This is a genomic window from Rhizobium sp. AC44/96 (assembly GCF_001692185.1).
In the GTDB taxonomy this organism is placed as follows: domain Bacteria; phylum Pseudomonadota; class Alphaproteobacteria; order Rhizobiales; family Rhizobiaceae; genus Rhizobium.
On sequence record NZ_LXKO01000001.1, the window covers coordinates 337,168 to 394,838 of the forward strand.

Annotated in this window: 54 protein-coding genes (2 of these 54 only partly in view); 44 read left to right on the forward strand and 10 right to left on the reverse strand. The window is 60.0% G+C overall.

From position 1 onward, the window contains the following. The 12 genes from fliI to fliP all read left to right on the forward strand — a co-directional run. Nucleotides 1-338, forward strand: partial view of a flagellar protein export ATPase FliI gene (fliI, locus tag A6U87_RS01650; RefSeq protein WP_065689493.1) — the end only. The gene continues 1,048 nt to the left of window position 1, outside the view; only the last 338 of its 1,386 coding nucleotides appear in the window; its start codon lies beyond the left edge, outside the window; the stop codon is at nucleotides 336-338. Between the two features lie 11 nt (nucleotides 339-349). Further along, a complete protein-coding gene (locus A6U87_RS01655; protein WP_065689494.1) occupies nucleotides 350-904 on the forward strand; it encodes a flagellar protein in 555 nt (184 codons plus the stop codon). A 163-nt stretch (nucleotides 905-1,067) separates the two neighbouring features. Then, nucleotides 1,068-1,460: a flagellar basal body rod protein FlgB gene (gene flgB / locus A6U87_RS01660; RefSeq protein ID WP_065689495.1), complete on the forward strand. Its 393-nt coding sequence runs from the start codon at nucleotides 1,068-1,070 to the stop codon at nucleotides 1,458-1,460. Nucleotides 1,461-1,464: 4 nt separating this feature from the next. Continuing rightward, nucleotides 1,465-1,881, forward strand: coding sequence for a flagellar basal body rod protein FlgC (gene flgC / locus A6U87_RS01665; protein WP_065689496.1), 417 nt, complete (start codon nucleotides 1,465-1,467; stop codon nucleotides 1,879-1,881). Then, nucleotides 1,881-2,204, forward strand: a complete 324-nt coding sequence (locus A6U87_RS01670; protein ID WP_065689497.1) for a flagellar hook-basal body complex protein FliE — start codon at nucleotides 1,881-1,883, stop codon at nucleotides 2,202-2,204. Before flgC ends, A6U87_RS01670 begins: the two co-directional genes overlap by 1 nt. 19 nt (nucleotides 2,205-2,223) lie before the next feature. Beyond that, nucleotides 2,224-3,012, forward strand: a complete 789-nt coding sequence (gene flgG / locus A6U87_RS01675) for a flagellar basal-body rod protein FlgG (RefSeq protein WP_065689498.1) — start codon at nucleotides 2,224-2,226, stop codon at nucleotides 3,010-3,012. A gap of 17 nt (nucleotides 3,013-3,029) precedes the next feature. Then, nucleotides 3,030-3,512 carry a flagellar basal body P-ring formation chaperone FlgA gene (gene flgA / locus A6U87_RS01680; protein ID WP_065689499.1) on the forward strand — a complete coding sequence of 161 codons (483 nt, stop codon included), beginning with the start codon at nucleotides 3,030-3,032 and terminating at the stop codon, nucleotides 3,510-3,512. After that, nucleotides 3,509-4,630, forward strand: a complete 1,122-nt coding sequence (locus tag A6U87_RS01685; RefSeq protein ID WP_065689500.1) for a flagellar basal body P-ring protein FlgI — start codon at nucleotides 3,509-3,511, stop codon at nucleotides 4,628-4,630. Before flgA ends, A6U87_RS01685 begins: the two co-directional genes overlap by 4 nt. Then, the gene (locus A6U87_RS01690) at nucleotides 4,627-5,172 is read left to right on the forward strand and encodes a MotE family protein (protein WP_065689501.1); all 546 of its coding nucleotides are present in this window, start codon (nucleotides 4,627-4,629) and stop codon (nucleotides 5,170-5,172) included. Before A6U87_RS01685 ends, A6U87_RS01690 begins: the two co-directional genes overlap by 4 nt. Continuing rightward, nucleotides 5,169-5,885, forward strand: coding sequence for a flagellar basal body L-ring protein FlgH (flgH, locus tag A6U87_RS01695; protein WP_065689502.1), 717 nt, complete (start codon nucleotides 5,169-5,171; stop codon nucleotides 5,883-5,885). The genes A6U87_RS01690 and flgH overlap by 4 nt, the downstream gene beginning before the upstream one ends. A gap of 13 nt (nucleotides 5,886-5,898) precedes the next feature. Beyond that, nucleotides 5,899-6,417 carry a flagellar basal body-associated FliL family protein gene (locus A6U87_RS01700; protein ID WP_065689503.1) on the forward strand — a complete coding sequence of 173 codons (519 nt, stop codon included), beginning with the start codon at nucleotides 5,899-5,901 and terminating at the stop codon, nucleotides 6,415-6,417. Next, complete coding sequence (gene fliP / locus A6U87_RS01705) at nucleotides 6,414-7,151, forward strand: flagellar type III secretion system pore protein FliP (RefSeq protein WP_065689504.1); 738 nt, start codon at nucleotides 6,414-6,416, stop codon at nucleotides 7,149-7,151. The genes A6U87_RS01700 and fliP overlap by 4 nt, the downstream gene beginning before the upstream one ends. A 101-nt stretch (nucleotides 7,152-7,252) precedes the next feature. Here the strand turns inward: fliP and glf are convergent, their stop codons facing one another. The 5 genes from glf to A6U87_RS01730 form a co-directional block, all read right to left on the reverse strand. Then, nucleotides 7,253-8,410 carry a UDP-galactopyranose mutase gene (glf, locus tag A6U87_RS01710; RefSeq protein WP_065689505.1) on the reverse strand — a complete coding sequence of 386 codons (1,158 nt, stop codon included), beginning with the start codon at nucleotides 8,408-8,410 and terminating at the stop codon, nucleotides 7,253-7,255. A gap of 105 nt (nucleotides 8,411-8,515) precedes the next feature. Then, nucleotides 8,516-10,477, reverse strand: a complete 1,962-nt coding sequence (locus A6U87_RS01715; protein ID WP_065690210.1) for a tetratricopeptide repeat protein — start codon at nucleotides 10,475-10,477, stop codon at nucleotides 8,516-8,518. A 301-nt stretch (nucleotides 10,478-10,778) separates the two neighbouring features. Further along, complete coding sequence (locus A6U87_RS01720; RefSeq protein ID WP_065689506.1) at nucleotides 10,779-14,210, reverse strand: S-layer family protein; 3,432 nt, start codon at nucleotides 14,208-14,210, stop codon at nucleotides 10,779-10,781. Between the two features lie 574 nt (nucleotides 14,211-14,784). After that, nucleotides 14,785-16,542, reverse strand: coding sequence for a hypothetical protein (locus A6U87_RS01725; protein ID WP_065689507.1), 1,758 nt, complete (start codon nucleotides 16,540-16,542; stop codon nucleotides 14,785-14,787). 107 nt (nucleotides 16,543-16,649) lie between these two features. Continuing rightward, a complete protein-coding gene (locus A6U87_RS01730; protein ID WP_065689508.1) occupies nucleotides 16,650-18,599 on the reverse strand; it encodes a glycosyl transferase in 1,950 nt (649 codons plus the stop codon). Between the two features lie 357 nt (nucleotides 18,600-18,956). On the opposite strand from A6U87_RS01730, the gene A6U87_RS01735 reads away from it, so the two are divergent. The 26 genes from A6U87_RS01735 (at nucleotide 18,957) to folD (ending at nucleotide 44,013) form a co-directional block, all read left to right on the forward strand. After that, nucleotides 18,957-19,847 carry a flagellin gene (locus A6U87_RS01735; protein ID WP_065689509.1) on the forward strand — a complete coding sequence of 297 codons (891 nt, stop codon included), beginning with the start codon at nucleotides 18,957-18,959 and terminating at the stop codon, nucleotides 19,845-19,847. A gap of 282 nt (nucleotides 19,848-20,129) precedes the next feature. Continuing rightward, nucleotides 20,130-21,020 (forward strand): flagellin, encoded by an 891-nt coding sequence (locus tag A6U87_RS01740; protein WP_065689510.1) that lies wholly within the window; start codon nucleotides 20,130-20,132, stop codon nucleotides 21,018-21,020. A 257-nt stretch (nucleotides 21,021-21,277) separates the two neighbouring features. Continuing rightward, nucleotides 21,278-22,186, forward strand: coding sequence for a flagellin (locus A6U87_RS01745; protein WP_065689511.1), 909 nt, complete (start codon nucleotides 21,278-21,280; stop codon nucleotides 22,184-22,186). 277 nt (nucleotides 22,187-22,463) lie between these two features. Then, nucleotides 22,464-23,420, forward strand: coding sequence for a flagellin (locus A6U87_RS01750; protein ID WP_065689512.1), 957 nt, complete (start codon nucleotides 22,464-22,466; stop codon nucleotides 23,418-23,420). 172 nt (nucleotides 23,421-23,592) lie between these two features. After that, a complete protein-coding gene (locus A6U87_RS01755; RefSeq protein ID WP_065690211.1) occupies nucleotides 23,593-24,228 on the forward strand; it encodes a hypothetical protein in 636 nt (211 codons plus the stop codon). Continuing rightward, complete coding sequence (locus A6U87_RS01760) at nucleotides 24,225-25,493, forward strand: MotB family protein (protein ID WP_065689513.1); 1,269 nt, start codon at nucleotides 24,225-24,227, stop codon at nucleotides 25,491-25,493. The genes A6U87_RS01755 and A6U87_RS01760 overlap by 4 nt, the downstream gene beginning before the upstream one ends. A 3-nt stretch (nucleotides 25,494-25,496) precedes the next feature. After that, complete coding sequence (gene motC, locus A6U87_RS01765; protein WP_065689514.1) at nucleotides 25,497-26,807, forward strand: chemotaxis protein MotC; 1,311 nt, start codon at nucleotides 25,497-25,499, stop codon at nucleotides 26,805-26,807. After that, complete coding sequence (locus A6U87_RS01770; protein ID WP_065689515.1) at nucleotides 26,807-28,213, forward strand: flagellar hook-length control protein FliK; 1,407 nt, start codon at nucleotides 26,807-26,809, stop codon at nucleotides 28,211-28,213. Before motC ends, A6U87_RS01770 begins: the two co-directional genes overlap by 1 nt. Then, entirely contained in the window at nucleotides 28,140-28,718 is a 579-nt protein-coding gene (locus A6U87_RS01775) for a transglycosylase SLT domain-containing protein (RefSeq protein WP_198928650.1), read from the forward strand. Before A6U87_RS01770 ends, A6U87_RS01775 begins: the two co-directional genes overlap by 74 nt. A gap of 282 nt (nucleotides 28,719-29,000) precedes the next feature. Further along, entirely contained in the window at nucleotides 29,001-29,672 is a 672-nt protein-coding gene (locus tag A6U87_RS01780) for a transcriptional activator Rem (RefSeq protein ID WP_065689517.1), read from the forward strand. A 128-nt stretch (nucleotides 29,673-29,800) separates the two neighbouring features. Further along, nucleotides 29,801-31,102, forward strand: coding sequence for a flagellar hook protein FlgE (locus A6U87_RS01785; protein ID WP_065689518.1), 1,302 nt, complete (start codon nucleotides 29,801-29,803; stop codon nucleotides 31,100-31,102). A gap of 19 nt (nucleotides 31,103-31,121) precedes the next feature. Continuing rightward, nucleotides 31,122-32,582, forward strand: a complete 1,461-nt coding sequence (flgK, locus tag A6U87_RS01790) for a flagellar hook-associated protein FlgK (protein WP_065689519.1) — start codon at nucleotides 31,122-31,124, stop codon at nucleotides 32,580-32,582. Nucleotides 32,583-32,585: 3 nt separating this feature from the next. After that, the gene (locus tag A6U87_RS01795) at nucleotides 32,586-33,632 is read left to right on the forward strand and encodes a flagellar hook-associated family protein (protein WP_065689520.1); all 1,047 of its coding nucleotides are present in this window, start codon (nucleotides 32,586-32,588) and stop codon (nucleotides 33,630-33,632) included. A gap of 35 nt (nucleotides 33,633-33,667) precedes the next feature. Beyond that, complete coding sequence (gene flaF / locus A6U87_RS01800; protein ID WP_065689521.1) at nucleotides 33,668-34,015, forward strand: flagellar biosynthesis regulator FlaF; 348 nt, start codon at nucleotides 33,668-33,670, stop codon at nucleotides 34,013-34,015. Continuing rightward, entirely contained in the window at nucleotides 34,012-34,461 is a 450-nt protein-coding gene (gene flbT, locus A6U87_RS01805; protein WP_065689522.1) for a flagellar biosynthesis repressor FlbT, read from the forward strand. Before flaF ends, flbT begins: the two co-directional genes overlap by 4 nt. Next, nucleotides 34,452-34,883 (forward strand): flagellar hook assembly protein FlgD, encoded by a 432-nt coding sequence (gene flgD, locus A6U87_RS01810; protein ID WP_065689523.1) that lies wholly within the window; start codon nucleotides 34,452-34,454, stop codon nucleotides 34,881-34,883. The genes flbT and flgD overlap by 10 nt, the downstream gene beginning before the upstream one ends. A 73-nt stretch (nucleotides 34,884-34,956) precedes the next feature. Beyond that, on the forward strand, nucleotides 34,957-35,223 hold the full coding sequence (gene fliQ / locus A6U87_RS01815) for a flagellar biosynthesis protein FliQ (RefSeq protein WP_065689524.1): 267 nt from the start codon (nucleotides 34,957-34,959) through the stop codon (nucleotides 35,221-35,223). Nucleotides 35,224-35,311: 88 nt separating this feature from the next. Next, entirely contained in the window at nucleotides 35,312-37,399 is a 2,088-nt protein-coding gene (gene flhA / locus A6U87_RS01820) for a flagellar biosynthesis protein FlhA (protein ID WP_065689525.1), read from the forward strand. Continuing rightward, nucleotides 37,396-38,148, forward strand: a complete 753-nt coding sequence (locus tag A6U87_RS01825) for a flagellar biosynthetic protein FliR (protein ID WP_065689526.1) — start codon at nucleotides 37,396-37,398, stop codon at nucleotides 38,146-38,148. Before flhA ends, A6U87_RS01825 begins: the two co-directional genes overlap by 4 nt. Before the next feature lie 5 nt (nucleotides 38,149-38,153). After that, nucleotides 38,154-38,567, forward strand: coding sequence for a hypothetical protein (locus tag A6U87_RS01830; protein WP_065689527.1), 414 nt, complete (start codon nucleotides 38,154-38,156; stop codon nucleotides 38,565-38,567). Nucleotides 38,568-38,599: 32 nt separating this feature from the next. Next, on the forward strand, nucleotides 38,600-39,163 hold the full coding sequence (locus tag A6U87_RS01835) for a rod-binding protein (protein ID WP_065689528.1): 564 nt from the start codon (nucleotides 38,600-38,602) through the stop codon (nucleotides 39,161-39,163). Nucleotides 39,164-39,181: 18 nt separating this feature from the next. Further along, on the forward strand, nucleotides 39,182-39,547 hold the full coding sequence (locus A6U87_RS01840; protein WP_065689529.1) for a hypothetical protein: 366 nt from the start codon (nucleotides 39,182-39,184) through the stop codon (nucleotides 39,545-39,547). Continuing rightward, nucleotides 39,547-40,077, forward strand: coding sequence for a hypothetical protein (locus A6U87_RS01845; RefSeq protein ID WP_065689530.1), 531 nt, complete (start codon nucleotides 39,547-39,549; stop codon nucleotides 40,075-40,077). The genes A6U87_RS01840 and A6U87_RS01845 overlap by 1 nt, the downstream gene beginning before the upstream one ends. A 285-nt stretch (nucleotides 40,078-40,362) precedes the next feature. After that, nucleotides 40,363-41,166 (forward strand): WecB/TagA/CpsF family glycosyltransferase, encoded by an 804-nt coding sequence (locus tag A6U87_RS01850; RefSeq protein WP_065690212.1) that lies wholly within the window; start codon nucleotides 40,363-40,365, stop codon nucleotides 41,164-41,166. A 97-nt stretch (nucleotides 41,167-41,263) separates the two neighbouring features. After that, a complete protein-coding gene (locus A6U87_RS01855; RefSeq protein ID WP_065689531.1) occupies nucleotides 41,264-42,988 on the forward strand; it encodes a hypothetical protein in 1,725 nt (574 codons plus the stop codon). Between the two features lie 125 nt (nucleotides 42,989-43,113). After that, nucleotides 43,114-44,013, forward strand: coding sequence for a bifunctional methylenetetrahydrofolate dehydrogenase/methenyltetrahydrofolate cyclohydrolase FolD (folD, locus tag A6U87_RS01860; RefSeq protein ID WP_065689532.1), 900 nt, complete (start codon nucleotides 43,114-43,116; stop codon nucleotides 44,011-44,013). Here the strand turns inward: folD and A6U87_RS01865 are convergent. Beyond that, a complete protein-coding gene (locus A6U87_RS01865; RefSeq protein WP_065689533.1) occupies nucleotides 43,992-45,038 on the reverse strand; it encodes a LacI family DNA-binding transcriptional regulator in 1,047 nt (348 codons plus the stop codon). The two genes, folD and A6U87_RS01865, sit on opposite strands and share 22 nt — an antisense overlap. A 282-nt stretch (nucleotides 45,039-45,320) precedes the next feature. On the opposite strand from A6U87_RS01865, the gene A6U87_RS01870 reads away from it, so the two are divergent. The 6 genes from A6U87_RS01870 to A6U87_RS01895 all read left to right on the forward strand — a co-directional run bounded on the left by A6U87_RS01870 (nucleotide 45,321) and on the right by A6U87_RS01895 (nucleotide 52,344). Beyond that, nucleotides 45,321-46,682, forward strand: a complete 1,362-nt coding sequence (locus A6U87_RS01870; RefSeq protein WP_065689534.1) for an ABC transporter substrate-binding protein — start codon at nucleotides 45,321-45,323, stop codon at nucleotides 46,680-46,682. A gap of 161 nt (nucleotides 46,683-46,843) precedes the next feature. Then, entirely contained in the window at nucleotides 46,844-47,857 is a 1,014-nt protein-coding gene (locus A6U87_RS01875; RefSeq protein ID WP_065689535.1) for a carbohydrate ABC transporter permease, read from the forward strand. Nucleotide 47,858: 1 nt separating this feature from the next. Beyond that, nucleotides 47,859-49,022 carry a carbohydrate ABC transporter permease gene (locus A6U87_RS01880; protein WP_065689536.1) on the forward strand — a complete coding sequence of 388 codons (1,164 nt, stop codon included), beginning with the start codon at nucleotides 47,859-47,861 and terminating at the stop codon, nucleotides 49,020-49,022. A gap of 36 nt (nucleotides 49,023-49,058) precedes the next feature. Further along, entirely contained in the window at nucleotides 49,059-50,705 is a 1,647-nt protein-coding gene (locus A6U87_RS01885; protein WP_065689537.1) for an alpha-glucosidase, read from the forward strand. Nucleotides 50,706-50,727: 22 nt separating this feature from the next. Continuing rightward, on the forward strand, nucleotides 50,728-51,819 hold the full coding sequence (locus A6U87_RS01890; RefSeq protein WP_065689538.1) for an ABC transporter ATP-binding protein: 1,092 nt from the start codon (nucleotides 50,728-50,730) through the stop codon (nucleotides 51,817-51,819). A 117-nt stretch (nucleotides 51,820-51,936) separates the two neighbouring features. Beyond that, nucleotides 51,937-52,344, forward strand: coding sequence for a hypothetical protein (locus A6U87_RS01895; protein ID WP_198928651.1), 408 nt, complete (start codon nucleotides 51,937-51,939; stop codon nucleotides 52,342-52,344). A gap of 95 nt (nucleotides 52,345-52,439) precedes the next feature. Here the strand turns inward: A6U87_RS01895 and edd are convergent, their stop codons facing one another. The 4 genes from edd to A6U87_RS01915 form a co-directional block, all read right to left on the reverse strand. Next, entirely contained in the window at nucleotides 52,440-54,260 is a 1,821-nt protein-coding gene (gene edd, locus A6U87_RS01900) for a phosphogluconate dehydratase (protein WP_065689539.1), read from the reverse strand. Between the two features lie 61 nt (nucleotides 54,261-54,321). Then, the gene (gene pgl, locus A6U87_RS01905) at nucleotides 54,322-55,020 is read right to left on the reverse strand and encodes a 6-phosphogluconolactonase (RefSeq protein ID WP_065689540.1); all 699 of its coding nucleotides are present in this window, start codon (nucleotides 55,018-55,020) and stop codon (nucleotides 54,322-54,324) included. A gap of 11 nt (nucleotides 55,021-55,031) precedes the next feature. Next, entirely contained in the window at nucleotides 55,032-56,507 is a 1,476-nt protein-coding gene (zwf, locus tag A6U87_RS01910) for a glucose-6-phosphate dehydrogenase (protein ID WP_065689541.1), read from the reverse strand. A 133-nt stretch (nucleotides 56,508-56,640) separates the two neighbouring features. Beyond that, nucleotides 56,641-57,671 carry the 3' portion of an FAD-binding oxidoreductase gene (locus tag A6U87_RS01915; RefSeq protein WP_065689542.1) on the reverse strand. 268 nt of this gene lie beyond the right edge of the window, so 1,031 of the gene's 1,299 nt are visible here — the last part of the coding sequence; its start codon lies off the right edge, out of view; it ends in the stop codon at nucleotides 56,641-56,643.

Below are 57,671 nucleotides of genomic sequence, written 5' to 3' on the forward strand. Positions count from 1 at the left end.
TGCAGCGCAGCCTTGCGGAGGAGGGGCGCTATCCGCCCATCGATCCCCTGGCATCGATCTCGCGTCTGGCAAGAAAGGCGTGGACGCCGGACCAGGAGAAGCTGGTCTCGCGCCTGAAGACGCTGGTGCATCGCTTCGAAGAGACGCGGGACCTGCGACTGATCGGCGGTTACCGCCCGGGCGCTGATCCGGATCTGGACATGGCGGTGAAGCAGGTACCAGTTATTTACGATGTTTTGAAACAGTCGCCGGGTGATACCGAATCACTGGACGCTTTCGCCGATCTGGCCGGCGCCTTGAAAGCCGCCGCCGGCAATCAGCCCGGCATTCGAAGATAGGAAGGCGCTAAGTGAACGATTTCGACGATGATGAGAAGATCGCGCCGCTGAAGCCGGAAGGACCGCGCAGAGCGACTCTTCTCGACCGTGGCATGACGATCACCGGCCTTGTGCTGGCCGGCGCTGCCGCGTTCTTCCCATGGTACGTCTTTTTCAACGAAGACAAGTTCGGCATCAACGTCGCGCAGGGAGACCGCACGCGCGAGCTGCCGGATTGGCCGGCGCGCAACGTCTTCAGCGTTTCTCCGCTGGCGATGGCCAACAAGAACCCGGTTGAAAAGAAGCCGGAGCTGCCGGTGGATCCGTTGACGACGGCGACCGTCTCCAGCATCGGCAAGGAAGACGACAAGGGATTGCCGGCAGAAGATCAGCCCTTCCCCGGCAAGGCGGGCTTCCGGCTTCTGCATGTCGCAAACGGTCGGGCCCTCATCGAGGACAGTTCCGGCATGTACGTCGTGCGCGTCGGTTCGATCTTGCCCGACGAAAGCCGTCTGGCGACGCTTGAGCAGCGCGATGGAAAATGGGTCATCGTGACATCCAAGGGCGAGGTCTACGCTCACAACTAGGCGCATGTGCAATGAGTTTCGAAGGGCCCTTCCGGCAACGGTGGGGCCTTATTTGTTTGCGCTGACCTAAGTGCCGGACCCAACCCGGCAAGGACCGCATTCTCCGTAAGTCTGACGCAAGATTACCTCCGTAGGTTCGAGGCAGTAAACACGGAGAGTTCCTATGCAACCGATTCAACTTTTCGACTTGGCCTCGCGGCAGGCGGAATGGCTGACGATTCGTCAGGAGGTTGTTGCCGGCAATATCGCGAACGCGAATACGCCGAAATATCGCGCCCAGGACATCACGCCCTTTCAGGCCGTTCTCGATAAGTCCGACGTGACGATGGTTCGCACCAATCCGGCGCACCTTACCGGCAACGATCTGAGCACCAAGAGCGACATCGACGTCAAGGACGCGGCACTCGATCAGGAGATCGGCATTCAGGAGTCCGGCAACTCTGTCGGTCTTGCTGAGGAACTGTCCAAGTCCGGCGAAATCAAGCGCCAGTACGAGTTGAACACGTCGCTGGTCAGCTCCTTCAATCGGATGATGCTTATGACGGTGAAGAGCTAAAATCATGGATCCTTTGTCAGCAGCCATGAAAATCGCCGGATCCGGTCTTGAAGCGCAATCGACGCGCCTCCGCATCGTTTCCGAAAACATTGCCAACGCACGCTCCACCGGCGACACGCCCGGTGCGGACCCTTATCGCCGCAAGACGATCACCTTCGGTGAAGAGGTCGACCGCGCCACCGGCGTCAAGACCGTCAACGTCAAGAAGTACGGCGTCGATGAATCGAAATTCACGACCGAATACGACCCGAGCAATCCTGCCGCCGATGAAAAGGGCGTCGTGAAGCTGCCGAACGTCAACATGCTGGTCGAAATGGCCGACATGCGCGAAGCGAACCGCTCCTATGACGCGAACCTGCAGACCATCAAGCAGTCCCGTGACCTGATCTCGTCGACGATCGACCTTCTGAAGAGCCAATAATGATCAACTCTGTAAACAATATCAGCTCCCTGTCGGTTACGCGCGATCTCGCCGGCGTCGATCTCGGAAAATCCACCAACTCCGCTGCCGAAAGCGCTGCGAGCGACGGTGGCTTCGCGGCCGTTCTGAACAACGTGGCGACCGGTGCGGTCAACACTATCAAGAACGCCGAAAGCATGTCTTTCGCCGGCATCAAGGGCACAGCGACGACCCGAGAAGTTGTCGACGCCGTCATGCAGGCGCAGCAGACCCTACAAACGGCAATTGCCATTCGCGACAAGGTCGTTTCGGCCTTTCTCGAAGTCACCAAGATGCAGATGTAATTGATTTAAGGACGAAGCTATGAGAGCGCTAGCCATTGCTGCAACGGGCATGGATGCCCAGCAGACCAATCTTGAAGTCATCGCCAACAACATCGCGAACATCAACACGACCGGCTTCAAGCGCGCACGCGCTGAATTCACGGACCTTCTTTATCAGACCGAACGTGCCAAGGGTGTTTCCAACCGCGCCAACCAGGCAATCGTTCCGGAAGGCGCCAACATCGGTCTCGGTGTTCAGACATCGGCGGTTCGTAACCTGCACATCCAGGGTGAACTCGCACAGACCGGCAACGACCTCGACGTCGCACTGGTCGGTCGCGGCTTCTTCCAGATCGAGGCGCCGGACGGCACGACCCTCTACACGCGCGCCGGCGCGTTCAACAAGAACGAGACCGGTCAGATCGTGACGGTTGACGGCTACACCGTCGCTCCCACCATCACCATTCCGACGGGCTCGACCGAACTGACGATCAACCGCTCCGGCGAAGTGACGGCGAAGCTCCCGGGCGCGACCACGGCTACCACGCTCGGTCAACTGCAGATCGCTGATTTCGTCAACGAAGCCGGTCTGCAGCCGCTTGGCGACAACCTCTACGCCGAAACGCCAGCCTCCGGTCAGCCGGTCGTCGGCACGCCGGATGAAGAAGGCTACGGCTATCTGAAGCAGAGCTACCTGGAATCCTCGAACGTCGATCCGGTGAAGGAAATCACCGAATTGATCTCGGCCCAGCGCGCTTACGAAATGAACTCCAAGGTCATCACCACCGCAGATGAGATGGCCTCCATCGTCAGCAAGAACCTGAAGTAACAGGGAAGGGTCGAAACATGACGTTTTGCCGGGTAGGAAAAAGTCTCGGATGGGCGAGAGCCGTTGCGATCGCAGCGATCGTTCTTTCGGCGCCGGCGGCGCTGGCCTCTGGAAGGGGCTACGCCGTCGTGCCGACGACGACCATCTACCCTGGCGAAACTGTTTCGGGAGATCAGCTGCAGGAGGTCGAGGTTACCAACCCCAACCTCCAGGGCGATTATGCAAAGTCTATCGGCCAGGTGGAAGGCATGATCTCCAAGCGCACGCTCCTGCCGGGTCGCACGATTTCCGTTTCGGCGCTCCGTGAGCCCTATACGGTTACGCGCGGCTCCTCGGCCCGCCTCATCTTCACGCTTGGCGCAATGACGATTTCCGCCGCCGGATCTCCGCTTGAGGACGGCATGACGGGTCAGATGATCCGTGTTCGCAATATGGACTCTGGTGTGATCGTCAGCGGCACGGTGCTCGCCGACGGCACCATACACGTGGCAGCAAAATGAAAATAATACTTCGTCTTTTCATCGCGCTTGCTTTCCTTGCGCCGAATTTCGCGGCTGTTTCGCCGGCGTCGGCGATGACGTCGCGCATCAAGGATATCGCCTCGCTGCAGGCCGGCCGCGACAACCAGTTAATTGGCTACGGTCTCATCGTGGGCCTTCAGGGCACCGGTGACGGATTCCGCGCCTCACCGTTTACCGAGCAGTCCATGCGCGCGATGCTGCAGAACCTCGGTATTTCCACGCAAGGTGGCCAGTCCAACGCCAAGAATACCGCGGCCGTCATGGTCACGGCAAATCTGCCGCCCTTTGCAAGTCCCGGTAGCCGCATCGACGTCAGCGTCAGCTCGCTGGGCGATGCCACGTCGCTGCGCGGCGGTACGCTTGTCATGACTTCGCTCTCGGGTGCCGACGGCCAGATCTATGCGGTCGCTCAGGGATCCGTCGTGGTTTCCGGCTTCACCGCGCAGGGCCAGGCGTCGAGCGTGACCGAAGGCGTTACGACCGCTGGCCGCGTGCCGGGCGGTGCGATCATCGAACGCGAATTGCCATCCCGCTTCAAGGATTCGGTCAATCTGGTGCTGCAGCTGCGCAACCCCGACTTTTCGACGGCGGTACGCATTGCCGATGTCGTCAACGGCTACGCTTCCGCGCGCTTCGGCGGCCCGGTTGCCGAAGCAAAGGACGCGCAGGAAGTCATCGTCCAGAAGCCGCGGTCGGCTGACCTCACCCGATTGATGGCCGATCTCGAAAACCTGGTGGTCGAAACGGATACGCCTGCGAAGGTCGTCGTCAACGAGCGGACGGGAACGATCGTTATCGGTGCGGATGTTCGCGTGTCGCCGGTTGCCGTCAGCTATGGTACGCTGACCGTGCAGGTGACGGAGACGCCGCAGATCATCCAGCCAGAACCGTTCTCGCGTGGCGTGACGGCCGTACAGCCGCAGACGGATATCGCGGCGCAGAAGACAGGCGGCAAGGTCGCGCTGCTCGACGGTCCTGATCTCAAGACGCTGGTGTCCGGCCTCAACAACATCGGCGTCAAGCCGGACGGCATCATCGCCATCCTGCAAGGCATCAAATCGGCCGGCGCGCTGCAAGCGGAGCTTGTCCTGCAATGATCAAGTTGAATGCCAGCATGACTGTTTCCGAATTGCTGCGGCGGCTGGCGCTGCCCGCTGCTGGCGTCGTCCTGCTGACGATCCCCGGCGCCTTCGCGCAGGAAGCGCGCACGCCTGTTGGCGCCGCGCTGACGTCGGAGGAAGAAATCAAGCAGTTCTGCACGAACATTGCAGATCCGGCGCGCGATCAGCGCTATCTCTTGCAGAAGCAGGAACTGGACAAGCTGCGTGCCGATGTCGACAGCCGCATCGCCGAGATGCAGAAGCGGCGTGAGGAATACCAGGACTGGCTGAAACGCCGCGACGATTTCCTCAAGCAGGCCGAGGCCGGCCTGACCGACATTTACAAGAAGATGAAGCCGGACGCTGCAGCCTCGCAGCTTCAGGAGATGAGGGTCGAGGTCGCGGCGGCTGTCGTCATGCGGCTGAACCCCGCGCAATCCAGCCTGATTCTGAACGAGATGGATCCGAAGAAAGCGGCGGTCATCGCCAACATCATCGCCAGCGCGTCCGATCCAAATACGTCGAAGGACCCCACATGAAGAAGCGTTTTCCGGTCGCGATTGCCGCCGTTGCCATCTTGGCGGGCTGCCAGTCCCCTCAGGCGATCAACGAGATCGGCCGCGCGCCTGCCATGAGCCCGATCGGCAGCGGTCTCGCCTACGGACAGACGCCGCAGATGGCGATGTATCCCAAGCAGCCGCGCCAGGTTGCCCAGGGTTATTCGCTCTGGAGCGACTCCCAGGCAGCCCTTTTCAAGGATGCGCGCGCGTTGAATGTCGGCGACATTCTGACGGTCGATATCCAGATCAACGACAAGGCGAAGTTCGAGAACGACACCAGCCGCAGCCGCACCAATTCGAGCGGCCTCAACTGGGATGTCGCCGCCAACGTCATGGGCTGGAACCCGTCGTCGAAGACCGACGTGACCTATGGTTCCGACACCAGCACCGACGGCAAGGGCAAGATCGATCGGTCCGAAACCCTGAAGCTCATGGTCGCGGCCGTCGTCACCGGTATCCTCGAGAACGGCAACCTTGTGATCAGCGGCTCTCAGGAAGTTCGCGTCAACCAGGAAATCCGCATTCTAAACGTCGCTGGTATCGTGCGCCCGCAGGACGTCAACGCCGACAACCAGATTTCCTACGAGAAGATTGCTGAAGCGCGCATCTCCTACGGCGGTCGTGGCCGCCTGATGGAAGTGCAGCAGCCGCCGCGCGGCCAGCAGGCCGTCGATCTCTTCTCGCCACTCTAAGGCAGGCTGTACCATGGCAGACTCAGAGGCCCCCGAAGGCCAGTCGAAAAAGAAATCAGCCGCGATGATGACCGTGATTGGTCTCGCCGTCCTGACGCTGCTCGGCGGTGGCGGCGGCTGGGTCGTCGGCGGGATGGTCGCACCCAGCATCAAGGGTGCGGCACAGGAGCAGGAGGCCGTGCAGGCCAAGGATGAGGCGGCCAAGAAGAAGGAAGCCGAAGCAGGTCTGCCCCACATCTCGACGGAAGCCAACAACGTCGTGCAGCTCGAGCCAATCACTTCGAACCTGGCCTATCCCTCGGAAAACTGGGTTCGCCTCGAAGTGGCGCTGCTCTTCAACGGCCCGCCTGATGTAAAGATCGCAGAGGATATCCATCAGGATATCCTGGCCTATATCCGCACCGTTTCGCTGCAGCAGATCGAAGGCGCACGCGGCTTCGAATATCTTCGGGATGACATCCAGGAACGTGTTGACCTTCGCGCGCAGGGACGCGTATCGAAGATCATGTTCAGGACCTTCGTCATCGAATGATTCGACTTATAGTGCTTTTCACTGCCATGATGGCGGTACCCGAGCTGGCGCATGCCCAGCAATTGCCGACGAACCTGTTGAACCTTCCGGTCGACGGCTCTGTCGCTGCTTGGATCATCCGGACCTTCGGTCTGCTCACCGTTCTGTCGGTTGCGCCGGGTATCCTGATCATGGTGACGAGCTTTCCGCGCTTCGTGATCGCCTTTTCGATCCTGCGTAGCGGCATGGGCCTGTCATCGACACCCTCCAACATGATCCTGCTGTCGCTCTCGCTGTTCATGACCTTCTATGTCATGCAGCCGACCTTCGATCAGGCCTGGCAGACGGGCGTTCAGCCGCTGCTGACCAACCAGATCAACGAGCAGCAGGCGGTCGAGCGGATCGCTGAGCCTTTCCGAACCTTCATGACCCACAACACGCGCGACAAGGATCTGGCGCTCTTCGTCGATCTCGCCCGTGAGCGTGGCCAGACGGTCGATACCGGCGAGAAGATCGACTACCGCGTGCTTGTTCCGGCCTTCATGATTTCGGAAATCCGCCGCGGCTTTGAAATCGGTTTCCTCGTCGTGCTTCCGTTCCTGGTCATCGACTTGATCGTAGCAACCATCACCATGGCAATGGGTATGATGATGCTGCCGCCGACATCCATCTCGCTGCCCTTCAAGATCCTGTTCTTCGTCCTGATCGATGGCTGGAACCTGCTCGTCGGCAGCTTGGTGCGCTCGTTCCACTGACCGCACCCGCAAGACAATAAAGTCAACGACAATCGAACATTAAAAACGCCAGCCGCGGGAACCGCAGGCTGGCGTGATGTTGTTTGGCTCGTGAACCGTCGTCAGACGGGCGAGTGCAGGAATGCCGGCATCGAAGCGCCCTCTGACTGCTTGGCCAGGAAGAGACGGGCGGTATCGAGCGCCTCGCGGATCGTCACGTCCATGTCGAGATAGCGGTAGGTGCCAAGCCGTCCAACGAAGGTCACCGACGCTTCCTGCTCGGCCCGCGCAACGTATTCCGCGAGCTGTTCCTTGTCCTTGACCAGCCGGACCGGGTAGTAGGGGATGTCCTGCGGGCCGCACTCGCGGGAGAACTCTCTGTAGCAGACGGAGCCGGCATGCTCTTCCCAAGGGGAGAAGTGCTTGTGCTCGGTGATGCGAGTAAACGGCACGGCGACGTCGCCGTAGTTCATGACGGCACAGCCCTGGTAATCGCCGTCATAGGTAAAGCGTTCGAAGTCGAGCGTGCGGTAGGCGAGGCGACCGAGCTCGAAATCGAAATAGCCGTCGAGCGGACCAGAATAGAAGACGTGACTGGACGCCGGCGCTTCGTCGCGGTGGAATTGAGTGCCGAGCGTTACCGTGATGTTCGGATGATCGAGGATCCGCTCGATCATGTCGGTGTAGCCGGCTTCCGGCATGCCCTGGTATTTGTGGAAGAAGTAATTGTCGTCGTAGTTGAAGCGCACAGGCAGGCGCTTCAGGATGGAGGCCGGCAAGTCGGTCGGCGAGCAACCCCATTGCTTCTCCGTGTAGCCCTTGAAGAAGGCATCGTAGAGATCCTGGCCGACGAAGCGCAACGCCTGCTCTTCGAATGTCTGCGGATCAGCGATCGATTTGTCGGCCTTTTCCTCGATGAAGGTGCGGGCCTCATCCGGCCGGAAGTTCTTGCCGAAGAACTGGTTGATCGTGTGCAGATTGACCGGCAGCGAATAAACCTTCTCGCTGCTCGTCGTCTTGACACGGTTCTTGTACGGCATGAACGTCTGGAAGCTGTTCACATAGTCCCAGACTTCCTTGTCGTCGGTATGGAAGATATGCGGGCCGTAGACATGGACCATGACGCCGGTCTCGCTGTCACGTTCCGTATGGCAATTGCCGGCAACGTGGTCGCGGGCGTCGATGATCTCGACCTGATGGCCCGCCAGTGCAAGCTCCCGCCCAATGACCGCGCCCGAAAGCCCGGCACCGACAATGACAATTCTTTCGTCCGCGCTCATTGAAGATCAGTCCTATTCATACGTCGTCAGGCAGGCGGTGGTGGGAATGGCCCTGGTGGGCCATTCGAGAGCGATTTGGCCGAACGATACCGTTCGATCCCTCGTTCAGGCGGTCGGCTTCAGCCAGAGGCGACGGTCGTAGGCGATCGGCGAATAATCGTGCAGCTGGGCGAGCTTCTTCAGATAGCGCTCGCGGTAGCTCTGCTCGTCTTCGAACTCGATGTTCTCCAGGACGGCTTCCGCGCCGATTTCATAGTAGACATCGAGATTGCTGAGATCAGGAACGGGCGTCTCGCCGCGTTCGCATTCGCCCTGCATCTGCCAGAAGAGTTCTTCCAGCCGACGAGCCAGTGCCGGGATATCGCGCAGAACGCTGGTCTCGCGCTGGCGCGCGATCGATTCTCTCACCGCCAGCAGGCTCTTGCGGTCACGCTCGAAGCCGATGGCGCGGGCAACATAGTCTTCCGGCGAGGTGCAAAGCATCTCGGGGACGCCGGCCGCGGCGACAATGCTGCCGCAGAAGCGGGCGGCAAAGGTCTTGCCCGGCATCGTGAGGACGGGCAGACCGGAGGTGATCGCGTCCGCTGCCGTGGAGTGGGCGCCATAAGGGAACGTGTCGAGGAACAGATCGGCGACGCCGATGCGGGCGATATGCTGCGGGTTCGTTGCCTTCGGCGCGAAAATGAGCCGGTCGGGCGAAACGCCGCTGCGCTCCGCAGTCTCGCGCAGTCGCTGATTGACGTCTTCGTCGCCTGTCAGCAGCCAAAGCACGCTGCCTGGCGTTTCGGAGAGGATTGTCATCCAGCGCGCGAAGCAGTTGGCAGTGATCTTCTGCATGCCATTGAAGCTGGCGTAGACGAAGGCATCTTCGGGCAGACCCACATCCGCGCGGCTTGGGCGAGCGGCAATCGGGCGCTTGCGGTCGAGCGGCTGGTCGCAGGCGATGTACAGGACCTTTTCGGAGTAATAGATCTCGTTCCCCTGCGGGATCATCTGCTCATCCGAGATTAGGTACTGATGGAACGGGCTGCCCATCGAGCCGGGATAGCCGCAGAAGCTGACGATCACAGGCGCTGGGCGATAGGCGAAAATCTTCGTGCGGGCGTCCTTGGTGTAGCCGTTCACGTCGATCAGGATATCGATCTCGTCAGCGATGATCTGAGATGCGGCCGCAACGTCATCGAGGCCATGGAGGTCGCGCCAGCAGTGGACTGCGGCCTTGATCCGCTCCTGCGTGCTGTCGGTCTTGCGAACGTTGCCGCAGTAATAGGCGAAGACCTCTACGCTGTCCTTGTCATGCAATTCCAGAACTTCGCAAAGGGCGAAGCCTACGGCGTGGTCGCGCAGATCCGATGATACGTAGCCGACGCGCAGGCGCTGACCCGTCCCCGACTTCTGCTTCGGCGCTCTGCGAGGGAACTGGTTGAGATCCGGCCGCGCGCCGATCAGCGTCTTGTTGTAGCGATAGGCTTTGGCCAGCTGGAACATCGGATCATCCGCGTAGCAGCTCAGCGTCAGCGACGACATCGCGTCGAGCATCTTGCGGGCGGGGACGTGGTTCGACGGTGCGAGCACCGGCCACTTGCACTGGCGCTGCCGCAACGATGCCCAGTGCTGGCCCGCCTCGGGCAGTTCCGGCTGCAGTTCGAACGCCTGCAGCAAGGCGTTCTCAGCTTCCTCGAGCTTGTTGGCACCTTCCAGGACGCGGCCGATATTCTGCAGGATCATATGCCGATGCCCGATGGCCTCGGGCTTGAGCTGGTTCGTGGTCTCGGCATACTGGCGCCACTGCTCCACGGCCTGGCCGATCAGTCCGAAATCTTCGAGCGCGCGGCCGAGATTGATATAGCCGGGAGCGAATTGCGGATCGGCCTTCAAGCAGGCACGGAGCGCCTGGATCGCGCCAGCCCGGTCGCCCAGCTGGCCAAGCGAAACGGCGTAATTGAAGTAGACGAGATGGACCGCGGGATTGGTGTCGTTGAAGGCGACCCAGGTCTTGTAGAGGTCTGCGGCAGCGGCTTGTTGACCGGCGGCATTGAGCGCTTCGGCCACGCTGAGCAGATCCATGAGGCCCAACCGCTGATTCCGCGCGAGATCGAGTGCGCTGGGAGTGGAAGCGGCGTCGTTTGAAGTAGAGGCTTGGTTGACGGTCATGACATCCTGCGGCAAGGCGACCAACGGTCGAAGGTAGAAACGGCGCACTTATGGGCCGTTGCTTTGCTTATCGAAGATAACTTGCCTGTAGCTGGATGTGTCTTGCGCTCCGTTGCTTGTCCGCTTCGAGTGCAACCGTAGATGATCGTCAAAATGTCTTGGGGCGCGGATTGCTCCGCGCCCCAAGATTTCAGTTCTGATCTTCAGGACAGTCTTATGCGTCCTTGTAGGCGTTGATGACCACTGCGACCTGGGCATCGCTCAGAGCCGCGATCTGCTGCGAGGTGAAGGACTGCAGCTGCGTGGTATCCATTGCGATGAGGTCATCCGTGCTCAGGCCAGACAGAGCCTTGGTGCTGATCGCTGCGATCTCGTCGGTCAGGAACGTCTTGATTTCGTCAGCGTCCATCGCGGCAAGCTGGCTCGAGGTAAGCGAACCAATCTGCGAAGCGTTGAGTGCTTCGATCTGCGAAGAGTTCAAAGCCGCGACCTGATCGGTCGAGAGGGCGGTGATCTGTGCCTTTGTCAGAGTGCCGACCTGTTCGGTTCCGAAACCAACCACTGCATCGGTGGTCAGCGCTGTAACCTGAGCCGCCGTCAGGGCACCGAGCTGGTCGCTCGTCAGGGCGCTGACCTGCGACGAGACGAGGCTGTGAACCTGCGAGGTGCTGAGCGATGCGACCTGAGCCTTCGACAGAGCGACGATCTGGGACGTTTCCAGAGCGGCGATCGACTCGGTGGCAAGGCTCGAGAGAGCCTTGGTGCTGATGGCTGCGAGCTCGTCGGTGGTGAACGTTGCGATATCGTCCGTACCGAGGGCCACGATCTGCGAAGCAGTCAGAGACCCAATCTGCGAGCTTGTCAGGCCGACAACCTGCGAGGTGTCAAGCGCTGCGAGCTGGTCGGTGGTCAGCGTGCCGACCTGTGCTGCCGTCAGCGCGCCGATCTTGTCGGAGTCGAGACCGGAGAGGGCCTCCGTCGTCAGTGCGACGACCTGCTTGGTGGTCAGTGCAGCAACCTGAGAGCCGGCAAGTGCTTCGATCTGCGACGATACCAGAGCATGAACCTGGTCCGTCGTGAGCGCGGCAACCTGGAGCTTGCTCAGTGCAGCAACCTGCGAGGTGCCGAGCTCAGCAACCTTCGAGGAGTCGAGACCAGCCAGAGCCTTCGTCGTGATTGCAGCAAACTCGTCGGTCGAGAACGTCGCAATGTCGTCCGTCGACAGGGAGTTCAACTGAGTTGCGCTGAGTGCACCGACCTGCGAGCTTGTCAGCGCTTCGATCTGCGAGGAGTCGAGAGCGACGAGCTGGTCGGAGTTCATCGCGCTGACCTGAGCCAGCGTCATGGCTGCGATCTGGCCGGAGGTCAGCCCGACAACGGAGTCGGTGGTCAGGGCAGAGATCTGCTTCGTGGTGAGCGAAATGATCTGCGAGCTGTCCAGCGCGCCGAGCTGCTCAGAGCCCAGTGCATGCACCTGATCGGTGTTCAGCGAGGCAAGCTGGGTCTTCGTCAGAGCTGCAATCTGAGAGGAAGCCATCGTTGCGATGACGCTGCTGTTCAGACCCTGCAGAGCAGATGCGCTGATTGCGGCGATTTCTTCCGTCTTGAAGGTAGCGATGTCGTCCGAAGACATGACCTTCAGATCGTTGGCGGTCAGAGCGGCGACCTGCGCGACGCTGAGAGCTTCGATCTGCGAGGTATCCATGGCAACGATCTGGTCGGTCGAGAGAGCCGCGATCTGTGTCTTCGACAGGCCGCCGATCTGGTCGGTGCTCAGAGATGCGACAGCTGCCGTGCCGAGTGCAGTGACCTGCTTGGCGGTCAGCGCGGTGATCTGGCTGCTGACCAAGCCGCTGATCTGCGAGGACTCCAGCAGTGCGATCTTGTCGGTGGCCAGTGCTGCGATCTGGATGTTCTTGAGCGCAGCCAGGTCTTCGCTTGTCAGGGACTGAACCTGCTCGGTGGTCAGGCCGCTCAGAGCCTTGGTGGTGATCACCCCAAATTCGTCTGGTGTGAAGGTAGCGATGTCATCCGTGCTCAGTGCGCCCAGCTGTGCTGCGGTCAACGCGCCGATCTGCGTGCTGGTCAGGCCGTCGATCTGCGAGGATTCCAAAGCCGTGAGCTGGTCGGTGGTCAGGGCAGCAACCTGCGTCTTGGACAGAACGCCGATGTTGGCGGCGCTGAGACCGGCGACCCCTTCGGTCGTGACAGCTGCAAGCTGCTTGACGCTGAGAGCAGCGATCTGTGCGGAACCCAGGGCCGCGATCTGCGAGGAAGCGAGGCCGTGGACCTGATCAGTCGTCAGGCCTGCAACCTGGGTCTTAGTGAGGGCGCCGATCTGCGAGGAGTCCATTGCAGCGAGCGTGGAGGAAGCCAGGGCAGCCAGTGCCTTGACGGAGATCGCTGCGACTTCGTCGGTCGAGAAGGTTGCCAGGTCTTCCGTGCTCATTGCCTTGAGCTGGTCAGCTGTGAGCGATGCAACCTGGGCGCTGGACAGAGCTTCGATCTGTGACGATTCCAGAGCGGTGATCTGGCTGGTTACGAATGCAGCGACCTGTGTCTTCGAAAGGGTGCCGACCTGCTCGGTGGTCAAGCCAGCGAGTGCTTCCGTGGAGAGTGCAGCGATCTGTTTGGTCGTGAGCGAGCTGATCTGCGAGCTGACAAGAGCACCGATCTGGCTGGAGCCCAGCGATGCGATCTGGCTGGTGCTCAGAGCGGCAACCTGTGCCTTGGAGAGAGCGACCAGCTGAGACGATTCGAAGGCGCCGAGGATTTCGGTGGTCAGGCCGGCGAGAGCCTTAGTGTTGATGGCTGCGAGTTCGTCAGTCGTGAAGGTTGCGATGTCTTCGGAGGACATGGCAGCGATGTCTTCTGCCGTCAGAACGGAGATCTGGGCCGAGCTCAGTGCTTCGACCTGCGAGCTTTCAAGCGTATGAAGCTGGTCGCTCGTCAGCGCCGTGACCTGTGCCTTCGAAAGTACGCCGATCTGTTCGGTCGTCAGGCCGGTGACGGCCTCGGTGGTCAGTGCAGCAATCTGCTTTGCGGTCAGCGAGGTGATCTGTGTGGAGGTCAGCGCACCGATCTGCGAGGACGCCATGACGTTGATCTGCGAGGTCGTCAGTGCAGCGAGCTGGGTGCCCTTCAAAGCTGCGAGCTTGTCGGTGCCAAGCGAGGAAACGAGAGCAGTGCTCATCCCTGCCAGAGCCTTGGTGCCGATGGCAGCCATCTCGGCGGGCGAGAACGTCGCAAGCTCATCAGAGCTCATGGCGTTGAGCTTGTCTGCGCTGAGGGCGGCGATCTGCGTAGCGTTGAGCGCATCGACCTGCGACGAATTGAGAGCTTCGATCTGGCTGGTGTAAAGCGCAGTTACCTGAGCGGCGGAGAGGCCAGAGATCTGGGTTGCAGCGAGAGCACCGACTTGGTCAACCGTCAGACCGACCACAGCGGCGGCCGAAATAGCGCCGATCTGCGACGAGCTCAGGGCGGCGACGTCTTCGGTTTCGAGCGCAGCGATCTGGCTGGAGCTCAGGGCTTTGATCTGATTGACGCTGAGTGCTGCGATGTCGGAGGACTTAAGGGCAGCGATCGAGTCGGTCGATAGGGACCGGATCTGAGTGATAGTCAGGGAGGAAACGATGGAAGTCATGGACGTGGGCCCCTAGTGTTAAATGATCAGAACGTCATTCCCCTGCCGTCGATCGCGCGAAGAAGGCAGAAACCCTCTTCGGGACCGGAGACGCTACCTGCGCCACGGGCAAGCTGCCCCCGCTTGTCGGAGCCCCCCAAGGCGTCGACAATTCGGGAATCATGTCGGAAAATGCTACAAGGAACATGGCTCGCACGAGCCAGCGAATCGGAAGGGCATCATGCGCCCAGGGCAGTGTAACGACCCTGATTCCTACGCCATTGGACATAAGCGCATTGAGTTACAGCGGCGCCTCGCATGATCCGTAAAGCGGGATCAGCGGGCGGTGTCCTTCGATAAGCCCAGCGTCCACGAAGATATCTATGCGCTAGTTTTTAATTTTGAATTAACAGGCAGCATTGAGTTCCCGTCTTGAAACAATTTAGCGTTGCTGTCCTTGTCGCGTCGTCCGACTGTTTTGTTACTGCAAAGCTTAACGTGCATTGTTTCTAGCTGCTGTTCTACTTCCTGTACTTATGCGCACCGCTGGCGAGGTATCATCCGCAGTTGCAAGGGGACGAAAACCGGGCCGCAGTTAAGCAACGACGACATTGTTTACATTGCCTCGCGCAAGGTTGTTGCCCTGCTGATAATACAATGTTGCCAATTTCATTCCCTGCGCCGGGATCATCTCGATGATCTCGTCGGCGGCAGCCTGCAAGGCAGCCAACGACGGCAATTCCTTCGGTGGAGCGAAGCTGTCAAGGCGCGGCAGGAACTGCTCGAAAGTCGACCGCAGCTCGACGATGATGGAGCGCATGAAAGCGTCGAACTCGTTGGGCTGTGTGAGGATTCGCGTGCCGTTGCTTTCGGGGATGGCGGTTACCGCCGATCCGTCGAGCGAGGCGTTCAAGCCCTCGAGAAAGATCCGGTAGTGCGGAAAATTCTTCTGGAGCAGTGCTTCGATAACCGCGCCCTCCGGCACTGCATATGGGTCCGCGACCAGGATGCAGGGCCGGACCCTGTCTTGCAGGTTCAGGTTCTCGACGAAATGGGCCAGCGACTTGCCGGTTCCGACAACATCGACAAGCAAGTTGCGGCCGCCAAGTCTCGTTCTAAAGTAAGCTTCGTATTCTTCCGACGCTTCGTAGCAAAGCGCGCGTGAAATCTGGATATATTCGGTCGTGGGCATTCCGCATCGCGCGAAATGCTTCGATGACAGAAGGCGGTCCCAGAGATTGCAGTCCCGGGACGCTGTCAGGATCTTGTCCGCACTAAAGTGATCCGCACACAGCTTGACCCAGAAGGCCCCCAGAATCATCAGCGGAATATTGATCGAGACCTGCGCCTTGAGCGCGTTGAGGATCTTCGGGTTACGATGGAAGGTCTTGAGTCTCGTTTCCCGAATAGCATGCGCGTAGGCGGACAAGCCGGTCGCATGCAGGATTTCCTCTGTCCTGTCCCACTTGGAAATGCTGACGAACGTCGGCTGTATGCCAAAGGTCGATGCGCCGACCACGTCCGCGTGCAGATTGTCGCCGAAGTGCGTACGAAGCTTATATGTCTCGATGATGCTGGGCCAGATCAGGCGCTGATGCTTGCCGTAGTTGCTGAGATACAGCTTGTTGTCGAGACCGCATTTCTCTCTCAGCACGCGCTCGACAAATGGGCGCGGCAAGTACATGTCCGATATGATGATGTCATCGGGATTTACGCGCGCGACGATCTCGCCAATCGGGAACAGCGTGTTCCACTCCTCCTCCAGCTCCATGGTCTGCAGGACCTTGGCCTGTCTGGCCGTCAGGAATGCTTCTTCGACGAGCAGATCATAGATGTCTTGCAGGCCGTAGGTTCGACGACCGAAGATGCCCATTTCGACCGTGTGGCGCCGCGCGGCAAAGCCTGCAACGCCCGATCGCGCTTCAACGGCGCGGAAAACCTCGAGCGGATCCGGATGGCGCCTTGCCACCAGCGTATCGAACAGATCGAAGCTCTGGATCTGTGCGTGATAATCCGATCCGTTCTCTTCCAATATGTGTGTTATCTCGGTCAGCTCGTAGTCGGCGCGCGGGCTGCGAAAGAAGCCGGCCAGCTGGATCTGATCATTGCCGAGCGGCTTCAGCTCCAGTTCGCATGTCGCCATGCCGTTCTGATCGAGAATTCTGACATGCTGACCATCGGTGTCCCAGAAGGATTCGTTCGGGTGCGAACAGCCGACGATAAAGCCGTTCCGATGAAAGGTGAACTTCTCGCTTATCGTTACCCCTGTCGGTTCGGCGCGGAACGTGAAGGTTCTGGACGTAAGCCATTCAACAGTGATCGGCGTCGTCTTCAGTGTGGCAACGGAAAGCATTCAAGGTATCCCATGGTGAGCTGCCGCATAGGCAGTGAAACTTGTGGTCAGGCTATTCCGAAGCTGCGCCGGTCCGCGGATTGACGGCACCGGCGCGACGACGTGCCTTAGCGAAGGACGTCGAACCGTTCTCTTGGGGTATCCTCTACCGACATCAGCTCGGTGCGGGGTGCGCGCGCCGGCACGTCGATATGGTCGGGCGCGAGACCGGCTTTGGCCCGTTCCGCCATCATTTCGTAGGCGTCTTCGAGATGCGCCGTGAAGCGGTCCGCGTCGAACAGCGGATACATGAAGCGGTTCGCTTCGAGCCGGGTCCGGTAACCCCGAACGGTTTCACGATCGTTGGCAAGTGCGACCGCCATATCCTCGTAGCCGGCGGTATCCGCCGCCACGAGTTCGGGGAGGCCCACCGCATTCAACAGGCTCTCGCTGACGCGCGAGGCAAAGTTGGTGCCCTTCTTGGTCAGGACCGGCAGCGCCGCCCAAAGCTCTTCGGACGATGTGGTGTGGCCGTTATAGGGCCAGGTGTCGAGCGCAAGATCGGCAGCTGCCAGACGGCTGATGTGGTCGGCGTATTTGGCACGCTCGCAGAAAATGACGCGAGCGGCTGCAATGCCGCGTTGACGGAAACGCAGCGAGAGATGGGCCTTGCTCTTCTCCGACGTGACCATCAGCCACAAGACGCTGTCAGGTGCACGCTTCAGAATGTTGCACCAGGCGTCGACGACGGTCGACGTGACCTTGCGGTTGGCGTTGAAGGAGGCAAAGACAAACTTGTCTTCCGGCAATCCCAGCTGGGTCCGCGTGACAGGGCTCGGAGCTGGTCTGTGAACGGGATCGTTCGGCTGGTAGGTGTCTGGCAGGCGCACGAATTTTTCGTGGTAGTGCTGCTTTGCGATCTCGGGCAGCACGTAGCGGTCACCGATGACATAGTCGACGTCCATGCAGACAGTACTGCCGGGGTAACCGAGCCAGGAAACCTGGATGGGTGCCGCGTCATGGTTGAGCACCTCATAGCGGCTGTCGGAGGTGGGGCCTTTGAGATCGACGAAGATGTCGATGCCGTCGCGCCGCATCAGCGCACCAATTTCGCTGTTCGACATTCCGCCGACTTCCACGACCCTGCCCCAGCGGGAGCGGTCGGCGGTGTTGCGAGCCAGCTGGTCGGCCGGTGTGTGGCAATAGAGTGTAATCTCGAACCGCTCGCGGTCATGCTGTTCCAGCACGCGCTGCAGAAGCTTCATCGTCGCGTGGCCGTCCCAGTAGTCGGAGGACAGGTAGCCGACGCGCAATTTCTTGGACCAGTTGTGGGCGCGAGCGTGGCGCGCTTTGGTCTGCTCTTCGGTGATCGGCGGCTTGCCCGCGACCGCAAGCTTGTTGAGCGCTTCGTCCTCGCACCATTGCAGATTGTAGAAGGCGCTCTCGTGCCGGAAGAACGCGAGATTGCCTTGCGCAACGAGCGTATCGATCATCGGCTGGTACTTGTCGGTCGCTTCGAAATCGCAGGTTTCACGGCTGATGATGAGATAGAGCAGGCGCAGTGCGACGATCTGCGGGAAGCGACTGAAGAGGGCGCGAATGAGCTCGTCGTTGCTTCGGTCGTGCGGGTCGTTGCTCAGGAGGAAGAGTGAAAGCTTCACATGCTCCGGATTGTCGCTCTCGGCGAGTACCTTTCTGAAGGGGCTGAGCAGGTCCATGCGCCCGCGCTTCAGATAGATCGACGTCAGGATGAATGCGATGTCGCGGTCTTGAGGGGTCTTGGTCATCAGCCGCAGCGCGAGAAGCAACGCTTCGTCTTCGTTCCCGCACTCGAAATGCAGCATCGCCGCACGGCGCACATGCTCGATACCGGCCTTGCCTTCGAGATTGCCCGCCAGCGCAAATGCCTTGGCCGCGTCTTCCTTCATCCCCAGCTGCAGAAGATTCTTCGCGATCAGGGCATAGGTCTTGGCGTCCTTCTGTTCGCTGAGGAGTACATTCAGCGTTTCCAGGGACTGCAGAAAACGACCGCCTTGGTAATCTTTCGATGCGGTGGCGAATGAGACTTTGCTGTTCAAGACGAACTCCGTGGAGAAAACCGTGGCAATGCTGCGCGCTGGCTTTCGTCGTTTGCCCGAGCCCTTTTGGAGACCGTTCAGCGCTGAACGCAGCTTCGCTCATGCCACATTGCCCGACGAACCTTGCATGAAACAGGTGGTTCGCAAGGGTGCAAGCTGCTGTTAACCATCGCACTGTTTCCGCTCGATATTTCGCCGCGGCGTTAAGTAGTTCGCAAGCATTGCCTGCGACATTCACCCTCACATGACGGGTTTGGTTCCAAGGAAAAACGGACCGAGGGGCATGAGGCTGTTCCGTCATCACCGGTATTCAAGTCCGGTAATGTCCTCCTTTTGTATCTAGTTTTGGGGACAACCATGACAAGCATTAACACCAACAACTCCGCAATGGCAGCTCTCCAGACGCTGCGGAATGTCAACAGCAACCTGTCCAAGACGCAGAACCACGTTTCGTCTGGTCTGCGCGTTGAAAAGGCTTCCGACAACGCTGCGTACTGGTCGATCGCAACCACGATGAAGTCCGACAACGGCGCTCTGTCTGCTGTTTCCGACGCTCTCGGCATGGGCGCTGCCAAGGTTGACACCGCTTACACCGCCGTCGACAGCTCGATCGACGTCGTCAACCAGATCAAGTCCAAGCTCGTAGCCGCTACCGAAGAAGGCGTCGACAAGGACAAGGTTCAGGACGAAATCACTCAGCTGCAGGACCAGCTGAAGAGCATTGCAAGCTCGGCTTCGTTCAACGGCCAGAACTGGGTCCAGAACACGATCGGCACCACGATGAGCGTTGTCTCCTCGTTCGTTCGTGACTCCTCTGGTGGTATCGCGGTCAACACGACGCAGTACGTTTCCACGGCAAGCGACCTGCTGCTCGACGACACCGGCACTGACGGTATCCTCGGTGCCTCGGGTGCTGCCTCGACCCAGTCGATCGTCGGCTTCTCCATCGGCAGCAGCACCACCAAGGGTGACATCGACAACCTGCTGACGGACGTCGAATCTGCGTTGAGCAGCATGACGGCTCTGGGCTCGAAGCTCGGCTCGATCTCGACCCGCATCGACCTGCAGTCGAACTTCGTTTCTTCGCTCAGCGACGCAATCGACACCGGCGTTGGCCGCCTCGTCGACGCCGACATGGAAGAAGAATCCTCCAAGCTCAGCGCCCTGCAGACGCAGCAGCAGCTGGCGATCCAGTCGCTCTCGATCGCTAACTCTTCTTCGCAGAACATCCTCTCGCTGTTCCGCTAAGACAGGCGCTAGTTCAAAACAAAGCTTTTTGCGGCCGGGTATCCCCCGGCCGCAAATGTTTTAACAAGCAGTTAATGTTTTCGCCGCTAACCCACGGATTTTTTTACAAATTTTCTTATCCAATTTAGTAATTCTTAACCATGTTGCGGTCATATGTCCTCATCGAAACGGTGAGTTGACCCGCAACAAACGAAGGCGGTCAACAGGCATGAAGCTGAGCGCCGTTCCCGGTCAAGATCCGGATGTCCCTGTCTACATATTGCCGAACAAGGGGCACTTTACATGACGAGCATTCTTACCAACAATTCCGCAATGGCAGCTCTCCAGACGCTGCGGAACGTCAACAGCAGCCTGTCCACGACGCAGAACCACGTTTCGTCTGGTCTGCGCGTTGAAAAGGCCAAGGACAATGCTGCCTACTGGTCGATCGCGACCACGATGAAGTCCGACAACGGCGCTCTGTCTGCTGTTTCCGACGCTCTCGGCATGGGCGCTGCCAAGGTTGACACCGCTTACACCGCTGTTCAGAGCGCTATCGACGTCGTCAGCGAAATCAAGTCCAAGCTCGTAGCCGCTACCGAAGAAGGCGTTGACAAGGACAAGGTCCAGGACGAAATCACTCAGCTGCAGGACCAGCTGAAGAGCATTGCAAGCTCGGCTTCGTTCAACGGCCAGAACTGGGTCCAGAACACGATCGGCACCACGATGAGCGTTGTCTCCTCGTTCGTTCGTGACTCCTCTGGTGGTATCGCGGTCAACACGACGCAGTACGTTTCCACGGCAAGCGACCTGCTGCTCGACGACACCGGCACTGACGGTATCCTCGGTGCTTCGGGCGCTGCTTCGACCAACTCGATCGTTGGCTTCACGATCGGCGCAAGCAGCACCAAGGGCGACATCGACAACCTCCTGACGGACGTTGAAACCGCTCTGACCAGCATGACGGCTCTGGGCTCGAAGCTCGGTTCGATCTCGACCCGCATCGACCTGCAGACCAACTTCGTTTCTTCGCTCAGCGACGCAATCGATTCGGGCGTTGGTCGCCTCGTCGACGCCGACATGGAAGAAGAATCCTCCAAGTTGAGCGCTCTGCAGACACAGCAGCAGCTGGCAGTCCAGTCGCTCTCGATCGCTAACTCTTCTTCGCAGAACATCCTCACGCTGTTCCGCTAATAGCAGGCGCCCCAGGCGTTCAGCAAAGACATCCGCCGGTTCGCCGGCGGTCAAAAAGAAAGCCGCTCTCGACCGAGGGCGGCTTTTTTATTTTGGCCGTTAACGCATCGTTAACCAAACTCATGTTTTCTGCCGTCAACGAAACGGTATGTTAACCAAGCTTAAGAAGCGGTTAGCAGGCATGACGCTGATGTCCGTTGCCGGTGGCGGTCCGGAATGTCCCTTTTATAAATTTGCCAACAAGGGGCGACTTTTTCATGACAAGCATTTTGACCAACGTGGCGGCAATGTCCGCACTCCAGACCCTGCGCAGCATCAGCGGCAGCCTAGAGGATACGCAGAACCGGGTTTCGTCCGGCTACCGCGTCGCAGAGGCCAAGGACAATGCTGCCTACTGGTCGATCGCGACCACAATGCGCTCTGACAACAAGGCCCTTTCGGCCGTCTCCGACGCGCTCGGCCTGGGTGCGGCCAAGGTCGACACAGCCTATTCGGCGATGGACAGCGCCATCGACATCGTCTCCGAGATCAAGGCGAAGCTTGTCGCCGCGACCGAGAACGGCGTCGACAAGACCAAGATCCAGGACGAAATCTCGCAGCTCCAGCAGCAGCTGTTGAGCGTTGCGCAGTCCGCGTCGTTCTCCGGCGAAAACTGGGTCGCCGGCAACACCACCAAGAGCGTCGTCTCCTCGTTCGTTCGTGACTCCAACGGCCAGGTCTCCGTGCAGACGACGCAGTACGTGCTGGACGACGCCTCGGACGGCAACGTGCTCTTCGGCGTGGACTCCACCGGCGGCATCGACACGTCCACCGGCATCATCGGAACGTCGACCGGAACGATCGGTTCTATCTTCGAGATGGATATCACCTCCTTCACTCCGGCTGATATCAACGATGCATTGACCGCTGTGGAAGGTGGCCTCAGCGCGCTCACCAAGGCGGCTTCCCAGCTCGGCTCGATCTCGACCCGCATCGACCTTCAGGAGAGCTTCGTCTCCAGCTTGAGCGACTCGATCGACTCCGGCGTGGGCCGCCTCGTCGACGCGGACATGGAAGAAGAATCGTCCAAGCTCACCGCTCTGCAGACCCAGCAGCAGCTGGCCATCCAGTCGCTCTCGATCGCGAACTCCAGCGCTCAGAACGTCCTTACCCTGTTCAAGGGCTAAGGCCGGCAAAACCACGCGCAGGCGCTTCCGGCGCTGCCCCGACCGTGAGAGAGCCGTATCCGCCGATACGGCTTTCTCTTTGTTTTTGAAACGAGATTTAAGGTTGCGCGAGGCTTGCGCGACAGTTTTGCGACCCTTGCACAACCAGCAGGCCTTGGTTACCTTCCCTTAACAATTGATTTGTTTCAGCGACAACCGGCCAAGAGCCGGGGCATGACGCCAAGTCGGTCGCTACCGGTAGTCCGGTCTGTCCCGTTCCCTACCTCAGAGCCCGAACATGACCTATAAAATCACGAGCGCCGCCCAGGTAAACGCCCTTGCTGCATTGCGTATCATCAACAAGGATGCCGCGACCGCGCAGCAGCAGGTCTCATCGGGCTATCGCGTGGAAACGGCAGCCGACAACGCGACCTATTGGTCCTTTGCGAGCGTGCTCCGTTCGGATAGCAGCTCGTTGACGAATATTCACGACGCGCTCGGCGTCGGCGCATCCAAGGTTGATACGGCCTATACGGCAATGGACAGCCTGATCGACCAGCTCGGCGATATAAGGGCGACGCTGGTGACCGCGCAGGAAAGCGGCGTGGACAAGGACAAGCTCAACACCTCGCTGACCGAGATGAAGACGCAGATCCAGACGACCGTGCAGACAACCAGCATCGCCGGCGAAAACTGGCTGTATAATCAGGATCCCACCCTGCCGACCTCGCGATCGGTGATCGGCGGGTTTACGCGCGGCGCGAACGGCGAATATCAGGCGCAGATGATCAGCTATCCGGCCACGCAGACAGTGATGGTCGATACCGTCGACCCGAGCCGTGGCCTGCTGACAAAGGCGACTGACGTGCTGAACGCCGACGGCACCTCCACGGGGCGCAGCTACTATCTGCTTGGCGCCGGTTCCGCGACTTCGACGGGCACCGAGATCAAGCTGGACAGCACGACGACGCCGGAAGAAATCGCTGACATGCTGTCGGCTGTCGATACGATGCTCTCCACGCTGACGACGACGGCTGCCGGTCTCGGCACGATGAGCGCCCGGATCAGCGATCGCATTGATTATACCGCGAACCTCTCTGACTTGATCGACAAGGGCGTCGGCTCTCTGGTCGATACGGATATGGACGAGGCATCGACCCGTCAGAAGGCCTTGGAGACGCAGCAGCAGATGGGTGTGCAGGCGATTTCCATTCTGAACACGGCGGCCAGCAAAGTTCTGATTCTGCTGCAGTGATTGCATGATGCGCTTGCCGCGCACCTTTCCGCCGGTGTGCTTCATTTTCGCACAAGTTTGACTTCCTAGGGTCGAACCATGAGGGCGTCGTGTGAAGCGGCGCCGGAAGAGTTGGCTGGTGCAAATTGAGGCAGGGCATGTTGCAGATGTCTGCAGATACGAGGTGGTTTCGGTGAGTGCGCAGCTTTCTCGTTATCTGAAAGACTTTGGCGAGCCCGTCGTGGTGGCGCCGGTTGTCGAAGCGAACGATTTTTCGGACGACTTCGGCGACTTTCCCGAGATGCCCGCCGCGCCGGTGGTCGATGTTGAGGCGGAGCGCCATGATGCACATGCGCAAGGCTATGCCGAGGCGACCGCCGCGCTGACGGAGAAATACGAGTCCGAAGCGCAGACGGTTGCGCTGGTGCACCAGCGTGAGATCGAGGAGCTTCGGGAGCGCTACGAAACCGAGCTTGCGGCGCATATCGCCGCCCGCATCGAGGCGATTTCCGCCGAGATGGCCGATCTCGTCAGCGCGACGGTGGCAAAGGCGCTCGCGCCCGTGATGACGGACGTTCTGTCGCAAAGGGCCGCCGTTGAACTCGCGGCAACACTGCGGCAGGCGCTGCAGGAGGGTGATGCCGGAACGATCACAGTGCGGGGACCGACCCACCTGTTCGATGTTCTGAAGAACCAGCTTGGCGAGAAGGCAGGCCTTCTGCGTCATCAAGAAACGGCCGATATCGATTTGACGGTTGAATTCGGCGACGCGGTGCTTGTGACCCGCATGTCTGCCTGGACGGCGAGCCTGAAGAAAGTTCTGGAATGAGTGACAGCGAGAACCATCACCACGGCAAGAACGAAATCATCATCGTCAAGCGACATGGTGGTGGCGATCACGATGGCGCTCACGGGGGTGCCTGGAAGATTGCGTACGCCGACTTCATGACGGCAATGATGGCCTTCTTCCTCGTCATGTGGCTGGTCAACGCCGCCAACGAGGAGACCAAGGCGTCCGTCGCGACCTATTTCAACCCGATCAAGCTCGCTGACGAGAAGCCGACGCAGAAGGGCCTGAAGAAGCCGGTCGATCAGGCCGACGGCGAAGAAAAGCAGGACAAGTCGAAGGAAAAGGAAGATCAGCCCAACAAGGGCGCCGCCGCGGCGACCGGGGAAGATCAGACCTCCACCTCGGGCGACCAGACGAACTATTCGGAAGCGGATTTCTTCGAGAACCCGTATTCGGTTCTGGCCGAGATTGCCCAGGAAGTCGGCCAGCAGGCCAACGTCAGCGCCAAGGGCGAGGGCGGTGCCGCCGATTCCGGACCGGCCACCGGCGCCGATGGTGGCGAGGCGTATCGCGATCCCTTCGATCCCGACTTCTGGACGAAGCAGGTTCAGGTATCCAGCGCAAACAAGCAGCAGCCGGCGGCAAGCGACACAGCAGCCGACACGCCTGTCGACAACACCGAATTCGCCAAGGCGGAGCTGCAGAAGCCGGATGAGTTGACCAAGGCGGAAAACCAGGACGCCAAGTCCGGTGAAGCCGCTGCAAAGGCGACTGCCGACAAGGCAAGCGACAAGGACGGCATCGAGAGCCAGCCCACGCCGGAAATCAAGAAGGTGATGGAAGAGAAGCAGGCCCAGGACCTGCAGAAGGAAATCGCCCAGCAGATCAGCGGTGTTGCCGGCAAACTCGCCGAAGGCCTCACGGTAACGCCTGCGGAGGGCGGGTTGCTGGTCAGCATTTCGGACCAGAACGACGATTCCATGTTCAACGTCGGCTCGGCCGTTCCGCGCAAGGAAATGGTTCTGGCCATGGAGAAGATCGGCGAGATCCTGAAGGGACGGCCGGGTACGGTCGTCATTCGCGGCCATACCGATGGACGCCAGTACAAGGGCGAGAACGGGAACTGGCGCCTGTCCATGGATCGCGCCCAAGCAGCCTATTACATGGTCGTGCACGGCGGCCTCGACGAGAAGCGTATCTCGCAGGTTTCAGGCTTTGCCGATCGCAAGCTCAAGGACAGCGCCGATCCCTTCAATGCGTCCAACCGGCGTATCGAAATCCTCGTCCAGGCGGATCAGGGGTAATTGATGGCTCGTCGGCAGCGTCGTGATCTTCTTCTTTTGCTGATCGGCCTCGCGGTGGCTGCGCCTGGCGCAGTCCGCGCCGAGGAGCAGGAAGACCTCGTTCCCTACAAGATGCTGCGGTCGCTGCAGTTCGTGCAGGATTCCGTCGTGCTCGGCGATCATTCGGCCGCCGAGATGCAGCGCTTCATGCTGGGCACAATCGACAAGCGCCTGCGGTCGGTCGATCCATCGGTTTTCGATGATGATCGCAACGTTGATGCTGCCTTGATTTACGCAATGAGCGGCGGCAATCCGCAGACGCTCGAATATCTCGTCTCGCGCGACGTGAACGGCTATTTCGACAACCGCGTGACTGACGTGCTGCGTAAGTACCTGAGCGGCAAGGGCTTGCTGGTTGCCAAGACGCTGGTCGATACCGCCAATGAATACAAGGACAAGAAGATCGGTCCTTATCTTGCGCTGGTCGGCGGCAACGTGACCATCGCCAAGAGCCCTGCCGAAGCGCTGAAACTCTACGATCAGGCTCGCCTCAACGCGCCGGGAACCATTGTAGAAGAGGCGGCGTTGCGCCGCTCCGTGGCCATCTGCGTGGATGCGGGCATGCTCGACAAGGGCCTGGAATATTCCCAGCGCTATGTCCGGCGCTTCCTGCACTCGCCTTATGCCAGCCAGTTCGCGGATCTTTTCGTGAAACTGCTGGTCGAGCATGACCACGAGGTCAAGCCGGATGACGTCGTCGACATCCTGTCGTTCATGGACGAACCCCGGCAGCGGGAAATCTATCTCAGGATCGCACGCGCGGCTGCAATTGCCGGCAAGGGCAAGCTCGCCCAGATGGCCGCGGGCAAGGCGCAATCGCTTTCCGGCGATTCCGGTAATGCCTTCGGCGCCCTGGCCGACTTCTATGGCGGAATGGCTGGAATTCCGACGGACAAGATCGACAGCGCGGCCAAGAGCATCAGCACGATTCCGGACGCTGACCTGTCGCCACGCGATAAGGCCTTACGGGCTGCCGCCAAGGCTGTGGCGGACCAGGTTCTTCGCGAACCGGACTCTGCAAGCCTGACGCAAGCCTCGACCCCTAAATCTAGTGACCAAGAAATTACTTCTGAGCAGGCTGCCGCAAATAATGCGGCGGAGGAGGGGATGGTACCCAATACCACGCCCGAGCCTGCTGTCGGAGCCGAGGCGCAAGTACCGGTAGCCGATGCGGGGGGGCAACAGGATGCTGACCCTTCATTTAGTTCGTTTGTCACGTCGAGCCGATCGAAGTTGGATGAGATCGATGGCCTGTTGAACAAAGAAAGCTATTGATGATGGATATTAACGTTTCAGCGGGCGCGCCTGCTACGGATGCTGTCGCAGTTGCAAAGTCCGGTCGTCAAGCAGGTAAGGGCGATGCAAGCGGCAATGGGGGATTTGCCGACGTCCTGAACAAGGCCAACGGCTCTAACCGCCAGGGTGCTGGCGATCAGTCGGATGGCGCGGCAACGAGCGCAAGCACCGCTGCGCCGACCGCCCCCCACAAGACGACCGCGAAACCGATCGTGGATGTCAGCGATGCCTCCCTGGTAGCCCAGGTTGAAGCAGACGTAAGCGCCACTGACGAGGTCATCCAGAAAACGGCTGATGTCGACCTCAAGAACGTCCGCAAGAAGATCAGCGGCAAGACGTCGGATGCCGACGCCGACAAGGTTGACGATGAACTGGCGGCTCATGCCACCAAGAACCAGAAGCCGGCGAAGACAGACAAGACGGAGACGACAGCGGACGTCGCCAGTGACGGCACGGCCGCCTCCGATGTGCTGAGCCTTCTCAAGCAGGCGCCTGTCGACACCTCTTCGGCTGCCGCCGCGGCGGCAGCCCTGGCAGCGCAGAAACAGGTGGGTAACGCGGATCCAGATCCCAAGGACAAGTCCTCCGGCAACGTCAAATCGACGAACGATGCGGTGTCCGACGTAGCGAGCGCTCTGACAGCGCGGAGCACGGCCGAAACGGACGTCGAGATGCCGGCCACCGAGGCGACCGACAGCAGCAACGGCCAAACATTCAGGCTGACCCGTGCCGATGGCCGCAGCGTCTCGATGGACGTTCACCTGGGCAACGACAAGGACACGACGGCGAGCGGAAAGGCAGACGTCGAGTCGGTGACCATTCTCGATTCCCGTCGCTATATCGGCCTCGCGCAGAACACCAACTCCGCAGCCGTCACCGCCGCCATTTCAGGGGACTCTGAGTGGGCGCATGCGATGCAGGCAAGTTCGGCGCTGTCGAACGCTGCCGAGTGGACGAGCACCGGCAAGGTGGTCAACACGCTCAAGATCCAGATGAACCCGATCGACCTCGGCCTGGTGACCGCCACGATGCGTCTCCAGGGCGATGCGCTCAACGTCGATCTCAAGGTGGAGACAGGGGCGGCCTACAGGCAGCTCAAGGAAGACCACAGCAAGATCCTCGAGTCTCTGCGAAGCCAGGGCTATACGGTCGACAACATCACGATCAGCATGGCTCCGGTCGCCACGTCGGACACGAGCAGCCAGACGAACACGCAGGGGCAGTCGCAGCAGCAGGCCTTCGCCCAGAACCAGGGCGGCGAGGCGCGCGAACGTCAGAACCAATCGGGACAGCGAAACGCTGGAGGCTTCAATGTTGAAACCGGTGTTGAGAGCGCTTCTTCTGGGAACGCTGGTAGCAGCAGCACAGGCGACGTTTACCTCTAGCGCGCAGGCCGCTGACGGCGCGTGTGAACAGGAGATCCAGTCGGCCGCGCTGAAATACGGAATCCCCGAAGGCATCCTCTATTCCGTCGGATTGACGGAGACGGGGCGGAAGGGATCGCTCTACCCCTACGCGCTGAACATCGAGGGCAAGCCGGTCTTCCCGCCGTCCGAGCGGGATGCCTTGCGGCAGTTCGATGTCGCCCGTCATGCCGGCGCGAAGCTCATCGATATCGGCTGCATGCAGATCAACCAGTACTACCACGGTGAGAATTTCCGCTCGCCGGAGGAGATGTTTGACCCGCGCCGGAACGTGGAATACGCCGCGAAATTCCTGCGCAATCTGCACGACCGCCACGAAACGTGGACGATGGCCGTCGCCCGATATCATGCCGGTCCGAACAACGACCCGGCACAGAAGCAATATGTTTGCAGAGTCATTGCGAATCTGGTCGCGACCGGGTACGGCAAGTGGACTCCCAATGCGAGCAATTTTTGCCGCGGCTGACTCAATCAAAAAGAGCAAAAATAGAACAAAACAGAAATGTGTCATATTGTGGCAGGAATCTGTCTCAATGTGGCAAGGCAAGTCACGATTTATATTTCGTTAACTTTTCCACGAAATAATTGTGTGCATAATTCCGAGGACCCACTAGATGTAGGTCAAATCGGGACCCAATTCTTAATCAATTATTAATTTCTGCCTGTAAGTTCCTACAGCTTGTCCCAGAATCGTGCGATTCGTACCCATAGATCATCGATGTGCCACAAGTGATTCGGAGGCGGACGAATGATCGTAGTGGTTGATGAGCGTGAGCTCGTGAAGGATGGTTACACTTCATTATTTGGTCGGGAAGGCATCCCTTCAACGGGGTTCGATCCTGGCGAATTCGGGGAATGGGTTCAGACTGCGGCGGATGCGGATATCGCAGCTGTCGAAGCGTTCCTGATTGGACAGGGGCAGCAGGCATACGAGCTGCCGCGCGCGATCCGTGATCGCACGCAGGCTCCAGTGATTGCGGTCAGCGACCAGCCCTCCCTGGAAAACACCCTTGCACTTTTTGATTGTGGCGTCGACGATGTCGTCCGCAAGCCGGTGCATCCGCGCGAAATTCTGGCGCGTGCAGCCGCTATCCGGCGCCGCCTCAAGGCAATTTCCAGCCACACGGACATCGGCGCGATCCGCGTCTTCTCCGACGGCCGCGATCCAGAAATCAACGGAGAGGTCTTCGCGCTTCCCCGTCGTGAGCGTCGCATCCTGGAATACTTGATTGCAAACCGTGGTCGTCGCGTCACGAAGACGCAGATCTTCAACGCGATCTACGGGATCTTCGACGAAGAAGTCGAAGAAAACGTCGTTGAAAGCCACATCTCCAAGCTGCGCAAGAAGCTGCGCAAGAAGCTTGGCGTCGATCCGGTGGATTCGAAGCGGTTCCTCGGCTATTGCATTGATTGGGAATAGTTTTTTCAGATGGGCCTGATGGGCTCGGCTTGCCTGGAATTGCTTTCGGCAGATGCGCCAACTCCATACAGCTTCACGCAAGGCCCACCAAATACTCTCAAGCCTACTAAGGGAATCGAGGTTTTCAGATGAGCATTTTTGGCAGCATGAAGACGGCCGTGTCCGGTATGAGCGCTCAGGCGAACCGGCTCAGCACCGTCGCGGACAACATCGCGAACGTGAACACGACCGGCTACAAGGCAGTCTCGACTGCTTTCTCCTCGCTGGTCCTGCCTTCCACGTCCGGTAACTACAATTCTGGTGGCGTTCAGACCTCGGTTCGCCAGGCTGTTTCCGAGCAGGGCGACATCTCCTACACGACGTCGAACTACAATCTGGCGATCTCCGGCGACGGCTTCTTCATCGTCCAGGGCGGCGACGGCGTTCCGGTTCTGACCCGCGCAGGTGACTTCTCCGTCGACTCGAGCGGCAACCTGGTCAACAGCGCCGGCTTCACGCTGATGGGTTACTCCTACAGCGCGGGTACTCCCGCTGTTGTCGTCAACGGCTTCGATGGCCTCGTTCCGATCAATGTCGCGCAGTCCGGTTTGACCGCTGTTGCGTCCACCTCGGCTTACTTCACCGGTAACCTGAACTCGAACGCGACGGTCGTCTCGGATCCGACCACGCTGCCGAGCGCCAACGACGCGACGACCTTGACCAGCGACACCAAGAAGATGTCGCTCGTGGCATACGACAAGGTCGGCAATACGGTTCAGTACGACTACTACTACACCAAGACCGGTGTCACCACCGACGCCAGCGGCGCCGTCACGGGCAGCACCTGGGAAGTCGCGGTTTACCGCAAGGATGATGCGACGACCGGCGGCACGACCTCGTTCCCATACGCCGATCCGCCAGGCGCAGTCAGCGTTGCCACGCTGAACTTCGACGCCAGCGGTCAGCTCACCAGCTCGACGGGTACCGACATCGTCGATCCGGTCACGGCACAGACGATCACGATGGACTACTCCGGCTTTACGCAGCTGGCATCCGATTTCGCCGCAACAGGCGCATCGGACGGCCAGGCGGCAAGCACGGTCAACTCCGTCAGCATCGGCAAGGACGGCACCGTCACGGTTTCCTATTCGAACGGCACCACGAAGTCGCTCTATCAGATCCCGCTCGCAAACGTCGCCAGCCCGGACAACCTGACCCTGCTCAGCGGCAACGTCTACAGCGCCAACGGCGCGTCCGGCGTGACCGTTACCGGCTTCCCGCAGAGCAACGGCCTTGGCTACATCCAGTCGGGTGCGCTTGAGAGCTCGAACGTCGACCTCGCTGGCGAACTGACCGAGATGATTGAATCACAGCGCAGCTACACGGCTAATTCCAAGGTGTTCCAGACTGGTTCTGACATCATGGATGTCCTCGTGAATCTGAAGAGATAACAAGGGAATACCGTAGTCCATGTCGCTTTCATCCGCACTCAACAGCGTACAGAGCATATTCAACAATACCGGCATTCAGAGCAGTGTCGTATCGACGAATATCTCGAACTCCGGGAACTCGGACTATGTGCGCCGTCAGGCGTCGGTCACGACATCGCTGAACGGCGCGCAGGTCGTCAAGATCGACCGGGCCCAGGAAGATGCGCTGCTGAAGCAGTATCTGAAGAGCAACTCTCAGGACACCGCGCAGCAGACCTTGCTGAGCGGTCTCGAAGACCTGAAGTCGCTGATGGGCGGCAACGACTACGAAACGTCCCCTGCAACCTACCTTTCGGCATTTCGGGACGCGCTGCAGACTTTCAGCGCGTCTCCGAGCAGCACGACCGCCGCGCAGGCCGCGGTCACCGCTGCCACCGACGTCGCCAATTCGCTGAACAACGCTTCGGCCTCCGTTCAGAAGATCCGCGCCGACGCTGACAGCCAGATCGCGACCGATGTTGCTTCGCTGAACAGCTTGCTGGCGCAGTTCCAGACGGCCAACGACGCGGTCAAGCAGGCGACAGCGACGGGTACGGATACTTCCGCTGCGCTCGACGAGCGCGACAAGGTCCTGAAGCAGATTTCCTCCATCATCGGCGTTAACGCGGTCACCCGCGACAACAACGACATGGCGCTCTACACAACGGACGGAACGACCCTTTTCGAAACGACGGCGCGCAGCGTCACGTTCCAGTCCACCAATACGTATGTGGCGGGGATGTCCGGCAACGCCGTCTACATCGACGGCGTGGCGCTGAAGGCCGGCGACGGCTCAAGCACCACAGCGCAGGGCAGCATCCAGGCTGAACTCCAGATCCGCGACGAAATTGCGCCGACCTTCCAGTCGCAGCTCGACGAAATTGCGAAGACCCTCGTTTCGATGTTCTCCGAGACGGATGGCACGACGACCGCGCCTGGCCTCTTCGTCTGGACGACGTCGACGGGCGCAGTCGGCGGAACACCGACGACCGGCAACGTGATCGACGGCATCTCGGCCACCATTTCGGTGAACACGAGCGTCATCACGAGCCAGGGCGGCGACCCGATGAAGCTCCGCGATGGATCGATCAGCGGCCTGACCAATCTGAATACGGACGGCAGCAGCGGCTTCTCTTCGAACCTCGATGCGCTCTACTCCGCACTCGGAACCGCTCAGAGCTTCTCGTCCGACGCGGGCATTTCGTCGAACGTCAACCTCATGACCTACGCGACGAACTCGATCGGCTGGCTTGAGCAGTATCGCAGCGACGCGACGACCGCTTCGGAAAACACCTCCGCCGCGCTGTCCCGCTCGAACGAAGCTTATTCCAACGAAACGGGCGTCAACCTCGACGAAGAACTGACGCTGCTGCTCGACATCGAGCAGTCCTACAAAGCTGCCACGAAGATACTGAACGCCATCGACGAGATGTTGAAGTCGTTGCTGGATATAGCGAGTTAAGCCATGAAGAGCTCATTCATTTCTAGTTCGGCAATTCAGAATGCCATGCGGTTGACGATCCGTCAGTCGCAGCAGCAGCTGGTCACGTCCTCCCTGGAGGCAACGACTGGCGTTTATGCCGACATTGGTGTCTCGCTGGGCTCCGGCGCCGCAAAGAGCGTCAACTTTACAAGCGAAATCAGCCGTATTGCCGCGCTGAAAAGCAGCAACTCGGTCGTTAACATGCGCCTGGAATCCTCCCAGCTCGGCCTCACGAGCATGAAGGACGCCGGTGACGCGCTGGTCTCCAAGCTGACGGCGCTGCAGGGCAGTCAGGACGCAACCAGCATTACCGTTGCGATCCAGTCGGCGAACGATGCATTGTCTTCGTTGATGGATACCGCCAATACGATGGTCAACGGCGAATACCTGTTTGCCGGCGTCAACACGGATGTCCAGCCGCTGACGAACAAGTCGGCGGCCGCATCCAGCGATATCACGACGGCGCTGACCAGCTATGCCACCGGACTTGGAAAGACCGTTGACCAGCTGACCGGCACGGAGATGGACGACTTCATCACCAATACCGTCGAGCCGATGTTCTCCGAGGCCAACTGGACCGATCCGACGAACGGCTGGTCGAGCGCTTCGAGCCAGGACATGACGAGCCGCATCAGCAGCTCCGAGGTCATTACGTCATCGACCAACGCCAACTCCGAGGGCATGCGCTACTTCGCGATGGCGTCCGTGATGACATCGGCCTTGTTCAGCATGAACCTCGGTGCGGACGCACTCAGCTCGGTCACCTCGAAGGCGATCGGTTACGCTGCGCAGGCGACGAGCGGCATCGTCACGCAGGCCAGCCAGCTCGGTCTGTCGCAGGAGCGCGTCGAGAAGGCAAACGATGCCCTCGATGCACAGTCGAACATCATCCAGAACAAGCTCGTCGATCTTCAGGGCGTGGATACCTCCGAAGCATCGACACTCGTCAACACGCTCCAGACGCAGCTGGAGACCGCCTACACGATCGTATCGAAAATCCAGCAGTTGAGCCTCGTGAATTACCTTTGATGATCAAAGGGCTTAGTACAAAGAAGGATGCATGAATGTATCAGTTCTCTTACGCCGAGGTCATGCAGGACTCGGTGGCCGATGCGAAGGAGCGGGAACGTCAGGTTCTCGACCGGTCGATCGAGCTACTGTCCGTTGCGCGGGACAGAGGGAAATATAGTCGGGAGGCGATCGATGCATTGTTCTACACCCGCCGAATTTGGGTGAGCTTTATCGAGGACCTCAAGCATCCCGACAACCAGCTTGAAGTACAGCTGCGTGCCAATCTCATCTCCATCGCCATCTGGATTTTGAAAGAGTGCGATCGGATCAGGCGGCGGCTATCGACGAATTACCAAGGCATTATTGACGTTACCACCATCATCAGGGATGGACTTAAATGAAAAGTACACTTCGAATCTCTCTTAAGGCCGGGGAAAAGATCTTCATCAATGGTGCTGTTCTGCGCGTTGACCGCAAGGTCGCGCTGGAATTCCTGAATGATGTAACGTTCCTTCTTGAAAACCATGTTCTCCAGCCTGAGGACGCCACCACGCCTCTGCGCCAGCTCTACTTCATCGCGCAGATGATCCTCATCAATCCTGAGGGCAAGGAACAGTCGACGGCGATGTTCCGCAAGTCGGTGACGATGCTCTTGACCTGCTTCAGGAACGAGGAAGTTCTTGCCGAGCTGAAGCGCATCGACGGTCTCGTCTCGACCGGCCGCGCCTTTGATGCCCTCAAGGCGATCCGCGGGCTCTATGCCATCGAGGATAACATCCTGAACAACCACGAAATGCCGACGACCATGGTCGAGCAGATTCGCAAGGAGATCGCACCATGGCGGTAGACGCAACAGGCTCGGCCACATCGACGACCTCCACGACATCGACCGCCGCAAAGTCTGCAACGCTCAACTACGACAACTTCCTGCAGCTGCTCATCGCCCAGATGAAGAACCAGGATCCGACGGATCCGGTCGATGCCAGCGAGCAGATGTCGCAGCTGGCAAGCTTCTCCCAGGTGGAGCAGACGATCCAGACGAACACCAAGCTGGACAGCCTGCTGGCAAGCTCAAGCCTGACGCAGGGCAGCAGCTACATCGGGAAATACATGACCAGCGCCGACGGCACAGTCAAAGGCACGATCGCTTCGGTCAAGGTTTATTCCGACGGCATCGTTGCTACGACGACGGATGGGGGTAATATCCTCGTGCAGGCGGGAATCACTCTGTCTGATTCCGCACCGGCAGACACGTCCACGTCGAGCTGAGCTGCAAACGACTGAACACAACGGTCCGGCCCGCATGGGGACGGACCGAAAGGCGATATGAGGTTGCCTGAGTATGAATGAAGCTGATGCACTCGATCTGTTCCAGGCGGCGATCTGGACGGTACTTGTTTCTGCCGGCCCCGCCGTTGCCGCGGCAATGATCGTGGGCCTTGTCATCGCGCTGATCCAGGCGCTGACGCAGGTGCAGGAAGCGACGCTCACCTTCGTTCCCAAGATCGTTGCCGTGCTGGTCACCATCGGCATCTCCGCACCGTTCGTCGGATCGCAGATTTCGATCTTCACGAACCTGGTGTTTTCGCGCATTCAATCCGGCTTCTGAGCCACCTTCGCGCAAGCTTCGCCATTTAACTCTCGATCCGAATTGGTGGGCATCATGCCCGCACCTCTCATGAAGAGACGGAATCGAAATGGCGCAACCTCCTGCACTTCCCCTCCCGAAAGCCGGACCTAGCCTCCGCGATATCGGATTTGCCCTCGGCATCATCCTGATTATCTGCGTGCTCTTCCTGCCGATCCCGCCGTTCTTGATCGATATGGGCCTGGCCTTCTCGATCGCGTTCTCGGTGCTGATCCTGATGGTCTCGCTCTGGATCCAGAAGCCTCTCGATTTCTCGTCATTTCCGACCATCCTGCTGATCGCGACCATGACGCGATTGTCGCTGAACATTGCGACGACGCGCGTCATCCTTTCGCACGGCAACGAAGGACATAACGCCGCTGGCGGCGTGATCGCGGGCTTTGCAAGCCTCGTCATGTCCGGCGACTTCGTCATCGGTCTGATCGTCTTCCTGATCCTGATCACGATCAACTTCATCGTCATCACCAAGGGTGCGACACGTATCGCGGAAGTCGGTGCGCGCTTCACCCTCGACGCCATCCCCGGCAAGCAGATGTCGATCGACGCTGACCTCTCGGCCGGCATCATCGACGAGAAGGAAGCCCAGCGCCGCCGTAAGGAACTCGAGGAAGAAAGCTCCTTCTTCGGTGCCATGGACGGTGCGTCCAAGTTCGTGCGAGGCGATGCGATCGCCGGCCTGCTGATCACCTGCATCAACGTCTTCGGCGGCATCATCATCGGCTACTTCCGCCATGGCATGCCGATCGGCGAAGCAGCCGACGTTTTCGTCAAGCTCTCCGTCGGCGACGGCCTCGTCTCGCAGATGCCGGCCCTTATCGTGTCGCTCGCAGCCGGTCTTCTCGTGTCGCGCGGCGGCAACACCGGTTCGACCGACAAGGCTGTTGTCGATCAGCTGAGCGGCTATCCGCGCGCTCTGTCGGTCTCGGCCGTCCTCATGGTTATCCTAGGCCTGATGCCCGGCCTGCCGTTCCTGCCTTTCATGGTCCTTGGCGGTCTGCTCGCCTTCGGTAGCTGGTTCATCCCGCGCCAGGCCGAAGCTGAAAACAAGGCGCGCCGCGAACAGGAAGAAAAGAGCGTCGTCCAGAACAAGGAGCTGGAAAAGGACTCCGTCAAGTCGGTGCTGCGCACCTCCGAGATCGAACTCGCGCTCGGCAAGATGGTCTCCACCCGCCTGCTCGGCGCTCACCAGGAACTCGCCTTCCGTGTCGGCAAGATGCGCAAGAAGTTCGCGACGCAGTACGGCTTCGTCGTTCCCGAGATCAAGGTCACCGACGACATCGCGATTTCCGAAAAATCCTACCAGATCCGGATTCACGGCACGACGGTTGCCTCGAACGCGCTGCGTGTCGGCGAAGTGCTTGTCGTGACCGGCTCCGGCCGCAAGCCGCGGATCCCGGGCGACGAGATTCGCGAACCCGCATTCGGCATGCCTGCCGTGTCGGTGCTCGAGGCATTTACCGAGGATCTCAAGCGCGAAGGCTTCCAGCCGATCGACAACGTCTCGGTCGTCCTGACGCATATGAGCGAAGTCATTCGCAACAACCTGCCGGCGCTGCTCTCGTATAAGGACGTCAAGGTTCTGATCGATCGGCTCGATCCTGAGTACAAGAAGCTTGCGGACGAAATCTGCTCCTCGCATATGTCCTATTCCGGCCTGCAGGCGGTCTTGAAGCTGCTGCTTGCCGAGCGCGTCTCGATCCGCAACCTGCATCTCATTCTCGAAGCCGTCGCCGAACTGGCGCCGCATGTGCGCAAGACCGAACAGATCGTCGAGCACGTTCGCGTGCGCATGGCTCAGCAGCTTTGCGGCGACCTTGCGGATAACGGTGTGCTGCGCGTCCTGCGACTCGGCAGCAAGTGGGATCTCGCCTTCCACCAGGCGCTGAAGCGCGACAACAAGGGCGAAGTGGTCGAATTCGACATCGATCCGCGGCTCTTGGAAGAATTCAGCGAAGAGGCGACAACAGTTATCCGTGAATTCATGGACCGCGGACTGCCTTTCGCCCTTGTCACGTCGCCGGAAACACGATCCTATGTGCGCATGATCATCGAACGGCTGTTCGCAACGCTTCCCGTCCTTTCGCATGTGGAGCTCGCCAAGGGCATCGAGATAAAGATTCTGGGCTCTATTTCATGATAACTGACCCGCAAGGGACCGTGCTGGCGCTTTTCCTGGTTTTCTGCAGGATCGGCGGCTGCATCCTGGCGATGCCTGGCTTTTCGTCGGCTCGCGTTCCCATGATCTTGCGGGTTTTCATCGGTGCGGCTCTCTCGCTTGCGATCATGCCGGTGCTCTGGGATACGGTCTATCCTGCCGTTCACACCTCGAGCGCCACCTACATCGGCTTCATCTTCAGCGAAGCGCTGATCGGTGTGATGTTCGGCATGCTTGCCCGCCTCTATACGCTCGGTCTGCAATTTGCGGCCAGCATCATGGGCATGATGGTTGGTTATACCCAGCCGAGCGCCGGCGACATTTTCGAAGATACGGCAGAAAGCGCGCTTTCCGGCTTCGTCACCTTCGCAGGCATGATGATCCTGTTCATGATGGATTTCCATCACATCGTCTTTCGGGCGTTGATCGATTCGTACACATCGATGCCCTTCGGCGGCCTCATCCAGATGCGCGCTACGCTGATATCGTTCACGGATACGCTGTCGTCCACGACCTTCATCATGTTGCGGCTCTGCAGCCCGTTCCTGATCTACGGCCTGTTGTTCAACATCGCCATCGGCTTCATCAACAAGCTGGCGCCGCAGATTCCTGTCTACTTCATCTCGACGCCGTACCTGCTCATGGGCGGTCTGTTCCTGTTCTATTTCTCCGTGGCGGCGCTGATCAGCCAATTCGGCCAGTCGTTCGCCAGCGTCTTTGTCGGCAGGTAGGGGCCATGGCGGAAAAAACACGCTCGCAAAAACTCAAGCGCCTAGTCGCGGTACAGCGTCATCTCGAACAGATGGCGGAGTATGATCTTGCCGAAACCAGCCGCCAGCGCGCTGAGGTCAATAACCAGATTGACAACGTCGTCCTGGCGCTTGGCTCGATGGATCCCGTGCACCATGCATTCTCCCAGAGTTATGCGGATCGGTTCAACCGGCTGGGAATCAAGGACAAGCAGCTGAACGGCATGCAGGAGGTGCACGAGATGCGCGTCCGGCAGGAGCGTGCCAAGGGCGACCGCCTCGAGGACAACATGCGCGAGGCGGTCGACGGCGAACGGCGAGAGTCCGACGACAACGCGGTATATGATCTCATCGATCAAAAATTCGGTACACCAGCCTCCAGCAAGCTTCAAAAATCATAATCGTCACGATCTTAAATCAAGAGGATTGTGACTTGGCTATTTCACCTCCGAGTGATCTGGTCCTGGATGTTGTCAAAGCTGCCGACCCGCTTGAGGTCCAGGCGGCCCAGGAAAAACTGAAGGCGAACCAGGCGGCGTTTGCGGCCAACAGCCTTGCCGAAGCAGGCAATGGCTTTACGTCGGCGGTCGACGTGCTCGATCGCGCGACGGGCAAGACCGGTCTCGGCGACACCAAGAACCGCGCCAAGACGGAAGAAATTCCGCAGACCTATCGCAAGTTCGAAGCGATGGTCCTGCAGAACTTCATCAAGAACATGCTGCCCAGCGACAGCGAAGACGTCTACGGCAAAGGCGCCACCGGAGATATCTGGAAGGGCATGATGGCCGAGCAGCTCGGCAACGAGATCTCCAAGGGCGAAGGCATCGGCGTCGCCAAGCAGCTTTATCACGACGCGCTGAAGAAGCAGGAAGGCCGGGTCGTCAACGCCTCCGCCGACCAGAACGATCGCAGTGTTGCGCTCAGCATGGTCGACGAATTCCAGCGCAAGACTTTCGGTACACCCACTGCGGACAACAAGTCCGCCAACGACGCCTAAGAAAATCGAGGAAAAGACATGGAAATAATCTCGAACGAATACCGCATCAAATCGGTTCTTGGACGCCTGGAAATGATCATCGAGAACGAGAATACGCGCATCGGCAACGATCCGCAGTTCGATCTCAAGGTATCGAATGCACACAAGAGCCGTTGCCTTTACGAGCTCTCGATGCTGTTCCGCGATACCGATCCCAAGGAATTGGCCGCTTCGCATCTCGACCAGTTGCACGGCCTGAAGAAGAAACTCGTGCTGAATGCGCGCCGCGTCGAGGCTCATCTGGAAGCCGTGCGCACTGTTGCCGACCTGCTGAAGAATGCTGTCCAGGACGCGGATGCCGACGGCACCTACTCGCAAGAGCAATTCGTAGCGCGTGATGCCTGATGATTAAGCTTGTTCTCACAGGTGTCTGGGTCTGCGCGGTTACGCTGGCATCGGTCTATTTTTCGGTGCACCTGGCGACGGCCCCTGCGCCGGCGCCGGATGAGTCCAAGCAGAGCCAGCTTGAGCTTGTGAAGGGCGAGAGTATCACCGTTCCCATCGTTCATGACGGTGCGGTTTCGGGCTACTTCCTGGGAAAAGTCTCGTTCATGATCAACAAGGATCTGGTCAAGAACGCTTCGCTGCCGCTGACCGAAATGACCACCGATGAGCTGTTCACGCTGCTCGTCGGCAACAAGATGGTCGACGTTGCGAACATGAAGGCGTTTGATCCGCAGGCCTTCCGCGACATGATCAAGAAGGACCTGAACCAGCATCTCGGCGGCGAATATATCGAGCAGGTGATGCTGGAGCAGCTCGACTATCTTTCGAAGGAAGACGTCAAGGCCAGTGAAACGGGCCAGCAGAAGAAGACCGGCAAGCCGGTCAACGTCGTTGCTCCCCAGGCGGTCAAGGATCCCGCCACGGAATAGTGGCAATGGCTTTTCCCATGAACGGCGCCTCTGGCGCCGTTTTGCGTTTCTGCCTTCTCTTGCATGGTTAACACTTCCTTGAATAACGCCAGCGAATTCAATGGGTTTTCCTAAAGGTTGTTTGAATTTCCGTTGCTATAAGCTCCCTTGATGGGCTGACGTGTGCGCTTCTGGCGTGGACTCACACAATCCCAGGCGGACGCGCTCGGGAGCTTCCCGGCGTGGATCAAGTCCTTTGTTGCCCGGGAAGCTGAACGCATGAAGCACTATCGTCAGGATGCAGGCATGAATCTGATTGCGAACTTCGCCGTCCTGTCGTCGCGTCGCACGATTTTCGATCTGCCGGTTTGCGACCTTGGATGGGATGACGCGCTGGTCTTCATCAACGAGCTGATCTCGATGCCGGTCGGACAGACGTCGATTTCATTCGTGAACGCCCACAATATCCTGATGACGCTGCGCGATAGCGAGTATCGCGGCATTCTCGCGCAAAACCTCGTGCTCCCTGATGGCATCGGTCTCAACATCGCTTCGCAGATCGAGCACGGTTCTCCGTTCCCGGCCAACCTGAACGGGACGGATTTCGTGCCGGCGCTGCTGACGTTCATGGAGCAGCCACGCCGTATCGGCTTGATCGGCGGTCGGCGCGAGGTCGTCGAAGCCGCCGCTGCAAACTTCCACCGCCATGCGCCCTGGCACGAGTTTGTGGTCGTCTCAGACGGTTTCTTCGACAAGGACAACCCTGTCGCCATCACCAGCGAGCTTGATCGCCAGAAGTTCGACATCATCATCGTCGGCATGGGTACGCCGCTCCAGGAAAAATGGGCGGCACGGCATATTCGCGCAGATCACGCCCGTCTGGTTCTCACGGTCGGCGCCCTGTTCGATTTCGTCTCCGGCAGCATTCCGCGCGCCCCGAAAGCTGTGCGGATGATGCGCATGGAGTGGGCCTATCGGCTGATGCAGGAGCCGACCCGTCTGTGGCGTCGATATGTTCTCGGCATTCCGCTCTTCCTGTACTTTGTCCTGCAGTACCGCTTCACCCGTCGCGGCCGCATTCTGGGGCAATCGTCGACCTATCGCCACTGATCGCCGGTTAACCATTTCTTTGCCAAGAATGTTTAAGGTCGATTAACCATCCGCAATCGCGGCTGGGGATCGATCGTTCTACGCATGAGATCTGGCGATGCGCGACCACCATTCGAAACGGCTGCCCCTTTCAAACGCTGCGGCATCCCGCGGGCAGGGGCACGCTGGCGCGCCGGCTTCTGAAGACAAGGGTTGGTCGGCCGCCTCTCCGGAGGCGCAACTGCTTCGCGTCATCGAGAAGACATTGCAGGCCCAGCGCGAACAGCAGGAGCTTGCGCCCGATCACCAGCCATTGGTCAGCCGAATCGAGACCATCCTGGGTAAGCGCATCGAAGCGGCAAATGATGTCGGCACAACGGCCGAGCCGCTCACCGTCGAGCCACCAGCCGTCATTCAAGAAACGCACGCGATGGACCTTCGGACCGCCGCCGTCGCACGGCCGAAGACAACAGGGCGTTCGGCTTATGCGAGGTCGTGCGCGATCGTCGGCCTTCTGTGTGCCGCGGGTGCTGCCGGCGGTGCGCTGATGCCGGTCGAGCCATCTCGGTACCAGGCCGACGCCGTCTTCAAGGTCGACGCGCCCGCTGATACGCGTATGGCATTCGCCCGGTCAGCCGAGAAGGCACTCCTGTCCCGACGGGCGATTGCCGCTGCTGTGACTGCGCTGCAGCTCGAACGCGATCCGGAATTCGCCGCCTCTGGTTCGGATGCGCTGACCGTGGCAGTCGACCTCCTCTCTGCCAGTGGTGCCGCCGCCGATCCGCTCTCGCGCGCCGAGGCATCGCTCGCCGCCGCCGTTCAAGCCACGACGGATGCGGCAGGACAAACGATCGGTTTCAAGGTCGTCACAGCCTCTGCCGCCAAGTCCTCGAAGATTGCGGCCTACTTCGCATCGACGATCGCTCGGCCCGTCGATGCCAACCACACGGAAGACGGTGCGCTGAAGAAGGCAAATGACGAGGCACAGCAAGCGCTCGCCGCCTTTACGCAGAGCAGCGGCGAAGGCAATGTCAAAGTCGCCGTCAGCCTGCAGCAGCAGATTGCCGATGCTGACGCGGAGCTCAAGGCGGCAGATCAACGGCTGCTGGACGCCAAGGGCAGGGCGGATCGCCTCGGTGCCGCCAAACTGGGCGATGTCCTGGCCGGTGCGCTGCCGCCCGAAACCATGTCGCCCTCGCTCGAAGGGCAGCGCAGCAAGTATGCGCTTGCAAAAAGTACGCTCGCTCAGCTCGCCGCGAGCCTAGGCCCAAGGCATCCACGGCTGCTGGCACAGCAGGCCGAGGTGGATGGGCTGACCACGGCGATCACGGCTGAGCTCGGGCGCTTGCAACGAGATGCCGGCAACGATGCGAAATCCGCGGCTGCGGCGAAGCGAGCGCTGAACGATCGTCGCAACACGTTGATCGCACAGAGCCGCGATACTGGTGTTGACGTCGCGAAATTGACCGAACTGCGCGACAAGGCCAACGCCGCGCACACGCGCATGGAAGACAATATTCAGACGGGTAGCCTCTCGTCCGAAGCCGGGCACCTCTCGCTTGCCGGGGCGCCGCAGATCACCGCGGTATCGTCCGGCCGCGGCCCGTGGACGGCGCCTGTTCTTGGCGCCCTGGCTGGCCTGGTCTTCGGCATCGCCGCGACCTGGCGCCAGGCAAAGAACAAGCCGACGGCGAAGCCGATCACCGACGCTGTCGTTGCCGAGCCATATCTCGACATGCCGGCACCAAGCCTGGAAACCGGTACTCCTGACGAAATTGAGGTTCTCCGCACGGAGCTCTCGGTCATGCGGGAAAAGCTGAAATCCTACGCTGCGGCATCGTGAATTCCGTCTTGGCTGCGGCACGATTGTTCTTGCATTTGTCGTTTTAAGCAGGATAGGGCGTGGACAGGCAAATAGCGCTGAACGCCACCGGCTAAGATGAGCGAAAGCAAGGGCAGGAGACAGTCTTGACGACAGTAATCGACGGTAAACAGGTCGCGGCTTCCGTAATTGAAACGGTCAAGGCGTCCGCATCGGCCCTTCACAAGCAAAGTGGCGTCCAGACGGGTATTGCTGTCGTGATCGTCGGTGACGATCCGGCCAGCCACGCCTATGTCAATTCCAAGAGCAAGATGGCAAAGGAATGCGGCTTCAAGTCGATACAGCATACCTTGCCGGTCGAGACGACCCAGGAGGAGCTGGCGGCGCTCGTTACGACGCTCAACGCTGATCCCTCGATTCACGGCATCCTTGTTCAGCTGCCGCTGCCGAAGCACCTGAAATCTGAGCCGATCATCCAGTCGATCCTGCCGGAGAAGGACGTGGACGGCCTGCATGTCGTCAACGCCGGCAAACTTGCGACCGGCGATCTGGAAACCGGTCTTGTGTCCTGCACGCCCGCCGGTGCCATGGTTTTCGTGCGTCGGACGCATGGCGAAGATCTGTCGGGCCTGAATGCCGTCGTGATCGGCCGCTCGAACCTTTTCGGCAAGCCGATGGCGCAGCTTCTGCTGAACGCGAACGCCACCGTAACCGTTGCCCATTCCCGCACCAAGGACTTGCCGGCGGTTTGCCGCAACGCCGACATTCTGGTGGCCGCCGTCGGTCGCCCCGAAATGGTGAAGGCGGATTGGGTAAAGCCCGGTGCAACGGTCATCGATGTGGGCATCAATCGTATTCCAGCGCCTGAAAAGGGCGAGGGCAAGACCCGCCTGGTCGGCGATGTCGCGTTCGACGAGGCGGCAAGGGTCGCGGACGTCATCACTCCCGTTCCCGGTGGCGTCGGGCCGATGACGATCGCGATGCTGATGGCCAATACCGTCGTTGCGGCTCACCGTTCAGCCGGTCAGACGCCACCCAAGTTCTGATCCTGCCGAGGGACAGGGCCCGTCGAGGCCCTGACGATCAGCTCGGTTTTCCAAAGTTCCTGTTCGGGGTAGGGGGCGTCCTGCTTCACCGTTGCGATCAGTCGCTGGGCAATCCGGATGCCGGCTGCGCGCAGCGATGAGCGTGTGGTGGTCAACGGCACCGAGAAGTTTTCCGGCCTTAGATGCGGCAGCACGTCGTCGTGGGCGATGAGCGAAATGTCTTCGCCAAGCTTCAGTCCGGCCTGATTGACGGCGCGAATGGCGCCGAGCGCCAGAACCGTGCTTGAACAGAGGATTGCTGTCGGACGATCCGGCAATTGCAGAAAGCGTTCCGTTGCGAACTGCCCGTGCTCGTCGGTCATCGTTGTGTGGCTGGCGCAGTCTTCGGGGAGCTCGAGGCCTCGCTCGGCGAGCGCCGCCACTAGGCCGTTCTTGCGACGGATGGCAAAATCGAGATGCGCTGGACCGTTCAGAAGTGCGAACCGCGTGTGTCCGAGTTGGAGCAGCAGCCGCGCGGCGTCATAGAAGGCGCCCTCGTTGTCGATGTCGAGATAGGGGTAATCGGGCTCGGAGCCGAAGGAGCGCCCGTGTACCAGAAACGGCATGGAAAGCGACTTCAGCATCGGCAGGCGTGGATCGTGGCCGCGCATATAGGCGACGAACAAGGCGTCGACGTTGCCGCTGATGGCCAGTCGTCGCAAGGCGCCGACCTCGTCATTGGGGTCAGCCGGCATGATGACGAAGTGAAAATCGTGCCGAACCGCCTCCTCCCCGAGCCCCGTCAGAAACTCGCCGAAATGAACGTCGGAATAGTGGTCGGGGGCGGTTGGCATGACAAGCCCGATCGAGCCGGCCTTGCCGGTCGCGAGCCGCTGGGCAGCCTTGTTGGGCCTATAGCCCGTTTCCTTCACCGCCTGCAGCACGCGTTCGCGCGTTGCCTCGTTGACCTCGGGATAACCGTTCAACGCACGGCTCACCGTCGTCTGCGACAGACCGAGCAATTCTGATAGCTGTTTGAGGTTCACGTGTTATGCTTCCTCCCACTCGCTTTGGGTGTCATCCTCTCCCAAATGCATCCAAAGCGCTTTTAATTATGTAGCAGTTGCGCCGCTTGACTCAAGAAAAATCGCTCCATATTCCGATGGAAGCATTGCTGCGCTGCGATAGTTGGGCGTGATAAGGCAGTTTTTGCGAAATGGCTTGACTCTTTTCCGCCGACGGTGAAATGAGTGGGGTGTCAAAGCGCTTTGGAATTATATTCGAATAGTTGCAGGGCGTGATTAGGATTGTGATGGGAGGTTGATCACATGAAAAAGTCATTCTTGGTGAGCGTCGCCGTTGCGGCGCTTTTTGCCGGTGCCGCTTCCGCTGCTGATTTGAAGTTCGCGCCGGGCGAAGATTCGAAGTTCAACTGGAAGAGCTACGACGAGTTCAAGGCGGCCCATGCCGATCTCAAGGGCCAGGAGATGACGATCTTCGGACCGTGGCGCGGCGAAGACGAAGCGTTCTTCCGCAGCATTCTCGCCTATTTCACCGAAGCGACCGGCATCGACGCCAAGTACTCGTCCTCGGAAAACTACGAGCAGCAGATCGTTATCGATACGCAGGCCGGCTCTCCGCCGAATGTCGCGATCCTGCCGCAGCCTGGCCTTCTGGCGGACCTTGCAAGCAAGGGCTTCCTGACGCCCCTCGGCGACGATACATCCAAGTGGGTCAAGGATAACTATGGCGCCGGCGACAGCTGGGTCGGCTACGGCACCTACAAGGGCAAGGATGGCAAGGAAGCCTTCTATGCATTCCCTTACAAGGCCGACGTGAAGTCGCTTGTCTGGTACGTGCCTGAAAACTTTAAGGAAGCGGGCTATAAGGTCCCGACCACGATGGAAGAGCTGCATGCCCTGACGGATCAGATCGTCAAGGACGGCGGCGTTCCGTGGTGCATCGGTCTCGGTTCGGGTGGCGCGACGGGCTGGCCGGCAACCGACTGGATCGAAGACATCATGCTGCGCACGCAGAAGCCTGATGTTTACGACAAGTGGACGACCAATGAAGTGAAGTTCACCGATCCGGCCGTTGTTGCCGCGATTGAGGAGTTCGGTAAGTTCGCCAAGAACGAGAAGTATGTCGACGGTGGCGTTGCCGCTGTTGCAGCGACCGACTTCCGCGACAGCCCGAAGGGTCTCTTCGGCGTGCCGCCGAAGTGCTACCTGCACCACCAGGCATCGTTCATTCCATCCTTCTTCCCTGAAGGCACGAAGCTCGGTCAGGATGCTGACTTCTTCTACATGCCGACCTACGCGTCGCATGCGGATCTGGGCAAGCCGGTTCTCGGCGCAGGCACGCTGGTCACGATCGCCAAGGATTCCAAGTCTGCTCGTGCCTTCGTCGACTTCCTGAAGACGCCGATCGCCCATGAAGTCTGGATGGCTCAGTCGAGCTTCCTGACGCCTTACAAGGGTGTCAACACGGCGGCTTACGCCAATGACCAGATGAAGAAGGAAGGCGAGATCCTGACGACCGCCACCACATTCCGCTTCGACGGTTCCGACCTGATGCCGGGCAAGATCGGCGCGGGTGCATTCTGGACCGGCATGGTCGATTTCGTTGGTGGCAAGTCTGCTGAAGACACCGCCAAGGAAATCCAGAGCGCCTGGGATGGCATCAAGTAACATCGCCTGAATATCCATGCCGCCGGTTTCGGCGGCATGGTCGCAATGCCTGGCCGGGTGCTCTCATAAGCTCCGGCCATCGCCGCCTTATGTGCCAAGTCATTCGCAAGCGCACCGGCGGTTTAGCCCTGAGATAGACAAGGGTAGCAGGGGAGGGACGAATGCTATCGCAGATAGTTTCCGCTTTGGGGGTTGTGGTCGTCGCGGTTTTCGCATGCTCGGCCTATTTCTATTTCTCGAACAAGATCCTGGATCTGGCGCTTCCCGTGAAGGATGGCGACATCCGCACGGCGTCGCAGAACCTGAACCGCCGTTCGGTGATCCGCCCGTGGCTGTTCCTGTTTCCGGCGCTCTTCCTGCTGGTCGTCTATCTGGTCTATCCCGTCGTCGCGACGCTGATCCTGTCCTTTTATGATCGCTCCGGCGCCGAGTTCGTCGGTCTCGCCAACTACAAGTGGGCAGTGAGCGACCGCGAGTTCCGCCAGTCGATCTTCAACAACATTCTCTGGCTGGCGGTCGTGCCGGCGGCCTGCACCTTCTTCGGCCTTGTCATCGCCGTCATGACCGACCGCATCTGGTGGGGCAATATCGCCAAGAGCATCGTCTTCATGCCGATGGCGATCTCCTTCGTCGGTGCCTCGGTCATCTGGAAGTTCATCTACGAGTACCGCGGCGGCAACGACACGCAGATCGGTCTTCTGAACGCGATCGTACAGCTGTTTGGCGGCACCCCGCAGGTGTGGATCTCGGTGCCTTTCTGGAACAACTTCTTCCTGATGATCATCCTCATCTGGATCCAGACCGGCTTTGCCATGGTCATCCTGTCCGCAGCCCTGCGCGGCATTCCCGAGGAGACGATCGAGGCTGCCGTCATCGATGGCGCCAACGGTTGGCAGATCTTCTGGCGCATCATGGTGCCGCAGGTATGGGGTACGATCGCCGTCGTCTGGACGACCATCACCATCCTCGTGCTGAAGGTCTTCGACATCGTGCTCACCATGACGAACGGGCAGTGGAATTCGATGGTGCTCGCGAACCTGATGTTCAACTGGCTGTTCAGGGGCGGCGGCGACAGCGGACGAAGCGCTGTCATCGCGCTGATCATCATGCTGGCTGTGACGCCGATCATGGTCTGGAACGTTCGCCGTGCGAACCGCGAGCTGGGAGGCCATTGAGATGACCCTGTCAGGTAGTTTCTTCAAGATCGGCCCAGCCCGTCTTTTCGTTCACTTCGCGGTGCTCGTCATCGTCATCATCTGGCTGATACCGACGCTCGGCATCTTCGTCAGTGCCTTGCGAGACAAGGACCAGCTTGTTTCCTCGGGTTGGTGGACGGCATTCGCCGGCTCCTCCCGCACGGTCGCGTCGCGCCTTGGCCAACCGGACCAGCAGAAGCAGGACGGTGCCGTCTACGTCATTTCAGGCAATGTTCTCGAAGGGCAACAGGGTCGCTCGATCCGCGCCTTCGGCACGCGTGTCCAACAGCCGTCCGCTTACAAGGCCGGCGAGACAGCTGATCTCGGCGACGGCCTATCGCTCACAGTCAACGAGGACGGCAGCTATCGCTATACGAAACCCGCCGCCTTCGGCCCGGACGACGGTGGCCGACGCGTCTACATTTCAGTCGCCACGCCTCCGGAATTCACGTTGCAGAACTACCGGAACGTTCTCACCAGCGAAGGCATCGGGCAGTCCTTTATCAACTCGCTCACGGTTACGATCCCGGCAACGATTATCCCGATCCTGATCGCTGCCTTTGCCGCCTACGCATTGAGCTGGATGGAGTTCCCAGGTCGTGCTCTGCTCATCGCGCTCGTGGTCGGACTGATTGTGGTACCGCTGCAGATGTCGCTTATTCCACTTCTGCGCCTCTACAATCACGTCGGGATGCTGCTCGATGCGCCGTCCAAGACCTACCCCGGCATCTGGCTTGCGCACACCGCCTTCGGCATGCCGCTCGCCATCTATCTGCTCCGCTCCTACATTGCGGGCTTGCCGAGGGAGATTATCGAATCGGCACGCGTCGATGGCGCGAGCGACTTTGAAATCTTCACCCGTATCGTACTGCCCTTGTCCTTCCCGGCGCTCGCGTCCTTCGCGATCTTCCAGTTCCTCTGGGTGTGGAACGACCTGCTTGTCGCCATGGTCTTCCTCGGCACCGACAGGGACCACCTCGTGCTGACCGGAGCCTTGAATGCGCTCCTCGGTTCGCGCGGCGGCAACTGGGAAATCCTGACGGCCTCGGCATTCGTCACCATCATCGTACCGCTGCTCGTCTTCTTCGCCTTGCAGCGCTATCTGGTGCGTGGCCTGCTCTCGGGCTCGGTCAAGGGCGGCTAGAAATCCCAAGACGCAATCCAACAGGACCAAACGAGCATGGCATCTCAATCCATTTTGACGGCGGACAAGGACTGGTGGCGTGGCGCGGTGATCTATCAGATCTACCCGCGCTCCTTCCAGGATTCGAACGGCGACGGCATCGGCGACTTGAAGGGCATCACCGCCCGCCTGCCACATGTGGCGTCGCTCGGCGCGGACGCGATCTGGATCTCGCCCTTCTTCACGTCGCCGATGCGCGATTTCGGCTATGACGTCTCCGATTATGAGAACGTCGACGCCATCTTCGGCACGCTGGTGGATTTCGACACGATGATTGCCGAGGCGCATCGCCTCGGCATTCGCGTGATGATCGACCTTGTCATCTCGCACAGCTCGGATCAGCACCCCTGGTTCGTGGAGAGCCGATCCAGCCGTACCAACGCCAAGGCGGATTGGTACGTTTGGGCGGATTCCAAGCCGGACGGCACGCCGCCAAACAACTGGCTGTCGATCTTCGGCGGCTCCGCATGGGCGTGGGATCCGACGCGCATGCAGTACTACATGCACAACTTCCTGACCTCGCAGCCGGACATGAACCTGCATAATCCCGAGGTGCAGGATCGCCTGCTCGACGTCGTGCGTTTCTGGCTGAAGCGTGGTGTCGATGGCTTCCGTCTCGACACCATCAACTTCTACTTCCACGACAAGCAGCTGCGCGACAACCCGGCGCTCGCGCCCGAGCGGCGCAACGCGTCGACCGCGCCGGCCGTGAACCCCTACAATTTCCAGGAACACGTCTACGACAAGAACCGCCCTGAGAACATCGAGTTCCTGAAGCGGTTCCGCGCCGTGCTCGAGGAGTTTCCGGCGATCGCCGCAGTGGGCGAAGTCGGCGACAGCCAGCGCGGGCTGGAGATTGTCGGCGAGTACACGTCGGGCAACGACAAGATGCACATGTGCTACGCCTTCGAGTTCCTGGCGCCGGATCCGTTGTCGCCGGAACGCGTCGAGGAAGTCATGGAGGACTTCTCCGCCGCCGCGCCGGATGGCTGGGCCTGCTGGGCGTTCTCCAACCACGACGTCATGCGCCACGTCAGCCGCTGGGGCTCGCTGGTCGCCGACCGCGAGGCCTTCGCCAAGCAATATGCCTCGCTGTTGATGACTCTGCGCGGTTCCGTCTGCATCTACCAGGGCGAGGAACTGGGGCTGACCGAAGCTGATCTGGCCTACGAGGACCTGCAGGATCCCTACGGCATCCAGTTCTGGCCGGAGTTCAAGGGCCGCGACGGTTGCCGCACGCCGATGGTATGGGACAGCCAGGTCGCCCAGGGCGGGTTCTCGACCGTCAAGCCGTGGTTGCCAGTTCCGGTCGAACATATCCTGCGCGCGGTCAGCGTTCAGCAGGGCGATGAGAACTCGGTGCTTGAGCACTACCGGCGGTTCCTTGCGTTCCGCAAGCAGTACCCGGCCTTCGCCAAGGGTGAGATCGAGTTCGCCGAGCCGCAGGACGACGTGCTGATCTTCATCCGCGAACATGGAAACGAGAAGCTGCTCTGCGTCTTCAACATGAGCCCTGTCGAAAGCAACGTTGTTTTGCCGGCAGGCGATTGGCAAGCGTTGACGGGTCATGGTTTCGTCAGCAATAACTATGGCGACAAGATCGATATTCCGGCTTGGGGTGCGTATTTCGCTCGCCTTGCCTAAGGGACTCTGGAGGAGGAACTAGATGACTGGACTGACGCTCAAGGACATTCGCAAATCCTATGGTTCCGTGGACGTGCTCCATGGGATCGACCTGGATATCAAGGAAGGCGAATTCGTAGTCTTCGTCGGTCCGTCGGGCTGCGGCAAGTCTACGCTGCTGCGCATGATCGCCGGCCTCGAGAACATAACGGGCGGCGACATGTACATTGATGGCCAGCTGGTCAACGATGTTCCGCCGTCCAAGCGCGGCATCGCCATGGTCTTCCAGTCCTATGCGCTTTACCCGCACATGACTGTCTACGACAACATGGCCTTCGGCATGAAAATCGCCGGTGAGAACAAGCAGGAAATCGACCGTCGCGTTCGCGCGGCAGCCGAGAGCCTGCAGCTCACCAAGTATCTCGATCGCCTCCCGAAGGCGCTCTCCGGCGGTCAGCGCCAGCGCGTGGCCATCGGTCGCGCCATCTGCCGCAACCCGAAGGTCTTCCTCTTCGATGAGCCCTTGTCGAACCTCGACGCGGCGCTTCGCGTCGCCACGCGTATCGAGATCGCGCGTCTCAACGAGCAGATGGCCGATACGACGATGATCTACGTCACCCACGACCAGGTCGAGGCGATGACGCTTGCCGACCGCATCGTGGTTCTTTCGGCGGGCAACATCGAGCAGGTCGGCGCACCGCTTGAGCTCTACGAGCGCCCGGCCAATCTCTTCGTCGCCAAGTTCATCGGCTCGCCAGCCATGAACGTCATCCCGGCAACGATCACCGAGGCCGGCGGTACAACGACGGTCACGCTGACGGGCGGCAAGTCGGTAACCCTCGATATCCCGACCGCCGCCTCCGAAAAGGGCAAGACGGCCAGCTTCGGCGTCCGTCCCGAGGACCTGCGCATCGCCGGCCCGACGGACGATTATCTCTTCGAGGGCGAAGTCTCGATCGTCGAAGCCCTCGGAGAAGTCACCTTGCTCTACATCGAAGGCCTCGTTCAGGGCGAGCCGATCATCGTCAAGCTGCCGGGCATCTATGATGTGAAGCGCGGCCAGAAGATGCATTTTTCGGCTGACCGCTCGAAGCTGCATCTCTTCGATGCCGACGGTCGTACCTACCGTAAATAATCCACCAGCCATTTTTGGGCCGTTGATCAAAAACGGCCCAAATTGGAACGGCTCTCACCTTCTGTTAAAGGTTCGATTGGTAAGATTCCCCCATTGCATTTCTAGGGGACTACGGCCATGGCTGCATCCAATCAGCTTCCCGGACATTTTCTGAACAAGGAAGAATCCTTCATGTACGACCGCGAAGTGCGGTTCAAGATGGAGGATACGATGAACGCTGCCCGTATCGAGTATACGGAGAAGGGCGTTCTCAACATGGCGTCCCGGCGTTGCGATATCATCCGGATTTCCAAGAGCAGCGCGGTCCTTGCGATCCTGACGCAGTTCAATCTTCCGAAGCAGTTCTACCTCGATCTCCCCGACGCGCGCATCACCAAGATCGGCTGCATGCTGACGCGGGTGAACGCGAATAACACGGTCGAAGTCCGCTTCCTGCGCATGTTGACCGACAAGGAGCTCAACAAGATCTTCGTCTACAGCAGCCACCCCGCCCACCGCGATCGCGTGCTTGATATCAGGGGCTGACGATCGTCCCCTTCGAGCTTGCCATTAAATGACAAAACCCGCGAGACAGCCTCGCGGGTTTTTTGTTTTTCGGGGCCGTTCGGGCCGCCGCATCCTCAGTGGAAGAGGACGCTTGCACCGCGGTCGGAAGCGCCGACAGCGCGTCGGAAGGGCGCAAACAGCTCGCGACCCATGCCGAACTCGTTGTCGGAGAGATCCGCCACCACCGATTCCCGCTCTGCCAGATCGGCGGCGTCCACCAGGACTTCAAGCGTGCCGGCGATGGCATCGAGACGGATGATGTCGCCGTCCTTGATGCGAGCGATCGGTCCGCCATCGACAGCCTCCGGCGTGACGTGGATCGCTGCCGGCACCTTGCCCGATGCGCCGGACATGCGGCCATCTGTGAGCAGGGCAACCCGGAACCCGCGATCCTGCAGCACGCCGAGCGGCGGTGTCAGCTTGTGCAGTTCCGGCATTCCGTTGGCCTTCGGGCCCTGGAACCGGACGACGGCGACGAAATCCTTGTTCAGCTTGCCTTCCTTGAAGGCATCCTGCAGCTCCTGCTGGCTATGGAAGACGATAGCCGGGGCTTCGATGATGTGCCGGTCGGCCTTGACCGCGGAGATCTTGATGACCGCCTTGCCGACATTGCCGCGCAGCATCTTCAGGCCGCCATTGGCCTGGAACGGCGTTTCGATGTTGGCGAGAACCTTCGGGTCCACGCTCTTTTCGGGCGACGGTTCGCGGACGATGCCGCCATCCTCGCCGAGGCGCGGATCGATCGTGTAAGCCTGCAGCCCGTGGCCGAAGACCGTGCGGACGTCTTCGTGAACGAGGCCGTGCTTCAACAGTTCCTTGATCAGGAAGCCCATGCCGCCGGCGGCATGGAAATGGTTCACGTCGGCAAGACCGTTCGGGTAGACGCGCGCCAGCAACGGCACGACCTCGGACAGCTCGGCGATATCCTGCCAGGTCAGCTGGATGCCGGCCGCGCGAGCCATGGCGACAAGGTGAAGGGTGTGGTTCGTCGAGCCGCCGGTGGCATGCAGGCCGACCACGCCGTTGACGATCGAGCGCTCGTCGATCATCTCGCCGGCTGGCGTGTATTCGTTGCCCTGTGCGGTGATCGCAAGCGCGCGCTTGGCGGCTTCGCGCGTGAAGGCTTCGCGCAACGGCGTGCCCGGATTGATGAACGACGACCCGGGCATATGGAAGCCCATGATCTCCATCAGCATCTGGTTGGAGTTGGCAGTGCCGTAGAAGGTGCAGGTGCCGGGGCCGTGGTAGGACTTGGATTCTGCTTCCAGCAGCTCCGCACGACCAACCTTGCCTTCCGCGTAGAGCTGGCGGACACGCGACTTCTCGTCATTCGGCAGGCCAGATGTCATCGGTCCTGCGGGAACGAAGATGGCAGGCAGGTGTCCGAAGGAGAGCGCTGCGATCACCAGGCCGGGAACGATCTTGTCGCAGACGCCGAGATAGAGTGCCGCGTCGAACATGTTGTGCGACAGGCCGACGCCCGCAGCCATCGCGATCAGGTCGCGCGAGAAGAGCGAAAGCTCCATGCCGGGCTGGCCTTGGGTAACGCCGTCGCACATGGCGGGCACGGCGCCTGCCACCTGGGCGATGCCGCCTGCTTCTGCCGCCGCCTGGCGGATGATCGCCGGGTAGGTTTCGAAAGGCTGGTGGGCCGAGAGCATGTCATTGTAGGAGGTGATGATGCCGAGATTTGCCACGCGGTCGCCCGCGAGGGCCTCCTTCTCGGCGGGGGAACAGACGGCAAATCCGTGGGCGAGGTTCGCGCAGCCAAGTATCGAGCGGCTCACGCCCTTGGAAGCTGCGTTGCGCAGGCGTTCGAGGTAGACGCCGCGGGTCGGTTTAGAGCGTTCGACAATACGTGCGGTAATCGCAGCAATGCGTGAATGAGCGGACATGGGAGATCCTGCCTTTGTCTGGTCTTCAATGTGTCTGTTCGCCGGCTCCGTGCCTGGCTGCTTACGGAGCCCAGTAGATATCGACCGGCGAAGCGGCGCGGCGCAGAATGGCGCGGATCGGCATGTCTGCCTCGTCGCCGTTGCCTTCTGCCTTCGTCAGCACGTCTTTCTTGCTCTCGCCTTCGATATGAAGCACGAGCAGCCTGGCGTCCTGCAGGCTTGAGAAGGTGAAGGTCAGGCGAGGCTCGCCGGCACCTTCCGCATCCATGGTAATGATGCCGCGCGGGGTCGTTGGATCAAGTGCCACGGCAAGATTGTTCCCGCCGGGGAAGAACGATGCCGTATGGCCATCGCCACCCATGCCGAGAATGGCTACGTCGAACGGATTTCCGATCGCCTGTGTCGCGGTGGTCGCGAGCTTGGCGGCGTCCTCGACGGAACCGGCGGCCTGATACAGCGGTTGGAAGACCGCTGCGGTCGCCTTGTTCTGAAGCAGGTTGGTCGCCACCAGCAGGTGGTTCGAGCGCGGATTGTCTGCGGGCACGAAGCGTTCGTCGACGAGCGTGATCGTGACCTTGCTCCAGTCCAGGTCTCGCGTCGACAGCTCCTGGAAGAAGAGTTTCGGCGTCGAGCCGCCGGAAACGGCGATGCTCGCCGTCCCCCGTGATGCAATGGCCGTCGAAAGCGATGCGGCGACCTTGTCTGCGAGGTTGCGCGCCAGTTCGGCGGCATTGGCAAAAGTGTGCATCGTCGCTGCCATCGCTCTCTACCTTAAATGTCGTCGTGCCAAGTGCGGCCGTCACGCTCGATGAGCGCGATAGACTGGCTGGGACCCCAGGTGCCTGCGGTGTAGCCCTGAACCTTCTGGCCGGTCGATTCCCATCCCTTGAGGATCGGGTCGACCCACTGCCATGCCGCTTCCACTTCGTCGCGACGCATGAACAGCGTCTGGTTCGAGCGGATCACGTCCATCAGCAGGCGCTCGTAGGCGTCGGGATTGCGCACCGAGAAGGCTTCGGCGAAGCTCATGTCGAGCGAAACGTTGCGCAGGCGCATGCCGCCCGGGCCTGGGTCCTTGATCATCAGCGACTGCTTGACGCCTTCGTCAGGCTGCAGGCGAATGATCAGCTGGTTCTGGTTGATGCGGCCTGCCGACTGGTCGAAGACCGAGTGCGGGATCGGCTTGAAGGTGATGACGATCTCCGACATGCGGCCGGCAAGGCGCTTGCCGGTGCGGATGTAGAAGGGAACGCCAGCCCAACGCCAGTTGCCAATCTCGGCCTTGATCGCCACGAAGGTTTCGGTGTTGGAAACGCCGCCTTCGAGCTCTTCGAGATAGCCCTTGACCGGACCGTTGCTGGAAGCGCCGGCGCGATACTGGCCACGGACCGTGTTCAGCTCGACATTCGAGGCATTGATCGGCTTCAGCGCGCGCAGCACCTTGAGCTTCTCGTCACGTACGGCTTCGGAATCCATCGAAGACGGGACTTCCATCGCCACAAGGCAGACGAGCTGCATGATATGGTTCTGCACCATGTCGCGCAGGGCACCGGCCGTGTCGTAGTAGCCCGCGCGGCCTTCGAGGCCGACGGATTCTGCGACAGTGATCTGCACATGGTCGATGTGATTGGCATTCCACAGCGGCTCATAGAGCGCGTTGGCAAAGCGCAGCGCCATCAGGTTCTGCACGGTTTCCTTGCCGAGATAGTGGTCGATGCGGAAGATCTGCTCTTCCTTGAAGACCCTGCCGATCGTGTCGTTCAGCTGAAGGGCGGAATCGAGATCGCGGCCGATCGGCTTTTCGACGACGATGCGCGTCGTCTTCGTAATCAGCTTGTGGTCATGAATCTTCTGCGAGATATCGCCGAAGATGCCCGGTGCGACAGCCAGGTAAAAGGCGCGAACGCGTTCCTTGCCCTCGTCGAGAAGCTTCTTGAGCTGGTCCCAGCCGGCGTCGGAACGCGCATCGACAGGCACGTAGTACAGCCGTTCGCAGAACTTCGCGACCTCGGCCTCGTCGTACTCGCCCTTCTTCAGATGCTCCTTCAGGGCATCCTGTGCGAACTTCCGATATTCTTCATGGGTCAGCGGGCTTCTGGAGGCGCCGATGATGCGGGTCGGCTCGGTGAACTGGCCCTCGATCTGCCGATGATACAGCGCCGGAAGCAACTTGCGCTCGGCGAGGTCGCCGCTGCCGCCGAAGACGACATAATCGAAGGGTTCAACGGGAATGATTTGACTGCTCATGAGGATGTCTCTCAATCATGCTTGGTACTGGCTCTTTAATCTAATCGATTTAAAAAAGCCAGTGTGCGCTGCAATGAATCTGTCGGAAACCGGTTTTAGATCGAATTGCAGCGCGAGGAAATGCGCAATCTGACTAAAACTTGTCGCGGAGCGCGTACCACGAGAGCGCCAGGAAAAGCAGCGGCGCACGCATGGCGGCACCGCCCGGGAAAGCAGGGACATTGAGCGATTTGAAGAGCTCCAGGTCCGCCGTTTTGCCGAGCACCGTTTCCGCGTAGAGTTTGCCGCAATAGTTCGACAGCATGACGCCGTGGCCGGAATACCCGCCGATGGAGATTACGCTAGGCATGACCTCGCGAACGAAAGGCTGGCGCGGCAGAGTGATGCCGACGGATGCGCCCCAGGCGTGGGTGATCTCGATATCCTTGAGTTCAGGATAGATCTCCGCGATCTGCCGCCGGATATGCTGCGTTATGTCGCGAGGGTTGTCCGATGTATAGGCCTCGCGCCCCCCGAACAGCAGGCGCCCATCCCTGGATTTGCGGAAGTAGCGGACGACGAACCGCGAATCGGCAACCGCTTCACCGCCAGCCAGTACCTTGGGATGATCGCCCAAAGGCACCGTGGCGCCTATGAACGAGCGGATCGGCATCACATGGCTGGCCGTGACCGGCTCCAGATTGTCGATGTAGCCGTTGCAGGCGATCAGCGCCTTGTCGGCAACGATCCGTCCGCGCGGCGTGTCGATCGTCACCTTGCCGTTCGCCTGGTGGATCGCAGTGGCCTTGGTCATCTCGTAGATCCGCGCGCCGGCATTTGCCGCGACGCGCGCGAGACCGACGAGCAGTTTCAGCGGATGGATGTGGCCGGTGCCGGTGTCGCGCACGCCACAGAAGTAGCGTTTCGACCCCAGACGCTCCTGGGTCTCCTGCCTGTCCATGAAACGAACATGCGGATAGTCGTAGCGCAGCGCCGCGATTTCCGCATTTTCCTGGTAAGACTTTGTGTAGCTCTCCTTGTGCGACACATTCATCTGCCCCGGCATGAAATCGATCTCGATCTGATGTTCGGTGGCGAAATCCAGCAGATGCCGCTTTGCGGCCTCCGCCAGATTGAAGAGCGCCTTGGAGCGCTCGTAGCCGATCGTTTCCTCCAGCTCTTCCG

Bases quoted from the DNA above. Each gene is read 5' to 3' on its own strand.
- A6U87_RS01850 (WP_065690212.1), top strand. From the start codon at position 40,363: ATGAATCTGATTGCGAACTTCGCCGTCCTGTCGTCGCGTCGCACGATT.
- flgA (WP_065689499.1), top strand. From the start codon at position 3,030: ATGACGTTTTGCCGGGTAGGAAAAAGTCTCGGATGGGCGAGAGCCGTT.
- flgH (WP_065689502.1), top strand. From the start codon at position 5,169: ATGAAGAAGCGTTTTCCGGTCGCGATTGCCGCCGTTGCCATCTTGGCG.
- A6U87_RS01830 (WP_065689527.1), top strand. From the start codon at position 38,154: ATGGCGGAAAAAACACGCTCGCAAAAACTCAAGCGCCTAGTCGCGGTA.
- A6U87_RS01770 (WP_065689515.1), top strand. From the start codon at position 26,807: ATGATGGATATTAACGTTTCAGCGGGCGCGCCTGCTACGGATGCTGTC.
- A6U87_RS01735 (WP_065689509.1), top strand. From the start codon at position 18,957: ATGACAAGCATTAACACCAACAACTCCGCAATGGCAGCTCTCCAGACG.
- A6U87_RS01760 (WP_065689513.1), top strand. From the start codon at position 24,225: ATGAGTGACAGCGAGAACCATCACCACGGCAAGAACGAAATCATCATC.
- A6U87_RS01875 (WP_065689535.1), top strand. From the start codon at position 46,844: ATGCTATCGCAGATAGTTTCCGCTTTGGGGGTTGTGGTCGTCGCGGTT.
- A6U87_RS01750 (WP_065689512.1), top strand. From the start codon at position 22,464: ATGACCTATAAAATCACGAGCGCCGCCCAGGTAAACGCCCTTGCTGCA.
- A6U87_RS01895 (WP_198928651.1), top strand. From the start codon at position 51,937: ATGGCTGCATCCAATCAGCTTCCCGGACATTTTCTGAACAAGGAAGAA.
- zwf (WP_065689541.1), bottom strand. From the start codon at position 56,507: ATGAGCAGTCAAATCATTCCCGTTGAACCCTTCGATTATGTCGTCTTC.
- pgl (WP_065689540.1), bottom strand. From the start codon at position 55,020: ATGGCAGCGACGATGCACACTTTTGCCAATGCCGCCGAACTGGCGCGC.
- A6U87_RS01715 (WP_065690210.1), bottom strand. From the start codon at position 10,477: ATGGATCTGCTCAGCGTGGCCGAAGCGCTCAATGCCGCCGGTCAACAA.
- A6U87_RS01825 (WP_065689526.1), top strand. From the start codon at position 37,396: ATGATAACTGACCCGCAAGGGACCGTGCTGGCGCTTTTCCTGGTTTTC.
- A6U87_RS01885 (WP_065689537.1), top strand. From the start codon at position 49,059: ATGGCATCTCAATCCATTTTGACGGCGGACAAGGACTGGTGGCGTGGC.
- A6U87_RS01720 (WP_065689506.1), bottom strand. From the start codon at position 14,210: ATGACTTCCATCGTTTCCTCCCTGACTATCACTCAGATCCGGTCCCTA.
- A6U87_RS01855 (WP_065689531.1), top strand. From the start codon at position 41,264: ATGCGCGACCACCATTCGAAACGGCTGCCCCTTTCAAACGCTGCGGCA.
- A6U87_RS01870 (WP_065689534.1), top strand. From the start codon at position 45,321: ATGAAAAAGTCATTCTTGGTGAGCGTCGCCGTTGCGGCGCTTTTTGCC.
- fliP (WP_065689504.1), top strand. From the start codon at position 6,414: ATGATTCGACTTATAGTGCTTTTCACTGCCATGATGGCGGTACCCGAG.
- flhA (WP_065689525.1), top strand. From the start codon at position 35,312: ATGGCGCAACCTCCTGCACTTCCCCTCCCGAAAGCCGGACCTAGCCTC.
- A6U87_RS01890 (WP_065689538.1), top strand. From the start codon at position 50,728: ATGACTGGACTGACGCTCAAGGACATTCGCAAATCCTATGGTTCCGTG.
- flgB (WP_065689495.1), top strand. From the start codon at position 1,068: ATGCAACCGATTCAACTTTTCGACTTGGCCTCGCGGCAGGCGGAATGG.
- flgK (WP_065689519.1), top strand. From the start codon at position 31,122: ATGTCGCTTTCATCCGCACTCAACAGCGTACAGAGCATATTCAACAAT.
- flgG (WP_065689498.1), top strand. From the start codon at position 2,224: ATGAGAGCGCTAGCCATTGCTGCAACGGGCATGGATGCCCAGCAGACC.
- A6U87_RS01690 (WP_065689501.1), top strand. From the start codon at position 4,627: ATGATCAAGTTGAATGCCAGCATGACTGTTTCCGAATTGCTGCGGCGG.
- A6U87_RS01685 (WP_065689500.1), top strand. From the start codon at position 3,509: ATGAAAATAATACTTCGTCTTTTCATCGCGCTTGCTTTCCTTGCGCCG.
- A6U87_RS01745 (WP_065689511.1), top strand. From the start codon at position 21,278: ATGACAAGCATTTTGACCAACGTGGCGGCAATGTCCGCACTCCAGACC.
- flaF (WP_065689521.1), top strand. From the start codon at position 33,668: ATGTATCAGTTCTCTTACGCCGAGGTCATGCAGGACTCGGTGGCCGAT.
- flbT (WP_065689522.1), top strand. From the start codon at position 34,012: ATGAAAAGTACACTTCGAATCTCTCTTAAGGCCGGGGAAAAGATCTTC.
- A6U87_RS01775 (WP_198928650.1), top strand. From the start codon at position 28,140: ATGTTGAAACCGGTGTTGAGAGCGCTTCTTCTGGGAACGCTGGTAGCA.
- A6U87_RS01700 (WP_065689503.1), top strand. From the start codon at position 5,899: ATGGCAGACTCAGAGGCCCCCGAAGGCCAGTCGAAAAAGAAATCAGCC.
- flgC (WP_065689496.1), top strand. From the start codon at position 1,465: ATGGATCCTTTGTCAGCAGCCATGAAAATCGCCGGATCCGGTCTTGAA.
- A6U87_RS01880 (WP_065689536.1), top strand. From the start codon at position 47,859: ATGACCCTGTCAGGTAGTTTCTTCAAGATCGGCCCAGCCCGTCTTTTC.
- A6U87_RS01740 (WP_065689510.1), top strand. From the start codon at position 20,130: ATGACGAGCATTCTTACCAACAATTCCGCAATGGCAGCTCTCCAGACG.
- A6U87_RS01840 (WP_065689529.1), top strand. From the start codon at position 39,182: ATGGAAATAATCTCGAACGAATACCGCATCAAATCGGTTCTTGGACGC.
- edd (WP_065689539.1), bottom strand. From the start codon at position 54,260: ATGTCCGCTCATTCACGCATTGCTGCGATTACCGCACGTATTGTCGAA.
- A6U87_RS01795 (WP_065689520.1), top strand. From the start codon at position 32,586: ATGAAGAGCTCATTCATTTCTAGTTCGGCAATTCAGAATGCCATGCGG.
- A6U87_RS01670 (WP_065689497.1), top strand. From the start codon at position 1,881: ATGATCAACTCTGTAAACAATATCAGCTCCCTGTCGGTTACGCGCGAT.
- A6U87_RS01845 (WP_065689530.1), top strand. From the start codon at position 39,547: ATGATTAAGCTTGTTCTCACAGGTGTCTGGGTCTGCGCGGTTACGCTG.
- A6U87_RS01785 (WP_065689518.1), top strand. From the start codon at position 29,801: ATGAGCATTTTTGGCAGCATGAAGACGGCCGTGTCCGGTATGAGCGCT.
- A6U87_RS01725 (WP_065689507.1), bottom strand. From the start codon at position 16,542: ATGCTTTCCGTTGCCACACTGAAGACGACGCCGATCACTGTTGAATGG.
- motC (WP_065689514.1), top strand. From the start codon at position 25,497: ATGGCTCGTCGGCAGCGTCGTGATCTTCTTCTTTTGCTGATCGGCCTC.
- fliQ (WP_065689524.1), top strand. From the start codon at position 34,957: ATGAATGAAGCTGATGCACTCGATCTGTTCCAGGCGGCGATCTGGACG.
- glf (WP_065689505.1), bottom strand. From the start codon at position 8,410: ATGAGCGCGGACGAAAGAATTGTCATTGTCGGTGCCGGGCTTTCGGGC.
- A6U87_RS01780 (WP_065689517.1), top strand. From the start codon at position 29,001: ATGATCGTAGTGGTTGATGAGCGTGAGCTCGTGAAGGATGGTTACACT.
- flgD (WP_065689523.1), top strand. From the start codon at position 34,452: ATGGCGGTAGACGCAACAGGCTCGGCCACATCGACGACCTCCACGACA.